Genomic DNA, 57,297 nt, shown 5'->3' on the forward strand with positions numbered 1-57,297 from the left:
GTGTCACTTTCGCTTTGGCAGCAGTGTCTTGCCCGACTGCAGGATGAGTTACCAGCCACAGAATTCAGTATGTGGATACGCCCTTTGCAGGCGGAACTGAGCGATAACACGTTGGCTTTGTATGCGCCAAACCGTTTTGTCCTCGATTGGGTTAGAGATAAATATCTCAACAATATCAATGGACTGCTGAATGACTTCTGCGGTGCGGACGCCCCACAACTGCATTTTGAAGTCGGTTCCCGCCCGGTTAACCAGACTCTGAGAGAGCCCGCCAGTGTTGCCGCGCCCGCTCAGGCTGCTCAGGTGATCGTGCAACGCGCTGCGCCTGCCGCGCGCCCAGGCTGGGACAATGTTCCTGCGCCGGCGGAACCCACCTACCGCTCTAACGTTAATGTGAAACATACCTTTGATAACTTCGTTGAAGGTAAATCTAACCAGCTGGCGCGCGCGGCAGCCCGTCAGGTGGCCGACAACCCAGGCGGCGCTTATAATCCGCTGTTTTTATATGGCGGCACCGGTCTTGGTAAAACCCACCTGCTGCATGCGGTGGGCAACGGTATTGTGGCGCGCAAGCCCAATGCCAAAGTGGTGTATATGCACTCCGAGCGTTTTGTCCAGGACATGGTAAAAGCCCTGCAAAACAATGCGATCGAAGAGTTTAAACGCTACTACCGTTCCGTTGATGCGCTGCTGATTGACGATATTCAATTCTTTGCCAATAAAGAACGATCCCAGGAAGAGTTTTTCCACACCTTTAACGCCCTGCTGGAAGGCAATCAGCAGATCATTCTTACCTCGGATCGTTATCCGAAAGAGATCAACGGCGTTGAGGATCGTCTGAAATCCCGTTTTGGCTGGGGCTTAACCGTTGCGATCGAACCTCCGGAGCTGGAAACCCGTGTGGCGATCCTGATGAAAAAAGCCGATGAAAACGATATTCGCCTGCCGGGTGAAGTCGCTTTCTTTATTGCAAAACGTCTGCGCTCCAACGTCCGCGAGCTGGAAGGGGCGCTGAACCGTGTTATCGCCAACGCCAACTTTACCGGCCGGGCAATTACCATTGATTTTGTGCGTGAGGCGCTGCGCGATCTGCTGGCGTTGCAGGAAAAACTCGTCACTATCGACAATATTCAAAAGACGGTGGCGGAGTATTACAAGATCAAGGTGGCGGATCTGTTGTCCAAGCGTCGCTCCCGTTCGGTTGCTCGCCCACGTCAGATGGCGATGGCGCTGGCAAAGGAGTTGACCAACCATAGTCTGCCGGAAATCGGCGATGCATTTGGCGGTCGCGACCATACTACCGTTCTGCATGCCTGCCGCAAGATTGAGCAGTTGCGTGAAGAAAGCCATGATATCAAAGAAGATTTTTCCAATTTAATCCGAACTTTATCTTCGTGACGCTATGAAATTTACCGTAGAACGTGAACATTTATTAAAGCCGCTGCAACAGGTTAGCGGCCCGCTGGGCGGACGCCCTACGTTGCCGATCCTCGGAAACCTGCTGCTTCAGGTGACCGAAGGTGCGTTGTCGCTGACCGGTACCGACCTCGAAATGGAGATGGTTGCCCGGCTTGCGCTGATGCAACCGCACGAGCAAGGCGCGACGACAGTTCCCGCGCGTAAGTTTTTTGACATCTGTCGTGGTCTGCCGGAAGGCGCAGAGATCGCGGTGCAGCTTGAAGGCGAGCGAATGCTGATCCGTTCCGGGCGCAGCCGTTTCTCGCTTTCTACCCTGCCGGCCGTCGACTTTCCGAATCTTGACGACTGGCAAAGCGAAGTGGAGTTCACGCTGCCGCAGGCGACCATGAAACGCCTGATCGAAGCGACGCAGTTTTCGATGGCTCACCAGGATGTGCGTTACTACTTAAACGGCATGCTGTTCGAAACCGAAGGTGAAGAGCTGCGCACCGTCGCTACTGATGGCCACCGTCTGGCTGTCTGCTCTATGCCGATTGGCGAATCGCTGCCAAACCATTCGGTGATCGTACCGCGTAAAGGTGTGATTGAGCTGATGCGTATGCTTGACGGCGGCGATACGCCGCTGCGTATACAGATCGGCAGCAACAATATTCGCGCGCATGTCGGCGATTTTATCTTTACTTCGAAGCTGGTTGATGGCCGTTTCCCGGATTATCGCCGCGTATTGCCGAAAAACCCGGATAAAACGCTGGAAGCGGGCTGCGACCTGTTGAAACAGGCGTTTGCGCGTGCGGCGATCCTCTCAAACGAGAAATTCCGCGGTGTGCGTCTGTACGTCAGCGAGAATCAGATCAAAATCACGGCTAACAACCCGGAGCAGGAAGAAGCGGAAGAGTTTCTCGACGTGACCTATGCCGGCAGCGAAATGGAGATCGGCTTCAACGTTAGCTATGTGTTAGATGTCCTGAATGCGCTGAAGTGCGAAAATGTGCGCATTCTGCTGACCGATTCGGTGTCGAGTGTGCAGATTGAAGACGCGGCGAGTCAAAGCGCAGCCTATGTCGTTATGCCAATGCGGCTGTAGAATCTGAAAAGGGGCTGGTTTACTTGCTATTTCGTCTTCCGGCAGTGCTCGAAATGCTCACGTACTTCGTGTACGCTCCGCTTTCTGCGCGCTGGCGGTAGATGAACTGGCTGCGACACTCACGCCCCTGGACTGATGCTCTGAACTATGTCATTGACCCGCCTTCTCATTAAAGACTTCCGTAATATCGAGAACGCAGATCTCGCGTTATCTCCCGGCTTTAATTTCCTGGTTGGCGCTAACGGCAGCGGCAAAACCAGTGTTCTGGAAGCTATCTATACGCTGGGTCATGGCCGGGCGTTTCGCAGTTTACAAATCGGCCGTGTGATCCGCCATGAGCAGGAGGCGTTTGTTCTGCATGGCCGTTTACAGGGCCAGGAGCGTGAAACCGCTATCGGGCTGACGAAAGATAAGCTTGGCGACAGCAAAGTACGCATTGACGGCACAGACGGCCATAAAGTGGCGGAACTGGCGTTGCTTATGCCTATGCAATTGATCACGCCCGAGGGATTTACATTACTCAACGGCGGCCCCAAATACCGAAGAGCCTTCCTCGATTGGGGATGCTTTCACAACGAAGCCGGTTTTTTTACCGCCTGGAGCAATCTCAAACGGCTGCTGAAACAGCGTAACGCCGCGTTGCGCCAGGTGAGTCATTACGCGCAGCTACGTCCGTGGGATAAAGAACTGATCCCGCTGGCAGAACAGATCAGCCGCTGGCGCGCCGAGTACAGCGCAGCCATTGCTGAAGACATGGCGGATACCTGCCAACAGTTTTTGCCCGAGTTTTCCCTGACGTTCGGCTTTCAGCGTGGATGGGAAAAGGAGACGGATTACGGTGAAGTGCTGGAGCGCAATTTTGAGCGTGACCGCATGCTGACTTATACCGCGCATGGCCCGCATAAGGCGGATTTCCGCATACGGGCAGATGGCGCCCCGGTTGAAGATACGCTGTCTCGCGGGCAGCTAAAACTCCTGATGTGCGCGCTGCGCCTGGCGCAGGGGGAATTTTTAACCCGAGAAAGCGGGCGCCGCTGTTTATACCTGATAGATGATTTTGCCTCGGAACTTGATGATGCGAAGCGCGGGCTGTTAGCAAGCCGCCTGAAAGCCACGCAGTCTCAGGTTTTTGTCAGCGCGATCAGCGCCGAACACGTGATGGACATGTCGGACAAAAATTCGAAGATGTTCACCGTGGAAAAGGGTAAAATAACGGATTAACCCAAGACTAAATGAGCGAGAAACGTTGATGTCGAATTCTTATGACTCCTCCAGTATCAAAGTCCTGAAAGGGCTGGATGCGGTGCGTAAGCGCCCGGGTATGTATATCGGCGATACGGATGACGGCACCGGTCTGCACCATATGGTATTCGAGGTGGTAGATAACGCTATCGACGAAGCGCTCGCAGGGTACTGCAAAGATATTATCGTCACCATTCACAGCGATAACTCGGTATCTGTTCAGGATGACGGCCGTGGGATCCCGACCGGTATTCACCCGGAGGAAGGGGTATCTGCTGCTGAAGTGATCATGACCGTACTGCACGCCGGCGGTAAGTTTGACGATAACTCCTATAAAGTCTCCGGTGGTCTGCACGGTGTTGGCGTTTCTGTGGTTAACGCCCTGTCGCAGAAGCTGGAACTGGTTATCCAGCGTGATAATAAAGTGCACCGTCAGATTTATGAGCACGGTGTTCCGCAGGCGCCACTTGCCGTAACTGGCGATACCGAAAAAACCGGTACCATGGTGCGTTTCTGGCCGAGCTACGAAACTTTTACCAATGTGACCGAGTTCGAATACGAAATTCTGGCGAAGCGTCTGCGCGAGCTGTCATTCCTGAACTCTGGCGTTTCTATTCGTCTGCGCGATAAGCGCGACGGCAAAGAAGATCATTTCCATTACGAAGGCGGTATCAAAGCCTTTGTTGAGTACCTCAATAAAAACAAAACGCCGATCCACCCGAACATCTTCTATTTCTCTACTGAAAAAGACGGTATTGGTGTTGAAGTGGCGCTGCAGTGGAACGACGGTTTCCAGGAAAATATTTACTGCTTTACCAACAACATTCCGCAGCGTGACGGGGGGACTCACCTCGCCGGTTTCCGTGCGGCAATGACCCGTACGTTGAACGCGTACATGGATAAAGAAGGGTACAGCAAGAAAGCCAAAGTCAGCGCCACCGGTGATGATGCCCGTGAAGGTCTGATTGCCGTTGTTTCTGTCAAAGTGCCGGATCCGAAGTTCTCCTCCCAGACCAAAGACAAGCTGGTCTCCTCTGAGGTGAAATCGGCGGTAGAGCAGCAGATGAACGAACTGCTGAGCGAATACCTGCTGGAAAATCCGTCGGACGCTAAAATCGTTGTCGGTAAAATTATTGATGCGGCGCGTGCCCGTGAAGCAGCGCGTAAAGCCCGTGAAATGACCCGCCGTAAAGGCGCGCTGGACCTGGCTGGTCTGCCGGGTAAACTGGCGGATTGCCAGGAGCGTGACCCGGCTCTGTCCGAACTCTACCTGGTGGAAGGGGACTCGGCGGGCGGTTCTGCGAAGCAGGGCCGTAACCGTAAGAACCAGGCTATTCTGCCGCTGAAAGGGAAAATCCTTAACGTTGAGAAAGCGCGCTTCGACAAGATGCTCTCTTCTCAGGAAGTGGCGACGCTGATCACCGCCCTGGGCTGCGGTATTGGCCGCGATGAGTACAACCCGGACAAACTGCGTTATCACAGCATCATCATCATGACCGATGCGGACGTGGATGGATCGCACATCCGTACCCTGCTGCTGACTTTCTTCTACCGTCAGATGCCTGAAATCGTTGAACGCGGTCACGTCTACATTGCGCAGCCGCCGCTGTACAAAGTGAAGAAAGGCAAGCAGGAACAGTATATTAAAGATGATGAGGCTATGGACCAGTACCAGATCGCTATCGCGCTGGATGGTGCAACGCTGCATACCAACGCCAGTGCGCCAGCTTTAGCGGGCGAGCCACTGGAAAAACTGGTTGCCGAGTACAACGCCGCGCAGAAGATGATTGGGCGTATGGAGCGTCGCTTCCCGCGTACGCTGCTGAAAGCGCTGGTTTATCAGCCGACACTGACCGAAGCCGATCTGGCCGATGAGCAAAAAGTTACCCGTTGGGTGAACACGCTGGTCAGCGAACTGAACGAGAACGAACAGCACGGGAGCCAGTGGAAGTTCGATGTTCACGTTAACAGCGAGCTGAACCATTTCGAGCCGATCATTCGCGTGCGTACCCACGGTGTGGATACCGACTATCCGCTGGATAACGAGTTTATTGCTGGCGGTGAGTACCGTCGTCTTTGCACCCTTGGCGAAAAACTGCGTGGTCTGATTGAAGAAGACGCCTTTATCGAACGTGGTGAGCGTCGTCAGCCGGTTGCCAGCTTCGAGCAGGCGCTTGACTGGTTGGTCAAAGAGTCCCGCCGTGGTCTGGCTATTCAGCGTTATAAAGGTCTGGGCGAAATGAACCCGGATCAGCTGTGGGAAACCACTATGGACCCGGACAGCCGTCGTATGCTGCGCGTGACCGTGAAAGATGCGATTGCTGCCGATCAGTTGTTCACCACCCTGATGGGCGATGCCGTAGAACCGCGTCGCGCCTTTATCGAAGAAAACGCCCTGAAAGCGGCGAACATCGATATCTGATTATCCTTCAGCCGGATCGGGCGTAAACCCTGACCGGCTTCAAAAAGGGGAATTCCGGTTCCCCTTTCTGGCCCCTTTTTCCACCCGCCGCGCTGCTGTTTTTTGAGCGGAATCGCGTTAGCATGAGGCTGGAAAAATCTCACCTGGGGATCTCATGGCTATTAAACTGATTGCAATCGATATGGACGGCACACTGTTGCTGCCGGATCACACCATTTCTCCCGCCGTTAAAAACGCTATTGCCGCCGCTCGCGAACGGGGTATTAACGTTGTGCTGACCACCGGTCGCCCCTATGCCGGTGTTCACAGCTATATGAAAGAGCTGCATATGGAGCGGGAGGGCGATTACTGCATTACCTATAATGGCGCGCTGGTACAAAACGCCAGCGACGGCAGCACGGTGGCGCAAACCACGCTGAGCTATGACGATTACCGCTATCTGGAAAAATTGTCGCGAGAGGTGGGTTCACACTTTCACGCGCTGGATCGCAACACGCTCTATACCGCCAACCGCGATATCAGCTACTACACAGTGCATGAGTCCTACGTTGCTACCATCCCTCTGGTGTTCTGTGAAGCAGAGAAAATGGACCCGGCAACCCAGTTCCTCAAGGTGATGATGATTGATGAGCCGACCATACTGGATCAGGCGATCACCCGCATTCCGCAGGAAGTGAAAGAGAAGTATACCGTGCTGAAAAGTGCGCCGTACTTCCTCGAAATACTGGATAAACGCGTCAATAAGGGCACAGGCGTAAAATCTCTTGCCGATGTGCTGAATATCAAACCGGAAGAGATCATGGCAATTGGCGATCAGGAAAATGATATCGCAATGATTGACTATGCCGGCGTTGGTGTGGCGATGGATAACGCAATTCCTTCCGTAAAAGAGGTTGCTGATTTTGTTACGAAATCCAACCTTGAAGATGGTGTTGCCTGGGCCATTGAGAAGTTCGCACTGAACTGATGCGTGATACTGGCAAGGGCATTACGCCCTTGCCTCCGAAGTCGGTTTTTCTTGAGACTGAGGAATATGCGCAACACCGCTTTGCATGATCAGTTTACGCAGCCATGGTGTCGTCAGGCATTTGTTTTTGATGATTTTCCCCCACAGTTTTACCCGCAAACCCAGGGTTTTGCGATGGTAGACGGCGTTCGCGTTTTTAGGGGCTGAACGCAGAATTTCGCTAAGAATTTCAGCGCTGTCCAGCGCATAGCTAATGCCCTCCAGCGAACTGGCGCTAATAAAACCGGCCGCTTCGCCAACCAGAAATGCATCCTCTTTTCCACACACAAAATCGCCCCAGCGAGACGGGCACAACACCGTACATTTCTCGCTTTTCACCACGTCGCCAAAACGGAAATCCATCTTTTCCAGCCGTGTCTTCAGCGCGGCAAAACACTCGCGGCTGTTCTTCAGCGCAAACGCGCCGCCAAAAATAAAGTAGCCATCTTTGCTGATGCTCCACGCGTAACAGTCGGTGGTCGCATTATCAAAAACACAGGCGTAAAAAGGCCGGTCATGCTTTTCTTTAAACCACTGCTGCAACGCAACATACTTGCGGATCTCGTGCTCAGGGTAGAGTACCCGCCGTACCATGGAGTTCGCACCGTCTGCACCGATTAAATAACGACAGGTGACGGTTGTTTCTTCCCCTTCAACACAAAAAACAAGATACCAGAGCCCGTTTTCACGCCAGATTTTGCGACACAGCGCATCGTGGTGCACCGTCACAGAGGCCGGGATCAGCGACTTCATCCACAAGTCGAAGGCGTGGCGATCGATATTCAAGTAACTGCGCTGGTAGTTACGCGTGATGTTACTTTGCACATCAACCGTGCGGACGCTGAAAATTTGCGGATCGGCCATCACCTGGACCGGCAGCGTAATGCCGGCACGAATAAACGAGCGTTGAGCGTCCGGTGCCAGCAAACCACCACACGGTTTTTTAAATCCCTTATCCCCGCTGCGCTGCTTTTTATCGAGCGCGATCACACTGAGATGTCCTGCCAGTTGCCGCGCCAGCGCCGCCCCTGCCGGGCCAAGACCAATAATTGCTACATCAAAATGTTGCATCTCTTCCTCCTGTGTCAGCGAAGCGATGCTAAAACGGGTGTGTGAAGTGACCATGAAGTGAGGTGTAGGCTAACGTCTCGCATTGCTATACCCTGAAACGCCATTATCGCTTCAGGGTACTTCCATGAAACAGATCACGTTTGCCCCGCGCAATCATCAACTGACCAATATCAACTGCTGGACGGCGGACAGCCAGTGGCTGGTGTTTGACGTCCGGCCTTCTGGCGCGTCCTTTACCGGTAAAACTATCGAGCGGGTTAATGTGCAAAACGGTGTGGTGGAGGTGCTCTATACCGCGTTGCAGGGGGCGCATGTTGGCGTTGTGACGGTGCACCCGCAGGCGGAAAAATATGTATTTATTCATGGGCCAGAAAACCCGGACGCCAGCTGGCAGTATGATTTTCACCACCGTCGTGGGGTTGTCACAGAAGCGGGGCAAACACACAACCTGGATGCCATGGATATCACCGCACCTTATACAGCGGGGGCGTTGCGTGGCGGTACGCATGTGCATGTCTACAGCCCGAATGGCCAGTTTGTTAGCTTTACTTATAACGACCATGTGATGCATGAATTATCCCCGACGCGGGATCTGCGTAATGTAGGCGTAGCTACACCTTTTGGCCCGGTCACGCCGCCCGGTTCGCATGCCCGTGAATATGGTGGGAGCCACTGGAGTGTGCTGGTCAGTTGCACCACGCCCACCCCTGTGCCGGGGAGCGATGAGATTAATCGTGCTTACGAAGAGGGCTGGGTGGGCAATCAGCGCCTGGCTTTTATTGGCGACACGCTGTCGCTTCGCGGCGAAAAAGTCCCTGAATTGTTTATTGTTGCGCTACCGGCAGACGAGCAAGGCTGGAAAACCGCTGGCGCAGCGCCGCTGCAAGGCTCGCCTGACACGCTGCCTGCCCCACCTCTGGGTGTGGCGCAACAACGCCTGACGTTTACCCACTCCCGGCGCTATCCGGGGCTGGTCAATACGCCGCGTCACTGGGTTCGCGGTAATCCGCAGGGTACGGAGATTGCTTTCCTGATGCGCGATGACCACGGCATTGTCCAACTGTGGCTTATCAGCCCGGACGGCGGCGAGCCGCGCCAGTTAACGCAAACAGCTGGCGGCATCCAGTCAGCGTTTAACTGGCACCCTTCAGGCAATGCATTAGGGTTTGTGCTGGAAAATCGTATTGCCCTTTGCGACGCGCAGCGGGGGGACATCACCTTTTTGACTGCCGATCATGAAAATCCGCCTTCGGCGGATGCCGTGGTCTTTTCGCCGGACGGGAAACACCTTGCCTGGATGGAGGAGGTTGAAGGTTTCCGCCAGTTATGGGTGACGGAAACCGGGTTCTAAGTTACTGCACGGGCATCGGTGCGGGCGGGATAACAGCGTTAGTCGCAAAATTAGCCTGCTCGCTCTTTTCCACGCGTGACTTGATGGAGTTGTCGCGGCGGAACAGATCCCACGGCAGCAGCAAGGTGTCTACAACGGCGGTGAAAGGCATATCCAGTACCACCAGCGACTTCATGCCGATGCCGGTATCATCGTCGGACAGCATGGTCGAGCTTGCGCGCGTACCCGGGTAAACCCCCTCTTTGCCGCCGGTATGAGACATCACGCTTGAGCACCCCGACAACATCATTCCGCTTAAAATCGCAAAAACTACCAGAGTATTTTTCATCATTGACTGATCATCGTTATATGCAGTGTGAACACTGTTTCCGGGTTTATAGCTTTCCTTACAGGAAAGGGACAGCGTTCTGGCTCCGCTCTGTGGCGGCATTCGCACTTTAACCATTTGTGCTGTGATCCCAGTCTATGCCTTGCTGCAGAAAGTGCAAAAAAAACTCTGGCCGATACCCTTGAAAAGAGACTTGCCAGCCACATTTTAAGAATACAGCCGGATAACACGCCGTAAGGGTGTTGGCTAACGTGTTCGACCCGGCCTGTCCATTATGGAAGGTTATTAACAATCTCGCTGATTTCAGGAGCTTTATGTATGCGTAACTTCGATCTTTCTCCGCTTTATCGTTCTGCTATTGGTTTTGACCGCCTCTTTAACCTGCTGGAAAATAATCAAAGCCAGAGTAATGGCGGCTACCCTCCGTACAACGTTGAGTTAGTGGATGAAAACCACTACCGCATCGCGATTGCTGTGGCTGGTTTCGCCGAAAGCGAACTGGAGATCACCGCACAGGATAACCTGCTGGTGGTGAAAGGCTCCCACGCTACCGAGCAAAAAGAACGCACCTATCTCTACCAGGGCATCGCGGAACGTAACTTCGAGCGTAAATTCCAGCTGGCGGAAAACATTCATGTCCAGGGCGCTAACCTGGTCGATGGCCTGCTGTATGTCGAACTGGAACGCGTGATCCCGGAAGAGAAAAAACCGCGTCGTATCGAAATCAACTAATTATCCCGGGTCGCTGCTGGCGGCCCATCCCGAACATGCTCGCCGTCAGGGAGCATATGTGAGCCGTGAGCTCGCAGGTATTCACTCGCTTCTTTGAAGGAGAAACACAATGCGTAATTATGATTTATCCCCCCTGCTGCGTCAGTGGATCGGTTTTGACAAATTGGCCAATGCCCTGCAAAGCACCACTGAACAACAGACATTCCCGCCTTATAACATTGAAAAGGGCGATGAAAATCATTACCGCATTACTCTTGCGCTGGCGGGGTTCCGTCAGCAAGAGCTGGATATCCAGCTGGAGAATGGTCGTCTGACCATTAAAGGCAACCCGGAGAAACCCGCCAATGAACCGAAGTGGCTTCATCAGGGGTTAGTGATCCAGCCGTTTAGCCTGAGCTTTACGTTGGCGGACTTTATGGAAGTGTCCGGCGCGACCTTCAGCAATGGTCTGCTGCACATTGATTTACTGCGCAATGTACCGGAAAGCGCCGAACCGCAGCGTATAGCGATCAGCAATCGCCCGGCGCTAAACAGCTAAAGGGTAATAAGAAAAAGCGCCGCATGTCGGCGCTTTTTTTATGCTCGTACCGTTTGTAAAAAACGGTGGCGCCAGGGTTTGAGCACAAACAACGCCAGCAGCGCGCAAACAATATCCAGCGTAATGGCGCAGCCAAATACCAGGCTCCAGCTTCCGCTATGTTGATACATCAGCGCAGCGAGCGGGCCGCCAAAAATAGAACCAATCCCTTGCGAAATATAGAGCCAGCCATAATTTGCCGTTGCGTGCCCGGTGCCGAAGGTATCAGTCAGCGTCGCGGGGAACAGTGAAAAAATCTCCCCCCAGCCGAAAAAGACCACCCCGGAAAGCAGCACAAACAGCAGCGGATCGTCTTTGCACATCAGCCATAGCGCCATGGCACAGCCTTCAAGACCAAACGCGATAAACATCATGTTCTCGCGACCAATACGGTCAGAGATAAAACCGCAAACCGGGCGCGTCAGGCCATTCATAAAACGGTCAATGGTCATCGCCAGCGGCAGTGCTGCCATGCCCAGCACCGTGACCGAGGTGATGCCAAAATCTCCGGCAAAAATCGCCATTTGCGATGTGACCATCAGGCCAGATGTGGACATCATAGTCATCATTACAAACATCAGCCAGAAAAGGGGCTTGCGCAGCATTTGCCGTGGGCTGAAACTTTTATTACTCATCGCTAAAGGGCTGTTCATTTCCGGGAAGCTGACTGTTAGCGGTGCGCGCAACCCCTGGCTGGCGATAAAGCCGATGACCGCCATGATTAACCCGAATTGCCACAGCGTATTTTCCAGCCCTTGAGTCGCCAGCGCCTGTGTAACCGGGAAGGTGGTCAGGATCGCACCCATCCCGTAGCCCGCCGCCACCATCCCTGTGGCAAACCCGCGTTTTTCGGGGAACCAGCGTACCATCAGGCCCACCACGCCAACATAGACAATCCCGGTGCCAAGGCCGCCCAGCACGCCGTAATAGAGATAAAGTTGGGTCAGGCTGCTCATTGTGGCCGTTAGCATCCAGCTTGCACCGCTCAGCACGGTGCCGATCGCTATCAACCGGCGCGGGCCAAATTTATCAATCAGCCGCCCCTGGAAGGGCGAGAAGAAGGTCTGCAAAATGATCAGCAGTGAAAAGGTCAGTTGTATCTCCGCCAGCGGGACGTTTAGCTTCTCCATAAAGGGACGCGTAAACAGCGCCCAGACATACTGTGGGCTGGAGATGGATACCATACACAGCAAGCCCAGTGCTAACTGGGTCCACTTTTTCTGGCTGGCCACCACTACGTTGGTCAATGTTGTGTTCGTCATGCCATCACCCCGTTTTTTAACAAAACTGAGCTTTTGCATTAACTATGCCATAACCCTTTGTTGCGGTTGCCATAATGGCAATGCTTAGCCTGCGTAGGGTTTTCGGGACCCTCAAACCGTATATTGGGTGCTTTAATTCGGTTCAGACCCCCTGAAATGGTGCAGTGTTCGCCACATGTCGAGGCAGAGAAAGCCACGCACTTTGTGCGCCATCACCCATACAACCCAGCCACGCTCTGCCAGAATCGTCATAGTCATCATGTGAGGGAAACGTTCATGAGTGATATTGCCTTAACGGTAAGCGTGCTGGCGCTGGTAGCGGTTGTCGGGTTATGGATTGGCAATGTGAAAATACGCGGTGTCGGGTTCGGCATTGGCGGGGTGCTGTTCGGCGGGATTATCGTCGGCCATTTCGTCGACCAGGCCGGCATTTCATTAAGCAGTCCCATGCTGCATTTCGTCCAGGAGTTTGGCCTGATCCTCTTCGTCTATACCATTGGGATCCAGGTTGGCCCCGGTTTCTTTGCTTCCCTTCGCGTGTCGGGGCTTCGGCTCAATCTGTTCGCGATTCTGATTGTTCTCCTTGGCGGTCTGGTCACCGCGATTCTGCATAAACTGTTTGCTATTCCGCTACCGGTGATCCTGGGGATTTTCTCCGGTGCGGTGACCAATACTCCGGCATTAGGGGCCGGGCAGCAGATCCTGCGTGATTTGGGCATCTCAGGCGGGGTGGTTGATCAAATGGGGATGAGCTATGCGATGGCCTACCCGTTTGGCATTTGCGGTATTTTGCTGACGATGTGGTTGTTACGCGTGCTGTTTCGCGTCAACGTCGATGAGGAAGCGCGTCGGCAGGATTCCACCTTAAGTAGCGGCATATCGCTTATCCGCACCATTAATATTCGCGTTGAAAACCCGAACCTTAACAATATGGCGATCCAGGATGTGCCGATCCTTAACAGCGATAAAATCATCTGCTCGCGGCTTAAACGCGGCGATTTGCTGATGGTACCGTCCCCTGGCACGCTTATCCAGGCGGGGGATTTATTGCATCTGGTTGGGTTGCCGGCGGATCTGCATAGTGCCCAGCTTGTGATCGGTCAGGAGGTCGATACCTCGCTGTCGACACGCGGCACGGATTTGCGCGTAGAACGTGTGGTGGTGACGAACGAGAAGGTATTAGGCAAGAAAATCCGCGACTTACACTTTAAAGAGCGTTATGACGTGGTGATCTCCAGGCTCAACCGAGCCGGGGTGGAACTGGTGGCGAGCAGCGATGCGAGCCTGCAATTCGGCGACATTCTCAATCTGGTTGGTCGGCCAGTGGCGATAGAAGCGGTCGCCAATGAAGTCGGCAACGCCCAGCACAAGCTACAACAGGTGCAGATGCTGCCCGTGTTTATCGGCATTGGCCTCGGGGTGTTGCTCGGTTCGATACCACTTTTTGTGCCGGGGTTTCCGGTTGCGCTGAAGCTGGGGCTGGCCGGAGGGCCGCTGATCACGGCACTGATCCTCGGGCGAATCGGCAGTATCGGCAAGCTGTACTGGTTTATGCCGCCGAGCGCTAACCTGGCGCTGCGCGAACTGGGTATTGTGCTGTTTTTGGCGGTGGTGGGGCTGAAATCCGGCGGTGACTTTATCGCCACCCTGACGCACGGTGACGGGGTTAACTGGATGTGTTACGGCATCTTTATTACTGCGGTGCCACTGATAACGGTCGGTATCGTGGCGCGAATGGTAGCGAAAATGAACTACCTGACGCTATGCGGCATGCTGGCGGGGTCAATGACCGATCCCCCGGCACTGGCGTTCGCTAACGGTCTGCACGCCACCAGCGGCGCAGCCGCACTTTCCTATGCGACCGTTTACCCGCTGGTGATGTTCCTGCGCATTATCACGCCACAACTACTGGCGGTGATCTTCTGGGGAATGGGGTAACGGTACTTGTTGATGGATGCGCCGCAGGTGGTAATCCACCTGGTAATCGCGGGTGTTGCGATACATCACTGAATAATTCAGAAATTCACCGCTGTCGCTGTAGGAGAGTGAGGTAATACGCAGCAGCGGTGTCTGTTCTTCAAGGTTTAACACGCCCGCCAGTTGCTTATCCGCCAGTACGGGAGTCAGGCTTTCATAGTTGCCGCTGATCGTTATGCCGCACTCTTTCTCGATGTAATCGAATTTCGACCCTTCCAGGTGTGCCAGAGAAAGGTTACGAAACAACTTCAAGGGCATATAACTGTCTTCCAGCATTAGCGGTTTTCCCTCTACATAACGTACCCGTCGCGAAAAGTAGATCCGCTCATTCACCTGGATGCGTAACTGGCTGGCAATCGCCGGGGGCGCGGGCATCACTTCGAACTGCAGCACCTGGCTGTACACCTCTTTGCCCTGCTGACGCAGCACTTCTACCAGCCCGGTGAGGTTAGTGGTTTCATGGTGAACATCTTTGCGCGCCACAAATGTTCCGCTGCCGTGTCGGCGTATCACCAGCCCCCACTCGACCAACAGATCAATGGCTTTACGGACGGTCATCCGCGCGACGCCAAACTCCTGCGCCAGCGTTTTCTCACCGGGCAGCGGACTACCTACGTTGTAATCGGATGAATTGAGCCGCAGACGTAACCGTTCAGCAATGGATTTGTAGATCACTGCTAGACCTCTTTATCCCCGTTAAGCCGCAGGAGCCGTTTTGAGATGTCTATGTTTTGTGATGAAAGTAGACATCAGCAGGGAAAATAAAACCATGAAGGCTATCACGGATCGCAGCGGCGCATCCTGCCCGTAGGGAAGCAAATTCTTATCCTCAATTCAGGCCAACAAAACATAACAAGGCCTTTACCCCCTACAGGTTGTTACATGAGGATTTCAAAATGCTCAGTCAAATACAACGTTTTGGCGGCGCCATGTTTACCCCGGTGCTGCTGTTCCCTTTTGCCGGTATGGTGGTTGGAATCGCCATTATGCTGCACAACCCGCTGTTCGTCGGCGAAGCGCTAACGGCACCCGACAGCCTTTTCGCCCAGATCGTCCATATCATTGAAGAGGGCGGCTGGGCGGTGTTCCGCAATATGCCGCTGATTTTCGCTGTCGGTTTGCCTATTGGTCTGGCTAAACAGGCTCAAGGACGCGCCTGTCTGGCCGTGCTGATTAGCTTTCTGACCTGGAACTATTTTATTAATGCCATGGGCATGACCTGGGGGCATTTTTTTGGTGTCGACTTTGCCGCCGATCCCGTGGCCGGTAGCGGGTTAACGCTGATTGCCGGGATTAAAACGCTCGATACCAGTATTATCGGCGCGATAGCCATTTCCGGTATCGTGACGGCAATCCATAACCGCTACTTTGATAAACCGTTACCGGTCTTTCTTGGCATTTTTCAGGGCACCTCGTTTGTGGTGATTATCGCCTTTCTGGTGATGATCCCTTGCGCATGGCTAACGCTGCTTGGCTGGCCAAAAGTGCAGTTGGGGATTGAATCCCTGCAAGCCTTTTTGCGCTCAGCAGGTGCGCTGGGTGTCTGGGTGTATACCTTCCTTGAACGCATTCTGATCCCCACCGGGTTGCACCATTTCGTCTACGGGCCGTTTATCTTTGGTCCGGCGGCAGTGGAAGGCGGTATTCAGGTGTACTGGGCGCAGCATCTACACGAATTCAGCCAGAGTACCGAGGCGCTGAAAACCCTGTTCCCGGAGGGCGGTTTTGCCCTGCACGGTAATTCTAAAGTGTTCGGTTCCGTCGGTATTGCGCTGGCATTGTGGTACACCGCCGCGCCGGAAAATCGCGTCAAAGTCGCCGGGTTACTGATCCCCGCTACCCTCACGGCTGTGTTGGTGGGCATTACTGAGCCGCTGGAGTTTACCTTCCTGTTTATCTCTCCGCTGCTGTTTGCGGTACACGCAGTGCTGGCCGCCAGCATGGCGACGGTGATGTACAGCTTTGGCGTGGTGGGCAATATGGGCGGCGGTCTGCTCGACCAGTTCCTGCCACAGAACTGGATCCCTATGTTCCACAACCATGCGGCGATGGTCTTCACACAGATTGGTATTGGGCTTTGTTTTACCGCGCTCTATTTCGTGGTGTTCCGCACCCTGATCGTGCACTTCAAGCTGAAAACGCCTGGTCGGGAAGAGAGTGAAGTGAAGCTCTACAGCAAAGCCGATTACAAAGCTGCCCGCGGGCAAAACCCGGCAACGGCTGGTGCGCCACTGAGTCAGGCGCTGGGCTTCCTGCAGGCGCTTGGTGGCGCGACGAATATCGCCAGAATTAATAACTGCGCAACCCGCTTACGCATCACGCTGGTCGAGATGGCGAAAACCGAAAGTGATGATGTTTTCAAAACGCTGGGCGCCCACGGCGTGGTGCGGCGCGGCAATGCTATCCAGGTCATTGTTGGCCTGCACGTACCGCAAGTGCGCGAGCAGCTTGAAGTCTTGATGAAAACCCCTTTAACCAACGAACCATCCCCTATGTCGGAGGCAGTCTCATGAAAAAATTCTCTGTGGTTATTGCAGGCGGCGGCAGCACCTTTACGCCCGGAATTGTGCTGATGCTACTGGCCAACCGCGATCGCTTCCCGCTGCGTGCGCTCAAGTTTTATGACAACGATGGCGCCCGCCAGGAAACTATTGCTGAAGCCTGTAAAATCATTCTGCAGGAGCAGGCTCCGGACATCGATTTTAGTTACACCACTGACCCCAAAGCCGCTTTTAGTGATGTGGATTTTGTGATGGCGCATATCCGCGTGGGCAAATACCCGATGCGCGAACAGGATGAAAAAATCCCGTTACGTCACGGCGTCGTGGGGCAGGAAACATGCGGCCCTGGCGGCATTGCTTACGGTATGCGCTCCATTGGCGGCGTGCTGGAACTGGTCGATTATATGCAGCAGTATTCGCCGAACGCATGGATGCTCAACTACTCCAACCCGGCTGCCATCGTGGCAGAAGCGACACGCCGTTTGCGTCCGCAGGCCAAAATTCTCAACATTTGTGATATGCCGATTGGGATTGAAGGGCGTATGGCACAGATTGTCGGCCTGAAAAACCGCAAACAGATGCGTGTGCGTTATTACGGGCTGAACCACTTTGGCTGGTGGACCTCGATTGAAGATCTGGAGGGGAACGATCTGATGCCGAAGTTGCGCGAATATGTGGCGAAAAATGGCTATGTTCCACCTGCAAACGATGAGCATACGGAAGCCAGCTGGAATGATACCTTCGCCAAAGCCAAAGATGTTCAGGCGCTGGATCCGGACACCATGCCGAACACCTATCTGAAGTATTATTTTTTCCCGGACTATGTGGTAGCGCACTCGAACCCCGAGCGTACCCGGGCCAATGAGGTGATGGATCACCGTGAAAAACAGGTTTTTGGTGCCTGCCGAGCCATTATTTCTGCGGGGAAATCTTCTGCGGGCGATTTAGAAATCGACGAACATGCGTCGTATATTGTTGATCTGGCAACTGCTATCGCGTTTAACACCCAGGAGCGGATGTTGCTGATTGTGCCCAATAACGGCGCTATCCATAACTTCGATGCCGATGCGATGGTTGAAATCCCGTGTCTCGTCGGCAAAAACGGCCCGGAGCCGCTGACGGTGGGCGATATCCCGCATTTCCAGAAAGGGTTGATGAGCCAGCAGGTAGCGGTTGAAAAACTGGTGGTCGATGCCTGGGAACAGCGCTCTTATCAGAAGCTGTGGCAGGCCATCACGCTGTCGAAAACGGTGCCCAGCGCGTCGGTCGCTAAAGCCATTCTGGATGATTTGGTCGCAGCGAATAAAGCTTACTGGCCAGAACTGCAGTGATCCGCATAACCGGCATCGTCAGGTGTCGGTTCTTCGTGTAAACGGGTCGAAAAAAAACAGCGTATCCGCTACCTTGTTGACCAGACCTCTAACAAGGAGCATCCATGAAACTTTCCCGCGTCGGTGAAGCCCCGGATTACCGTTTCTCGCTGGCGAATGAGCGCACCTTTCTGGCATGGATCCGTACAGCTCTGGGGTTTCTGGCGGCAGGCGTCGGGCTGGATCAGCTTGCACCACAATTTGCCACGCCGCTGATCCGCGAAGTGCTGGCGTTATTACTGTGCCTCTTTTCCGGGGCGCTGGCGTTATATGGTTATATGCGCTGGCTGCGTAATGAAAAAGCCATGCGCCTGAAACAAGATCTTCCCTATACCCGTGCGTTGCTGGTTATCAGCGTCGCGTTACTGACCGTGGCGTTGGTGGTAATGGTGCTGGTGTTTTATGCCGGATAACCGCAAAACGCGCCGTGAAACCGATCCCGGTTTACAGCCTGAGCGTACTTCGCTGGCCTGGTTACGCACGCTCTTTGGCTACGGTGCGCTGATGGCGCTGGCGGTGAAGCACAACTGGCAGCAGTCGGGCATGCCGTTCTGGATTTCGATTGCTGTGCTGGCGCTGGTTGCGGCGATGCTCTGGCGTTACACACACAAACGCATCTTAATGGATGTGAATAACAGTGATTTCGTCTTACCTGGTGCCATTCGTGACAAATTATTGATCTCTCTCGCGGTGCTTTTACTCGCCTTGCTGTTTGCTGTAACGCATATACGTCAGTTACTTTTATTTCTCTGAGGAATAAGTCATGCAAGGCTGCCACGTTATGGTCAGGCCTGTCAGCACGCGCTGCCATCTTCACTGCTGTGACGGTATCACCCAACATATTACGGATGGCGCTACGCTGGAGGCGTTTATCCGCCAGCAGTTTGCGGCGCAACCTACGGGTGCTGTGATGTCATTCGTCTGGCAGGGTGAAGAGCCAACCCTCTGCGGGCTGGACTTTTTCCACCGAGTTGCAGCTTTGCAAGCACTGTATGCCAATGGCAGATGCATAGAAAATGTCTTTCAAACCAGCGGCATTCACCTGAATGACGCCTGGTGCAGATTATTCCATGAACAGGACTGGCAGGTAGAGATCACGGCTAACGCGTGGGGTGATGCTGACTGCTACGGTAAATCCGCGCATACAGAGGTAATAAATGCGATTGAAACGCTGAGAAAACATCGGGTTGTGTTCAGTTTGCAATGCGTGGTGAATAACCTTAATAGCCAGCAGCCGCTGTATCTTTATCGCTATTTGCGCGCGCTCGGTACGCCGTTTTTGCAGTTCATTCCCTGTGTTGAACAGGATGCAGACGGAAACCTGACTCCAGCGTCCGTAAGCGCGGAAGCATGGGGGCATTTCCTCACTACGGTGTTTGATTGCTGGGCGCGGGAAGATATTGGCCGGGTGAACATTCAGCTGTTTGACTCAACGCTCAGCGTATGGCGCGGCGCGGCTTCGCCGCTATGCAGTTTCGGCGAAACCTGTGAGCATATTTTGACGGTGGATGCTGACGGCGATGTGTACCCGTGCGATCGCGATCCCGGTACCGACTACCGCCCTGGTCATCTCTACCAAAGCCCGATTCACTCGCTAAACACAGACGACAACGCTTTCGCTTTCAGGCAGCGAAAAAAAAACACACTAAGCGATGAATGCCGCCATTGTGATGTGCTGCGGTTATGTGGTGGTGATTGCCCGCAACACCGTTTCATGCAGCATAAAAGCGCCCTGTGTGCGGGGTATTATCGCTTTTTCAGCCACTCCGCGCCTTATATGCGCGTAATGCGCGATTTGCTAAACCAGCGGCGCTCGCCAATGGAACTGATGGCGATTTTGCGCGAGCGCGGCTGAATTATTGCGCTTTGGCCAGATACTGCGCCATCTCGTTAGCGGGCACCATCCCGCCGCCGGTGGCCCACACCAGATGGGTTGCCTGGGCCAGTTGCGTCGTCGTGAATCCCTGTAACCGATGATAATGGTGATCCGCACAAATGCGCTGTGGCCCTGCCATACCTGCCAGCGCCGACGGCTCCAGCAGAATGTTCTCTTCCTGCGCCAGCCAGCCTAACAGAGTGTAGAGCGTGCAGTCGTCAACGGTGTAGAACCCGTCGAGCAGGCGCTCCATCGCCCGGCCAACAAAACCGGACGCGCGACCAACAGCCAGCCCATCTGCCGCGGTCTGGTTATCTATCCCCACATCCTGAACGGCAATCCTGTCATGTAAACCGGTATGCACTCCCAGCAGCATGCAAGGCGAGTGGGTGGGTTCCGCGAAAATACAGTGAACATGATCGCCAAAGGCCAGTTTCAGGCCAAATGCCACGCCTCCCGGCCCGCCACCAACGCCGCAGGGCAGATAGACAAATAGCGGATGTGCGTTATCAACGACCTTACCCAGCCGGGTAAACTGATCTTTTAGTCGTTGCCCGGCAACGGCATAGCCTAAAAAGAGCGTGCGCGAGTTTTCGTCGTCGATAAAAAAACATCTGGCATCGTTTTCAGCAGCGCGACGACCTTGTTCGACGGCGACGCCGTAATCGTCGGCATACTCCACCACTTTCACGCCATGGCTACGGAGTTTCGCCTTCTTCCAGGCCCTGGCGTCGGCAGACATGTGCACCGTGACGTTAAAGCCGAGACGTGCGCCGATAATACCAATCGATAAACCGAGATTGCCGGTAGAGCCGACGGCAATACTGTACTGGCTGAAGAAGTGGGTAAATTCGGCGGATAACAATTTACTGTAATCGTCGTGCGGGCTGAGCAAGTTGGCGGAAAAAGCCAGCTTCTCCGCATGGGTCAGCACTTCATAGATGCCGCCGCGCGCCTTAATGGAGCCAGAAACAGGCAGATGGCTGTCTTTTTTTAACCACAACTCGCCGCCATGTTGAAGCCCCAGGCGACGCTGCATCGCCGGAATTGGTACCACATCTGATTCTATAATGCCGTTGCGAGCGGCTGTTTCCGGGAAGGCCTGCGCCAGAAACGGCGCAAAACGGGCAAGGCGGGCATGGGCGTCGCTCACATCCTCTTTTGTCAGGCCAACATGCGGCAATGCATGTGCAAGCGAGGTAGTATTAGGGTTAAACCACTGCGTTTCCTGCAGGTCGATGAGTTGCTGAACCAGCGGAAATTGCTGGACGAGTTTTTGGATATCGGCGTTATTCATCTTTGGCTTATCGTCAGGAAAGGATGAGTAAAGAAAACAGGAATACGCCGTCTGTGCAAGTGTGGAGAAGGATTGAGAATTTATTACGCTTTGGCGCTACACCTGGTACGTCAAAGCATGATAAATACATGTATTCGCCCCTGATTTTCGCAAGGTCAACTGTGTTAAAGCCACTGATTGCTGTTGTTATGTTGCTGGCGGCAACCCCTGCGTTTGCTGCTGAAACCCCGCTCACGGCGGCGCGTTACGCGCAGCAGTTGGGGGTGGGGATGGATGTTGACTGGGCGCGTACCGAGCGGGGGATCCGTGAATTCGATCCGCTGATTGTGCGTGACTTTTATAATGCCGGTATCCGCCATGTGCGCATCCGTGTTGCCGACCCGATGACCGAAGCGCGGTTGATCCATCTGCGTAAGCTGGTGGAAGCCTGCGAAGAGTACGGCGTGATCCCGGTGATAGCCTACCAGGCCGACAGTTTTAAAGCCGATCCGGACGCAAAAAATGAAGCGCAACTGGTGGCCTGGTGGAATACAGTCGCCACCTTTTTTGGTACTGAACACCCCATGCTGGGCTTTGATGTGATTTATGAGCCTGCCGATAAGCTCAATCATGATTTGCCTGCGCTGAACCGGGTATATGAAAAAATCGTTAAAAACCTGCACGATATCGATCCGCAACGCATGATTTTTATCGCGCCGCGCATGCGTGCGGCACCGGAAGATCTCCCCTCCCTGAAGTTGCCAGCACATAGCCAGAATTACCTGCTGGCGGAGTGGCATATTTTCCCGTGGGGGCCGCTGAAAAATAACGGCAAATATCCCTGGACCTCCGGTACAGCGGCTGAGAAAGCCGCGATCCGCGGGCGCATTAACCAGGCGCTGCACTGGCAGCAGAAAACGGGGCATACCAGCTGGGTAGGCGGCTGGGCGGTGGGCGAGTCAATGAAAAGTATGCCGACCGAGTCGCAAATGGCGTTCGCCAGTTTTATGGCGTGTGAGCTTAATAAAGCGAAAATCCCTTATGCCATTAATGCCGACACGCAATTTTATGATGGTGAAGAGGGGGCCTGGCGACCTGCGCCGGAGCCATTACTGAAGGTGATGATCGCCCCGGAATGTGAAAAGCCCGACGCGAAGTCGGGCCATCATGAGGTTAAATCGCCTGTTCGTGGTGGGCAGAGCGCGACGCCAGCGGCAACCAGCACAGCAGAATCAAAAGCCCCGCCAGCGTCATCAGCATCCCAAGGCTAAACTGGCCATTTTGCGGCAGTTGCGCCGACAGCCAGGCCAGACCGCCGGAACCGATATTTTGTAAACCGCCGACCAGCGCGCCAGCCGTCCCGGCCAGGAACGGGAAAGGTTCCATCGCGCCGCTGGTGGCCAGGGGGAACAACATACCGGCACCGAAGAAGAACAGTGCGGCGGGCACCAGTAGCGTCCAGATTGTCATCACCCCGAACCAGCCTGGCACCCACATCATCACCCCGGCCGCCAGGCAACTGAGCACCGACTGCCACATCAGTATTGAAAAACGCTTGTTCTGCCGGCCGGCAAACCATGCGCCGAAGAACGCCGCCGGGATTGGCAAAATAAACAGAATGCTCACCGTTATGCTGTTAAGACCGAGCACCCCACCCATCAGCACGCCGGAGCTGGCTTCAAACACTGCAATCCCAGCCAGGCCGCCGATCAACATCAGCAAATAGCAGGTAAATGCGCCATGACTAAACAGGGTTTTATAGCTCTCTGACAGTCGCATTCGGGTGGCTGTCACCGGTCGGGTTTCTGGCATCCAGCGGGCCATACTCCAGGTCACCAGCATGCACAGCGCCAGCAAAAAGATAAAACAGGCGCGCCAGTTCACCAGCGTATTCAATACACCGCCAATCAAGGGCGCCAGCAACGGGCTGACCAGGATGCCCATATTCAGCAGACTGTTAGCATGCCGCAATTCCGTACCGGCGTAGAGATCACGCGGGAGTGTTCTTGCCATCACGCCGCCAACCCCGGTACCCACGCCCTGTAGCGCGCTGGCAAGGATCAGAATGGTCAGGCTATGCGTGGTGATGGCAATAAGTGTCGCCAGCATAAAAATGCTCATCCCGACGAGGATCACCGGGCGCCGGCCAACCCTGTCCGCCAGTGGGCCGTAAAACAGCTGCGACACGCCATAGGTCAACAGGTACGCCGCCATCACGCTTTGCACCGCGCCTTCACGCACATTCAAATCGCGCGCCATATCGGCGATTGCCGGAATATAAATGGTTTGTGCCATCTGCCCGACGGCGACCAGGAGCACCAGCATCAATAACAAATTGACGTTTCTCTGCCTTTTCATTTCGCTGATTACTTTTAGAAAATGGGAAATTAAAGAATATGTTGCTGTGATACAGCCTTAATGCGAGAGGAATCTACCACAGGAAGATGACAGAACCACTATGCGGGGCAGCGATGAAGGGGCGACGCCAGGCAGGATTTGTAAACGATTTTCGGCAACTTTTGTTGCCAGTTTGCATCAGGACAGGCGCAACAAAATGGCGCCTGCGGCAATGCCAAACGCCGCGGCAATCCGCAGGCCAGAAATTTTTTCTTTGAGTAAGATAAAAGCGATAAAGGCGCCGAACAGGATGGAGGTTTCTCGCAGTGCTGCAACCACCGCCAGGGGAGCCTGGGTCATTGCCCACAGTGCCAGACCATAAGAACCCATGGTACCAATGCCGCCTGGCAGGCCCCTTTTCCAGTTAGCGACCAGATAACGTGAGACTTCCTGCCGACGTGCCAGCATTGCCCAGGCCAGCAGGCAAAAACCGTTAAGAAAAAAGGTCCACAGCGAGTAGCCCAGTGCACTTCCCGCCAGACGCACGCCAGTGCCATCCACCAGTGTGTACCCGGCAATGAAACAGGAATTAAGCAGCGCCAGCCAGATGCCTTTTCCTGGCTGGCTACGGCCATTAAACGCCATACCGAGTATCGACAGGCACACTACGGCAATACCAACCCAGGCGGTGACGGAGAGCGAATCGCCCAGTATCAGCACGCTTATCAGCGCCACGAGTAAGGGGGCGGTACCGCGCATCAGCGGGTAGGTCTGGCTCATGTCTGATACCTGGTAAGTTTTCGCCACCAGTACGGTGTAAACCACCTGCAATACGCAACTTGCGGCGAGATAAGGCGCACTGGCAAGGTCTGGTTGTGGAGAAAAAGGCAGTAAAACCAGCGCAATGAAAGACGCCGAGCCACTTACGGCGATGGCGGAATAGAGCTTGTCGCTGCCTGCTTTGACAATGGCATTCCAGCTGGCGTGCAGCAGGGCGGCGAACAACAAAATACAGAAAACAGAAAGGGTCATAGCAGCCAGCGTGGATGAATTGTCACCAAAATGTAACACGCAGGCGATTAATGATGCCAGAAGGAGAGTGTTAAAGAGGGGCGGTTTCCCGCCCCTCTTTGGTGCGGCTTGAACCTGAATTACCGCAGGTATTTCAGGACTGCATCAAGCAGTTGCAGCAAAGCAACAATGAGTTTCAGGATGAGAATAACCATATCCATTCCGCCCATACGCGTCTCCTCTGGTTTAAGGAGCACCGACTGATGTACCTTTCCGCTGCCTGTTATCAGTCTGTTGTTGACGTAACGCAGTGTGCTCTTCAGGGGTTAAGGCGCTGACGGCACCACCCGTTTCAGCCAGGACTATGTTTGCGCCGTTGAACAAAGCGGCCCCTGCACCTTCGTTAACAGAGTTATTATATATAAATACTGTTTATGCATACAGTATTTTTTGGACAAATTTTAGCAAGTGGTCCATAGTTAATGCGGGACAAACTGTGCTGAAATTGCGCCGCGTGTAGATTTGGCGTATAGTTTTGCCGTTGACCTAACGCAGTGTGCTTTGCGGCAACCAACCGCAAAAAGCTGTTAAAAACCTCGCTCCGGCGGGGTTTTTTGTTTTCAGAGCTTGTGCAAATTAACGTGATCCTTCCCCCATTTTTCTGCCGGTGCGTAAAAAGCAGTTGTCGGCGGCAAAAACCTGTGTTTGTATAAATCTCGTTAACCTTTTACAAACAGGTCCCTAATGAACGCTTCCACGATGTCGATGAACCTACTAAAAACCGCGCATAACGCCGCGGTGGTCGTCGTGCGTGTGGTGGTGGTCGTCGGCAATGCGCCGTAGGGTCCGGAACAACACACGATTCCAAAACCCCGCCGGCGCAAACCGGGCGGGGTTTTTCGTTTTAGCCTCCCTGGAAAGTCGGCCCAGAAGAAGGACTGGAGCATGGCAAGTTCGGGCACAACATCACAACCTACGCGCTACACCGGCGCGCAACTGATTGTTCATTTACTGGAACGTCAGGGGATCACCACCGTTACCGGGATCCCCGGCGGTACGGTGCTCCCGTTATACGACGCATTAAGCCAGAGTAAGCAAATCCGTCATATCCTTGCTCGCCACGAACAGGGTGCCGGGTTTATCGCCCAGGGGATGGCGCGTACGCAGGGCAAACCCGCGGTCTGTATGGCCTGCAGCGGACCGGGTGCGACAAATCTGGTGACGGCTATTGCCGATGCACGGCTCGATTCCATTCCGCTGATCTGCATTACCGGCCAGGTGCCGGCTTCAATGATCGGCACCGATGCATTCCAGGAAGTCGACACTTACGGCATCTCTATCCCCATCACTAAGCACAACTACCTGGTCCGTGACATTGCCGAATTGCCGCAGGTGATCAGCGATGCGTTCCGTATTGCGCAATCCGGTCGCCCTGGCCCGGTGTGGATAGATATTCCTAAAGATGTGCAGACCGCGGAAATCACCCTCAGCGAGCTGCCGGAACCCGGAGGCAAAGCGCCTGCACCTGCATATAACGCGCAAAACGTGCGCGATGCTGCCGCCATGATCAATGCAGCGCAACGCCCGGTGCTCTACCTGGGCGGCGGGGTGATCAATGCGCCGAAGCAGGTACGTCTGCTGGCGGAAAAAGCCAATCTGCCCACCACCATGACGCTGATGGCACTCGGCATGTTGCCAAAACATCACCCGTTATCGCTGGGGATGCTGGGCATGCATGGCGCACGTAGCACTAACCATATCTTGCATGAGGCAGACTTACTGGTCGTATTGGGGGCTCGTTTTGATGACCGGGCGATTGGCAAAACCGAGCAATTCTGCCCGAACGCCAAAATCATTCATGTCGATATAGATCGCGCCGAGCTGGGCAAAATTAAGCAGGCGCATGTGGCGATCCAGGGCGATGTGGCGGAAGTGCTCGATGCGCTGATCCCGCACGTTGAAGCGCATTCGCGTCATAGCTGGCGTAACCTGGTCACACAGTTACAGCAGGAATTTCCGGGGGCGATCCCGCAGGCGGGCGATCCACTGACGCACTACGGTCTGATCAATGCGGTTGCCGCCTGCGTTGATGACGAGGCGATTATTACTACCGATGTGGGTCAGCATCAGATGTGGACGGCGCAGGCTTATCCGCTGAACCGTCCGCGCCAGTGGCTGACTTCGGGCGGTCTGGGAACCATGGGCTTTGGTTTGCCAACAGCAATTGGCGCGGCGCTGGCGAACCCGGCGCGTAAGGTGATTTGTTTCTCTGGCGACGGCAGCCTGATGATGAACATTCAGGAGATGGCCACCGCCGCGGAAAACAATCTGGATGTCAAAATCATTCTGATGAATAACGAAGCGCTGGGCCTGGTGCATCAGCAACAAAGCCTGTTCTATAAACAAGGGGTATTTGCGGCTACCTACCCGGGAATGATTAATTTCACCCAGATTGCTGCCGGGTTTGGCCTGCACACTTGTGATTTGAACGAGGTTGCCGACCCGCAAGCCGCCTTGCAGGAGATCATTAACCGTCCGGGGCCGGCGCTGATCCATGTGCGTATCGACCCGCAGGAAAAAGTCTACCCGATGGTGCCGCCAGGCGCGGCAAACACAGAAATGGTGGGGGAATAAACCATGCAAGCAACTGATAACGTCATTCTCGAACTCACCGTGCGTAACCACCCGGGTGTGATGACACACGTATGTGGGTTGTTTGCCCGCCGGGCATTCAACGTTGAAGGGATCCTCTGTTTACCGCTCCAAAACGGCGAGCAGAGCCGCATCTGGCTTCAGGTCGCCAACGATCAGCGTCTGGAACAGATGATCAGTCAAATAGATAAGCTGGAAGATGTGGTGCAAATTATCCGCCACCAGACCGATCCCGGCGTGTTTAATAAGCTTGGATTGTTCTTCGAATAAACCCGCCACGGCGCGCCGCTTAAGAGGTAAGCGGCGCGCTGAGGATCACTTTTTGCGCGGCAGCGGCGCGTGAAGATAGTGTTTCATCTCTTTATCCGTGCGAAAGGCACAAATTAAAGCAAAAATGACGACACCCCATAAGGTCACAGACATTGATTAGTCCTCCTTCATTCCCAGACTTTCTAACAGGTTAAGTTGCCAGGCCGGCGCTTTTTTCTTCGCCATTTTGGCAAACAGCCACAACACCAAGAATCCACGGTATTTTCTGCTATGGCAGATGGCCATTTTTTGGTAATGCATCTCCCCTGGTGCAAGCTGCGTCGCATAACTTAACCAGTAAACCATCAGATAACAGTTTCTGCGCAAGCCGCCTCGCCGGTTATACAAACCAAACGCGTACAGATAGGCGATATAGGCCAGTTTCTCGCTATCAACCCTTGCGCCCAGTAAGACCTGTGGGCAGATCTCTTCTACCGCCAGCTTCTGGTGCGCAAGTTCCAGCGACCAGAAGAGCGCACAGGCATAATCATACTGCGCCAGCGCGTGGCCTTTTGCGGTGGCTTCTGCCAGTAACGTCAGCCGTTCTTCCAGAGCCTCCCGGCCGGACTGCATCTCCAGAATGCGGCTTTTACGAAACAGGGCTTCTGGCGAATGCGTACGACAGGCTCGTTCAAGCGCCACAGCGGATTTCTCTTGCGAAGGCGTGAGCTGTAAATTCTCTGCCGCGACCGGATCCATTCCGGCGTAGATCTCGCTCAATAAAAGCAGTGCTGGTGCAAAGTCACGCTCGCCTAACTGCGTTAAAAAAGCCTGTGCCTGCGCTTTCTGTTGAAAGAAGCATAGCCTGTTTAACGTGGTATTCAGCAGTTCAATCGGCAGCCTGTCCTCCGTTTGCAACAGTCGTGCGATCCAAGGTTCAACCGGGCCAGGTAACTGAATATCCTGCAGCGGAAAGAGACGCAAATAGACACTGAACAGCATTTCCATGGCGCTTTCACAGCGCGCGCCAGTGAGGTCAAAGTAGCGTTTGAGCAACGCCTTATCATCACTGAGTTGGTATTCTTTGTGGCACAGCACCGTTAACAACCAGAACAGCAAAGCCCCTTCCTGCTCGACAAGTAAACGCCATGCGTTACTGTGCAAAATAAAATGAATGCTGTCGTAAATGTGTCGGGCGAAACGTGGGCTTTCCGCATAAAAATTATTATCGTCGTCGAGCAGGAAATGGGTACAGATATTCAAATACGTGTAATGCAGCGAGGCTTTATCCTCTTCCGACACGTCCAGCGTTAATAATTGCTGGCAGAGCTCATCGAATTTTCGCACTTTGCCGATCTTACTTTTCTCCGGCCAGTGTTGAGGGTTCGCCAGTTTATCCAGCAGTTTCACGCTATAAAGCTTATTACGCCGGGTTTCCGGTAAGGGAGCGCAGTAATCACTGGCGAGGAAGGCGTCCAGCGAGGCGTGTTCCTCATCTCCGTACCAGCGCGGGTAAAGGTAATGAATGAACTGTTCGCGTATCGGCATATTATCCGCGTCGCATTCCAGTGCCCGGTTCAGCCAATAGATAAGGGGATTACGTGTTTCCACCTCGTTGGCGACAGGAAGGCCGGTAAACACCGGGGCTTCGGACAGGGGTAATCCACCGAGCGAGCGGGCAAATGTGATGGCTTCCGGCGTATAGGCGGCAAGATCAAAATGGACAGGCTCGTGTGCCTGGTGGAACCACTCAGGCTCCTGAAAATGCCCGGTTGCGACCAGTAAATGGTAATACATGGTCGGCGTCGTACTGTTCAGCGACAGGGCTTTGGCCGCCCAGTAAAACATCAGATCGCTACTGATTTTGGCCCGGATCCACTGGTTAGCGGTGACATGATCTGCAGCGTGCGTTCCACGCGCTTTCGCCGCTATCTCCAGCCAGCGTTGCGCGAGCATTTCGCAAGGGTAGCTGGACTGCGGCTGGCTTTGATGCCAGGCCGTTAACGACAGGGCTATTGTCTCGTCGCTGAATAATAAAGGCGTGAACAGAAAGGTGTACTGGCTTATCAGCGGATAGAGGGGATCATCCTTGTTGGATTGCCAGTTTTTTTCTGCGACGCTAAAAAATTGCGTCAGTTTCTCGTACTCCCCGGCTTGCAACCAGTCACGTAGCTGCTGTCGGGCAGTCCATATTTCATCCAGTGAAATCATGTCGCCTCAGGAAAATTATTTCAGGTTTGTAGCGCAAAATTTTCCCGCAACTCTTCGATTCGGGCAAACCCTACTATTAAGTGATTTACCGCTACTCCTCATCTTTTAAGAATTTTCTTAAGCAAGCTCACTCATGCTGCTTTCCAGCAGTAAATTTCGTAGCCACAGGTGGGCTGGGTCGCGGTGGGTACGTGCATGCCAGGTCATGGTTTTGGTAAATCCCGGCACGGGCAGCGGCGTGTCCAGTGTACACATGCCGGGTGCCAGCCTGGCGAGGCGCTGCGGTACTACGGCAATCATATCGCTCACCGCCAGCAGCTCCGGCAGGATCAGGAAATTGCTCACCGACACGCCCACACGCCGCGTTCTGCTCTGTGCTGCCAGCGCGCCATCTACAACGCCGCGAAAGCGGTCGCCATCCCACGAAACCAGCGCATGCTCCAGTGCACAGAAGCGATCCAGCGATAACTGCCCTGGCGCGGCGTCGGGATGATTGGCGCGCATCATGCAGACAAAATGTTCATCAAACAGCACCCGGCTGTGCAGCTCCGGCGGTGTGCTGTAAGGCGTCATCAACGCGGTATCCACTTCGCCACGTTCAAGCTGACTTACCAACCGTTGAGGCTCTACCGTTTCCACTCGCACGCGAATACCTGGCGCAAGCTGTTTCAGGCGGGCAATAAACGGCACGATCACCACTTTGAGCGCGTAATCCGTGGCGGCCAGCGTCCAGGTGAGCGTGGCGGTTTGTGGCACAAAGGCGGCAGGTTGAAGTAACACCTCGATATCCGCAAGGATGCGTTTCACCGGTTCCGCCAGCCCCTGTGCACGTACGGTTGGCACCATACCGTGCGGCGCACGAATAAACAGCGGGTCGGCAAAGTAATCACGCAGGCGCGTCAGCATGCCGCTCACCGCCGGTTGGGTTAACGAAAGACGCGCTGCGGCACGCGTCACATTACGCTCATCCAGCAGCGCATCGAGGGCTTTTAACAGGTTGAGATCGAGGTTTCTGATATCGTGATTCATGATAATGACCCGGGCTGGTGATAATAAAGATTATCGCATTTACGGCTGTCCGTGGTGCGTGTTTTACCCGTATGATGAGCCTCTTTTCTGCCCCTGGAGCGGTTATGATTTGGTTGATGTTGGCAACGCTGGTAGTTGTTTTTGTAATTGGTTTCAGGGTATTAACCTCCGACTCCCGCCGTGCAATACGCCGTCTCACCGACAGACTCACGCTCCAGCCCGTGCCGGTTGAATCAATGATCGACCAGATGGGTAAAACCGCTAGTGCGGAATATCTGGCTTACCTGGCGCGCCCGGACGAGGCGCATTTGCAAAATGCGGCGCAAGTGCTGCTGATTTGGCAGGTGTGCATTGTCGACGGTAGTGAGCAAAACCTGCAGTACTGGCACCGGCTGATGCAAAAAGCGCGGCTTGCTGCGCCCGTCACGGATGCGCAGGTACGCCTGGCACTCGGTTTTTTACGCGAGCTGGAGCCGGACAACGCCGAATTGAACAATTTTCAGATGCGCTATAACGCGTTGTTTATGCCTGAAGAAGGAGTGCACTGGCTGCACTGATATCACGCCCCGTAATAGCCCTTATAAACTATCGCGATTAGATTTATAACACGGTGCTACGCATAGTGACCCTCGTTAATCACTGACGAGGTACACCATGGATCAATCCCTGACCCAAAGCGCCATTGTCTGGCCGCAAGACTACCTGCCCGGCACAACGGATAACTTTGCCTCCAACGAAATGATTGTCCCGGGGCTTACTGCGCAGGAGATCTGGGCGCAACTGAACGACACCACACTGTGGCCGACTTATTACAGTAACGCGCAGGATATTCGTTTCCATGACGGCAGCGGCCCGCTGTTAAGCGCCAATGCCCGGTTCCGCTTTACCACGTTCGGTTTTCAGGTCGAGGCGCAGGTGAGTGAATACGTACCGCCCATGGAAGGCCAGGCCGCGCGAATAGCGTGGTACGGTTGGGTTGAAGGCGACGTCAGCTTGCGACTGGATGTGATCCATGCGTGGTTGTTCGAAGACTTGCCCGGCGGTCGCGTGCGTATTCTGACGCAGGAGTCGCAAACTGGCGTCCCGGCTCAACAACTGGCCAGTACAATACCGAACCCGATGATTAACGCCCATCAGGCGTGGATCACTGGCCTGGTAACAGCGGCACATAAAGCCCGCAACACGTAACGTCCCGCCGCCGGAAGAGTTGCCAAATTGTTAATTGCGTCACAGATTTTGAATGTTACACTGCGCGACTTTCACGAATAAAAACGACGCGGGTGATTAATGATTGAGCAATCTGTGACGCCATCTTCAACGGATGCGGTAACCCGCCCCAACTGGTCCGCCGTTTTTGCCGTGGCATTCTGCGTGGCGTGCCTGATTACGGTCGAGTTTCTGCCGGTCAGTCTGCTAACGCCAATGGCGCTCGACCTGGGTGTGTCTGAAGGCGTTGCCGGGCAAACGGTTACCGTTACGGCCTTTGTCGCGATGTTCGCCAGCCTGTTTATCACGAATATAATTCGTGCGACGGACCGGCGTTATGTGGTAATTGCATTTGCCGTGCTGTTGACCCTCTCCTGTCTGCTGGTTTCTTTCGCCAGTAGCTTCACTTTGCTGTTGCTCGGACGCGCATGCCTGGGGCTGGCCTTGGGTGGTTTCTGGGCAATGTCGGCCTCGCTAACCATGCGCCTGGTGCCGACGCGCACCATTCCCAAAGCGCTGTCGGTGATTTTTGGCGCGGTGTCTGTCGCCCTGGTGATCGCCGCGCCTTTAGGCAGTTTTCTTGGCGGGATCATTGGCTGGCGTAATGTGTTTAACGCCGCAGCGGTGATGGGCTTCGCCTGTATCGCCTGGGTTTGGGTGGCGCTGCCCACGCTACCGGGGAAAACCGAGCACCATCAGAACATGTTTGGCTTGCTGAAACGCCCTGGAGTGATAGCCGGGATGCTGGCTATTTTTATGGTCTTCGCCGGGCAGTTCTCGTTTTTTACCTATATTCGCCCGGTGTATATGACGCTGGCCGGGTTTGATGTTGACGGCTTAACGCTGGTGTTGCTGAGCTTTGGTATTGCCAGCTTTGTGGGAACATCGTTCTCGTCTGTGGTCATGAAACGCTCGGTGAAAATGGCGCTGGCGCTGGCGCCGCTGACGTTAGCGGTCAGCGCGGTGGTATTAATTTTCTGGGGTTCAGACAAAGTGGTCGCCGCCGGGATTGCGATTGTCTGGGGGCTGGGCTTTGCGCTGGTGCCGGTGGGGTGGTCGACCTGGATCACCCGCTCGCTAGCCGATCAGGCGGAAAAGGCCGGTTCTATTCAGGTCGCGGTGATCCAGCTGGCGAACACCTGTGGTGCAGCCATTGGCGGTTTCGCGCTGGATCACTACGGTTTATTGTCGCCGCTGGTGCTTTCCGGCAGCCTGATGTTGCTGACGGCGCTGCTGGTAGCGGCAAAAGTGAAAGTCAAAGCATAGCCCGCCTGACAAACCGTCATCCGTGCCGCGTTCAGGCGGCGCGAATTTTACGGCGCGAGTCGAGAGAGATCAGCACCACTGACGACACAATCAGCAGGGTTCCCATCCAGTCCGGCAGTGAAAAGGCCACACCCAGAAGCGCAACGGAAAGCAGGGCGCTGCTTAACGGTTCGGCGCAACTGAGAATACTCGCCTTCGAGCCGCCAATCAGTTGAGCGCCTTTCAAATATAGGCTGAAGGTGAGCGCCGTACCGATGACAATCAGGTAGAAAAAGGCCATTAACAGGCTGCCATCAACGACAAAGTCTGTCCCTTTCCCGGCGAAGAACGGCGTCAGCATCAGTCCCGCCAGCAACATGCTCCAGCCAACGATCGGCAGTGTGCCATAGCGGGCAATCAACGCTGACGGGTAAGTGGTATAAAACGCGGCGGAAAATGCCGATACAATCCCCCACAGCAGCGCTTCGGGCGAAATGGATAACGACGTCAGATTGCCATGCGTGACCAGCAGAAATGTGCCCACCAGCGACGTAAGGATGGCCGCGCCCACCGGCAATGTTGGCCGGGCTTTACGCACCAGCGCAAACCACGCCACGATAATGGTTGGCGATAAAAATTGCAGTACCGTCGCGGTGGCGGCGTTGGATTTCTCAATCGTCAGTAAAAAAGTGAGCTGCACAATCAGTGCGCCAAATAGCGAAAAAAACAGCAAACTGAAGGTGTCTTTACGGCTTTTAAGGATGGCGAAAATCTTGTCGCCATTCACAAAGGAGAGCGTCAATAAAATCACGCCGGTGAACAACAGTCGCGTCATGGTTAACCACGGCGAGGAGATATGGCTCTTCTCCATAATGTACTGCGCGCAAACCCCGGAACTCCCCCATAAAACGGCCGCGGCCAGTACGCAAAGCATCCCTTTTTTCGTGGAACCCATTTTCTAATCCAACTCTGTCATGCTGATAACGTATGAATAGGCCGAGCATAACACATGTGCAGAGTTTGACCGGAGGCGGTTGAGGGTGACCGCCCCCGGTTTTTACATCAGAACCAGGCTTCCCACATCGCACCGACGTTAAAGGAGTCGAGCGTGGTGTCATTGGTACCGTTGACACGGGCGGTACGTTTGTTATCCACTTCGCCGCCCGTGACGTAGAAGCGCAGCATCGGGCGGAACTCTGGCCCCATCGCAATGGAGATGTTTTGCGAGAGGGTCACTTTCCAGCCGTGGTTGTCGCCGCCATCGTCATAATCTACGCGCTGATAGCCCGCTTCCAGCCAGGTGGAATGCACATCGTTCCACCAGTGCATTGGGCGAACAATCACACCATAGTTGCGGCGGTTGTCCGACTTAATGTTGCTGTTGTCGTAATCATGGAATGCCAGCAAGTAATCCACCTGCGTTTGCTGCGAGAATTTGTAGCTCCCTTCGAAGCTGGCATAAATCGCAGTGAGATCGTCGGTTTTGTTAAAGACGCTGTTATCTGAATTATCGGAGTAACGGGCGATCACTTTGTTAACGCCGTGGTCATTGGTATGGCTCAGCACCACGCCGCCCTGCCAGGCTTTCAGGCGATCTTCACTCTCAATCGCTTTCGAATCAAAGCCGTAGTTGGCGTAAATCTCCAGATCGAGCGGCCCGACTTTCATACCGTGCACTTTCGAGGTAATGGCGTAATTGCCTTTATCACCCACGTTAGAGCTGCCGGTACAGGTAATGCGCGACGGGTTGGCTTCATCCTCCAGCACTTCAGGGCTACAGGACTCAATCGCGCCCACGGCGGCGACGTCAAACTGCACGCCGCTAATGTCGAAGTTTTTCACTCCGGCGCCCTGGCCATCGTGGTTCATCCAGAAGTAGTCGTTGATCCCCTGTTGTGGACGCTGGTGGAAATCGCGCCCGGCCCAGAAGTACGCATTCGGATTCGAGGCCAGCAGATTGGTGACGCCGGCATACGCTTTTTTCAGGTTAACTTCATCGCCCCAGTGGTCGAACATGACGTTAACGTCCCAAATGGCGCCGTTGTCGCCTTTAAACGCTTTTGAAAGCTGGAATTCACCGCCATTGCCTTCGTTACCGAGACGGCCAATAGCCGACGCACCATTATAGGAGCCGTCAACGCCGACATATTTTTGATCGCCGCTCTGGAAGTGCGCGCCGTAACGGGCGTAGCCGCTGAATTTCACACCGTAGGGTATTGCCATGTCTGGCGTTTGTGCCGTGCTTTGCGGTTCGACAACGACATCCGCTTTCTTATTGATGGCGGCATCCATTTTCGCCTGACGTTCCGCCAGTGCTTTATCCACCGCTTTGGCGACGATGGCGTCGATTTGCTCTTGAGTAAATTCTTGTGCGAAGACGGATCCAGAGCAAAGAGAGGCCGCAACCGCCAGCGCCACTGGAAGTTTTTGATTTATTCTCATGGTTATCTCAATTTAGTAAGTTGTTCTCAGACAATAACCTTCCCTTCCCGAACGAGCAGGGAATATTGCCATCATCAAAACCAGACTCTTTATTTTATAAACATGGGTACAGAGTTATTAAGATTTACCGTAATCAATTCTCCATTTATTAACGTTGATACAGCTGGATAATTTCCTCCGATAATTCACGCGCCAGCAACGAGGTCATTAAATGATCCTGGGCATGCACCATAATTAATGTCATCGGCTGGCGGGCTTCACCGGCATCCTGTTCAATTAATTTGGTTTGCATCTGATGCGCCTGACGTGAGTAACCATCGGCTTCTCGCAACAGACTGCGGGCCTCTTCCATGTTCCCTTCCCTTGCCGCGCGCAGTGCTTCAAAACATAAGCTGCGTGACTGCCCGGCATTGACGATAATTTCCATTACCGCTTCTTCAAGTGCGACCATAAAATTTATTCCTGATTAAAACCATTTTGAGCGGCGGTAGCTGCGAACCACTCTCCGCTTTTCTTAATGGTACGTTGCTGGGTTTCCAAATCTAATTGCACAAAGCCGTAACGATTTTTATAAGCGTTACACCATGACCAGTTATCAATAAATGTCCACATGTGGTAACCGAGACAATGACAACCTTCGCTTATACCTTTATGCAACCATTGGAGATGTTCACGAACAAAGTTAATACGATAACTATCGTTAATTTGCCCGTTTTCCATAAAGCGTTGTTCATTCTCGACCCCCATGCCGTTTTCAGAAATAAAACAGCGTGGGTTACCGTAATTGTCGCGCAGGTTGATAAGAATATCGTAAATGCCGGGCTCATAAATTTCCCAACCGCGATAAGGATTCATTTTGCGGCCTGGCATATCGTAATAATCAAACAACCACTCTGGCATAAACGGCGCTGCGGGATTAACCGCACTGTCCCGGCACTTTACCCGCCGTGGCTGGTAATAGTTAATGCCGAGCAGATCGATTTTCCCTTCTGCAATCAGCGCAATATCATCCGGCTGGCAGGCGGGCAGCTGATCGTACTCTTTCAGCAACGCCACCAGGTCAGCGGGATACTCGCCACGCAGTACCGGGTCGAGAAAACTGCGGTTAAACAGCAAATCTGCATAATGCGCCGCCTGCCGATCCGCCGGATGCTGCGAACGCGGATAGGACGGCGTCAGGTTCAGGACAATGCCAATCTCTCCGGAATAGTGCCCGGCGCGAAACGCCCGCACCGCGCTGGCATGCGCCAGAACCGTGTGGTATGCCACCGTCGCCGCCCGTTTGAAATCCACCACATTCGGGTAGTGAAAATCGTATAAATAACCGCCTTCAACAGGCACGATAGGTTCGTTAAAAGTAAACCAGTGCTGAACACGGTCGCCGAACAGCTCAAAACAGATCTGCGCGAAGCGGCTAAAGGCCTGCACTACTTCCCGGCTTTCCCACCCGCCTTTCTCCTGCATCACCATCGGCATATCGAAGTGAAACAGCGTAATGAATGGCGTAATACCCTGCGCCAGCAGTTCATCAATCACGTCGTTATAAAACGCCACTGCCTGCGGGTTCACCTCGCCGGTTCCGTCCGGGATCAGCCGCGCCCAGCTCAACGAGGTGCGAAAACTGTTGTGATTAAGCTGCTTCAACAGGGCGATGTCCTGCCGCCAGTGGCGGTAAAACATTGATGTTTCCTGCGGCCCAATCTGCTGGTGAAAGCGCCAGGGTTCACGGGCATGCCAGGCATCCCATGTGGTGGCGCTTTTACCGCCCTGCTGGCTTTCCCCTTCGGTTTGCAGCGCCGAACAGGCGCTACCCCACCAGAAGTTTTCGGGAAAAACGTATTTCATTACCTACTCCTTTTAATTACTGCGGACGGTTTCCGTCATCGGCGCGTTGTTCTGCGCTTTTTGCTCTTCCGTTTTCATCAGCGAGCGCTCATAGGCGCGCAGGAACGGCAGATACATCAGGGCGGACATCACCATACAAACCAGACACATCACCACCGGACTTAACGCCCAGTTTGCCGCCCAGGATGCACCAATCGGCGCGGGCGTTGTCCACGGCGTCAGCGACACGACTTGCGCCAGCAGGCCCATTTTGGTTGCGGTATAGGCCAGTACGGCGTTAACCAGCGGCACGCAAACAAAGGGAACAAACAGCATGGGGTTCATGATGATCGGCGCACCGAACAGGATCGGTTCGTTGATGTTGAAAAAGCTGGGCACCACGCCCATTTTGCCAATGGTCCGCAGATGGGTAACGCGGCTACGCAGCAGCAGGAAAGCCAGTGGCAACGTCGAACCCACACCGCCGATCAGCAGGTAGTGATCCCAGAACCCTTGCAGATAAACATGCGGCAACGCTGCGCCAGCTGCCAGTGCTGCCTGGTTGGCGGAGAGGTTCGCCATCCAGAACGGGTTCATAATGCCAGTAACAATCAGCGAGCCATGAATACCGGCAAACCAGAAGATTTGGCACAGCAGCACCGAGAGCAGAATAGCGGGCAATGAATCCGAAGCCGAAACCAGCGGCTCCAGCAGGTGCATAATCGCCTGCGGCAGGATCATCCCGGTTTGCGCTTCAATGAACAGGTTCAGCGGGTGAAGCGTGCCAATGATCACCAGCACCGGGATCAGGATTTCAAATGAACGAGCAACACCCGTCGGCACCTCTTTCGGCAAGCGGATGGTAATGTTGTGTTGTTTGAGCCACGCATAGACGCGTGCGGAATAGATGGCAGTCAGCAGCGCGGTAAATATGCCCTGGCCGGAAAGGTACTGCGTAGAAATTTTGCCGTCGGCATACGGGGCGGCAACCAGTAAAAAGGCCATAAACGCCAGCAGGCCGGTCATTACCGGGTCGAGATTAAATTGACGACCCAGGCTGGCGCCAATGCCCACCGAAATAAAGAACGTCATAACCCCCATACTGAGGTTAAACGGCAACATCAGCTGCTCGCGGTATTCAGTCGAAAAATCGAGCCAGGCGCGGGCAAAACCCACGGTGGTGTCAGCGGAGAACGGCGGGAAGATAAACACCAGCATAAACGAGCCGATGATCATAAATGGCAGAGCGGCGGTAAACCCGTCGCGGATGGCGATGACATACTTTTGCTGCCCAAGACGACCGGCCAGCGGCGTAATGGTTTGCTCAATAACCGTAATCATTGATTGATATAAGGAACTCATAAGAACACCTTGTTAATGTGCCGCTGCAATCAGCGACAGAGCATAGTCCAGCACCTTTTCGCCACGTTGCATGCCGTAATCCATCGGGTCGATGGGTTGTACCGGAATGCCCTGAGCGGCGGCCTTTTCTGACAGCGTTTTTAACATGTATTTTACTTGTGGTCCGAGAAGTACGACCTGATAACGCGGAAACTGCGTGTCAAACTCCGCTACGCCATACGCATTAATCTCTACCGATAAATCGCGTTCCTTCGCGGCTTCTAGCATCTTGCTGACCAGTAAACTGGTGGACATCCCGGCTGAGCAACACAACATAATCCTGTACATCGTTAATCATCCTCGAAATGTAAATAGTTATTGCGGGGATGATTGGACATCATACGGAAACCGGTTTCCATTTGTTCGGTATAGAAGTGTGATTGCTGTCAATATCTGATCACTAAGAGGTCTGTTTATTGGATTTGCATCACGGATTTTGGCGGTTAAATGAGAGCAAAAAGGTAAAAATGGAAAATCGGTTTCCATAAAAAAGCGAAACCGTTATACTGCCGACGGTTATAGATTAACCGTTGCTGTAATGGGAATATGCAGATGCGAAGGGCGTCTGTTTGGGGAGAAAGATGTCTACAATCAACGATGTATCACGTTTAGCTGGGGTGTCCAAAGCCACAGTCTCACGGGTGTTGAGTGGTTCGCGCGGCGTTAAGGAAGCCAGTCGCCTCGCGGTACTGAAAGCGGTTGAAGAGCTGAATTACCGGCCCAACGTTATCGCGCAGTCATTGCTCAGCCAGTCGACAGGCTGCATCGGTGTTATTTGCGCCCAGGACAATATCAACCAGACCACCGGCTACCTTTATGCGTTGGAAAAGCATTTAAGCCAGAATCAGAAACACCTGCTGTTGCGTTTCGCCAATACCAAACCCGAGGTAATGAGCGCGCTGGAGGAACTGACGTGTGGCCTGTGTGATGATGTGCTGATTATCGGCGCGCGTTTTCCGCTCAATATTGAAGATGAGAATGTCATTCTGGTGGACTGCGTCGAATCCAGCGGAACCTCGCCAAACAGCATTCAGTTAGATCACGCTTTCGCAGCCGAAACAGCCTGTAATTATCTGATCAGCCAGAGCCGCCGGCAAATTGCTGTTATTCATCCCAACAGTGCCGCTGCCGACCAGGTTTTGCTGGGGTATAAGCTAGCGCTGGAAAACAATTTTCTGCCGTTTAACCGCAACCTGGTGTTTATGGATGGTACCACTTCCTCGGTAGCGCTTCAGGTTTTGCTTAATAACGCGACTACGCTTAATTTCAATGCGTTACTGGTAGCCGACGAACAGGAAGCGCAGCGGGTTATCCCACAGTTGCAGGCGTTTAATAAATCGGTACCTGGCGACATTATGGTCTTCAGTCTTGCCGGTTCGCTGCATTTGCCGGGCATACCCACTATTCCGGCCATTGAATATTCCATGGATGCAATGGCAGCGAAGATCGTGGCCTGGCTGAATGAAAAAACCCAAAACGTACTGGGGGCGTATCGCGTTCGCGGCGATTTAATTATTCCTGACATCCGTAAACGCTAAACGTCTGTAATCGTATCGTTAAAGCCTCCTTCCGGAGGCTTTTTTATTGCTGCATTAACTCTATTTCGCCGATATCAATGATTACTGCCTGAATATATCTTTATCTAATCCTAAATTTTTGTCTGGATATCATATTTACGTCGAAGAATATTGCTTTGTAATTTATTCCATAGGATTATACTCAAAACTAATAATTAAATGATACTTAACCGAAATTTGCATTTCCTGGTTAAGCATTTTTCTCATGGATGGTTATCGTGCGTTATCTGGCCTTATTGTTATTATTTGTAGCGACAGCGCATGCTGCGCCTTTATCTCCTGCCGACAGAGATGCCGTGCTTCAACAACAGGAGCAGTTGCTGCGCCAGAACCAGTTGCAGCGTGAGGAGTTGGATCGCAGCACACCGTTGCCGCGCGCCAGCCAGAGCGCGCCCGACACCCCCGCGCAAGGCCCCTGCTTTACCATCCGGACTATTACCCTTTCTGGCGTAACCCTTATTAGCGCGAAGGCGCAGCAGAAACTTATCGGCCCCTGGCAGAACCGCTGCCTGGACATGGCGAAAATAACCGAACTGACCACCGCCATTTCCGACTGGTATATCAGCCGGGGTTATATTACCAGCCGCGCTTTTCTCACCGAGCAGGATCTGTCGCAAGGGGAACTGCGCATTGTGGTGCTGGAAGGGAAATTAAGCCAGATTCGCCTGGAAGGTGACTCGCCGCGCATGCTGAAAATGGTTTTTCCGGGTCTGGAAGGGAAAGTATTAAACCTGCGGGATATTGAGCAGGGCATGGAGCAAATTAACCGTTTGCGCGCCAACCCGGTACAAATTGAAATAGTACCTGCGGAACAGGCGGGTTATTCCATTGTAAATTTAACAGCTACGCCGGAATTTCCGTTAAGTGCTACGATTTCGCTGGATAATAGCGGGCAGAAAAGTACCGGGGAAAACCAGTTAAATGGTGTGCTCAGCGCCAATAATCCGCTGGGCCTTGCCGATAAATGGTTTGTTAGCGGCGGGCGCAGCAGTGATTTTGCCACGGGTTATGATGCGCAGAGTTTCCAGGCAGGCGCCAGCATTCCCTGGGGTTACAGCCTGCTGGATTACAGCTATGCCTGGAGCAATTACCGCACCACCATTATCAATATGGGGTTCCCGTGGATCTCAACCGGGGACACCAAAACCCATCGCCTGAATTTTTCCCACGTGGTGTTTCGCAACGGCGACGTGAAAACCGCGCTGATGGCGGGCATGACGCAGCGCTCAAGCCGCAACTGGCTTAACGATGCGCCGCTGGTCAGCAGCACGCGTAACCTTTCCAGTCTGCAGCTTGGCATCAGCCATACGCAGAAAATGTTCGGCGGCGTAGCGACCTTCAACCCGACTTACAGCCACGGCACGCCCTGGTTCAATGCTGAAACGGACGAAGACAAAATCGGCGATGTGCCACGCGCAGAATTCCGTAAATGGAGCCTGAGCGCCAGTTTCCAGCGCCCGGTCAGCAACAATATGATGTGGCTGACCAGCCTGTATGGGCAGTGGTCGCCAGATCGTCTCTATGGTAGCGAACGTCTGACCATCGGCGGAGAAAGCTCTGTACGCGGTTTCAAAGAGCAATATCTCTCTGGCGACAACGGCGGCTACTGGCGTAACGAACTCAACTACAACCTGTTCACCCTGCCTGTTTTCGGGCAAATCAGCGCCACGGCGGCGCTGGATGGCGGCTGGCTGGAAAAAGACCGCCTCGATCATTACGCCTCCGGCACGTTATGGGGCGCTGCGGCAGGGCTTAACAGCGCCGGACGCTGGTTTGCTACCCAGCTTTCTGTGGGAACGCCGCTCGACTATCCCGACTGGCTGGGGCCGGATCATCTTAGTCTTAACTGGCGCGTGGCTGTCTCTTTTTAAAGGAATAAGAAGATGAATACTGATAAACCGGTTCGTTTCTCTCAACGTGCGCTCAGCTGGTTTATCATCGGCCTGCTGGTCTGGCAGCCGGTGGCCCCGGCCTTTGCCGCCGCCATCACCCCGAACGGGCAGACCACCCTGGACCAGGCCGCCAACGGCGTGCCGGTGGTCAATATCGCCACCCCCAACGGCGCGGGGATTTCCCATAATCAGTTCAATGAGTACAACGTCGGCAAAGAGGGGCTGATGCTCAACAACGCCACCCATATTTGAGCTTACAGAAATATTTCGCTTGAAGTGGAAAATTATTATCTAACCAGCTATGACAGAATTCTCTTCTAAGAAATTACTGCGCTTGCCAATAAGCAGGAAAGCCGGAACTATATAAAACAGGGATACCAATACAACTCACCAGTTCGAAAATTTGCAATATTCCACACCATATTAATGCTAAACCCAAATCGAAACTGATTAGTTATAAATTAATTGGCAATGATGTTAAAACTCAGATTGGCAAGATATACCGTTATATTCTTCAGGCTGTTGATATTGTAAGCACCAGTTTTAGCAATAATATCAGTAATGCTAATACCACCGCGGAGGCGTAACTGGAACAGTACTCTGAGCAATCAAAGTATTGGCGGTAGCGTGGCAAAACAGGCTTTGGCAGAGAGTCCGGCGGTGGAGGACTCCCGGTGGTGGCAGCATCCGCTGGAAAACAACTTCGACAGGCAGGGCATCAAAAACAAGCTGGAGATTCAGCCGCAGGCAAAAACGAAACGGCACGTATTGCGCTGCATACGGTGATTCCCGCTGCGCTTGCCAAAGCTCAGGGCAGTAACGCTACTGCAGGTGCTCTCGGCGGGTTTATCGCCTCAGCCGGGGCGGAACAATTTGCCCAGGCGCTATATAGCAAAGATGCCGATCAGTTAAACCCGGATGAGAAGATGGTGATCCTCAATCTGGTGTCGGCAGTGGGGGCAGTCGGCGGCGGTGTGGCAACCGGCAACACCAACGGTATGGTCAGCGCAGGGAATGCGGCGCGGGTTGAGGTGGAGAATAACTCACTGGTCTGGTTGTTCAGGGGGCAAAACTGGCATTCCAAGGATGCCTGAAAATATCAGCATGCCGAGACAGGCTCATTTACACTGGGAAATTACCTGATGGGCAGCAGCAGATAATTGATCATTTAAATGAAGCCGATATTGTTCCTGTTGATTTCAGTGTGTTGAATTCAGTGAATCAAAAAGTATTTACTGATTTCGTCAAAGCATTACCTAAATCACAACAAGCTAAAATAGTTATAATGAGGTAAGGTATGGGTGCTACTTTTTTTATAGGCTATCCCCAAGATAAGAATTTACATACAACCTTAAACAGGACTGAATCTGATGCTTTAGAAACATTACTTGATGAAGCATTAGTAGGGAAATATAGCCACATACATGATATTGTAATGGAAATGCTAGTTTTAGATCAGATTAGCTTTACGGAATTAAGTAGCTCTGATTTTAATACCGCCATTCATGCTGTTCGTAATCTTCTGAATAGTCGGAATGATCCTAATGAATGGCAGTTATATCAAAAATGCATATGGGAAAAAGAACTGGAACCCTTAATTCAGCAAGATGATCGTTATTGTGGATAACGGTACGATGAAAGTACCCGCAGTGATTAACTATATGGAATGCAACGCAGATAACTATAAAGCCGATCTGCTGTCATTCCAGCCGGATGATACTGCAAAAAACGCGGACGATATGATGACTCAGGATTTTGGCGGCTGTGGATCAGGTACGCCTTATCTTGTGTTATATCAGCTGAAAGAGGGGGAAAAGACATTATTCCTGAAAAGCGATGCCAGTGAAACAGCGTCTGATGTTGCGTCGGTTAGCAGTAATGAAACGCTGGCTGAAATCAGAACCGTTGATGATTTGACTTCAACATCATCTAAAAGTCAGGAAACCGCTGGGCATTCCAGAATTTTTGAACGTACCGGAGGCAGCAGTTCAGCTTACAAGGAGTTTGATGCTTTATCACCAAGTGATATCAAAGAAATTCCGGGCGGAAGGGTTGATAAATTATCTGATGGAAGAACTGTTATCGTGCGAGATCGTAGCACGGATGGAAGGCCGAACCTTGAAATTCAATTAGGAAAAAATCAAATTTAGATATGGAGAGTAACAGTAAATGAGTGAAAGATTGATAAGTTTCCCTTTATATGATTTTAATTTCCAGACTAGTTCATTAAATGACTTCCGATATTATTCCGGTTCTCTTGAGTTAACCTTGAGTAACGATGATGGGAACATGAAATTAAAACTATCTTTCGATTGGGTCCATTCTTTTCGATTAACAGATGAAGGAGACTTACTAAAAATGCAAGATGAGCAGCAGGGTAACATGCTTAAAGGTATTTATCTTGTTGAAAATTCATCATATTTAAAATGGTTTAATGAGCAGAGTGCCGATGTGCATATCAATGAAGGTATTACTCATTATTTGATCGTAACTACTAATGATGTTGTTGACGCACTTTCTTCAGAGAAACCATCGAGTTCATTGATCTAAAAACTAAAAAAACGGTCACTGTAAATTGGCTGGATTCAAATTATTAGCTGTCATGATTATCCAGAGTGCATGTCCTCAAACTAAATTACTGACAGATCACCGGTGTCGTTAAACGCATAGGTAGCTTGAGCCGTCTTGGTAACTGTCTTGACAACGTGGAAGGGAAAGGTTTTTCCAGTTACTGAATCGTGAACGGGTCAAGAAAAAATTCTGCGGAATGGGGGAAGGATCTTTGGTAGATATTTTAGATTACATCGTAATGTTTATAACAGTAAGCGTCGGCATGTCTCCAATGCTCGGATGTCAGCGGCGGTATATGAACATCAATATTATCAATGGCTCGGAAGTATCTAGATTATCCGTGGTGATTCAAAGTAGAAATCAAGATTTATGATATTTATTTCGACAAAAAATGAGCAGTTATGGATTTTTAGAAATGGCGAGAAAGGAGAAGATATTCCAATCGGAGAGTAAATAAAAAAATAGGTTTAATTATGTTAAAACAACGGTGAAAGTTGGCTTTACTATATGCAGGGATTGTTCCGAACCTCATTGTATAGCACTAGTATTAAATATTGAGCCAATATATATGTTTTAAAAGGTTTATTAGAGGAAAAAGGAAAATGGTAAGAACATAGTTTTCTGGTCAATATATACAGAGAAAGAAGAATCCTATGATGTTGGTGAGCAAACAGATAGTTTATAATCCTTATTAAAAGGTAAGATTTTTATATTAAAAATATCAAATCTAAATATGGTTTTTTCTATTCTTATAAAAGATGATGATGGTGAGAAGTATAACAATATACTGGTCGATGGATACGAAGCGTTTTTTTGGTGAAATGGACACTTAACACTCAATTGAAATATATATCTACAATTAAAATTCAATCGTAGGTTAATAATGTTATGATTATCGTGTGGTTAGTCGTCACGACTTACCAAATTGCTTGTTTATGTACTTAATCACCTCATGCTATGTGGATTGCAAAAAATGAAAAAATACGCCAGCTTGATGTTCTTTCTTTTTCTCGCTGTGTTCTCTCTTCGCGCGATGGCGACGGAGGAAATAAAAAACGGTGTACTCCAGGCTTACTGGCAACCGAACTGGAATGCTGATGCAACGGTCAATACGCCAGAGTTAGCGTTTCGCTATTTTGCCCTGGGTAATAAAAAGAAAGATAACAAAATAATTGATATTACGGTTAAGGGCAGTGAAGCGCAGAAGATCGCATTTATCAAAAAGAACTTTAAGAATATCCCGGATAATTTCTTTACGTTTAAAGAGTGGTACGTTAACCAACCCGGTACGATGAAAGTACCTGCGGTGATTAACTATATGGAGTGCAACGCAGATAACTATAAAGCCGATCTGCTGTCATTCCAGCCGGATGATACTGCAAAAAACGCAGACGATATGATCGCTCAGGATTTTGGCGGCTGTGGATCAGGTACGCCTTATCTTGTGTTATATCAGCTGAAAGAGGGGGAAAAGATGTTCTCCCTGAAAAGCGATGCCAGTGAAACAGCGTCTGATGTTGCGTCGGTTAGCAGTAATGAAACGCTGGCTAAAATCAGAACCGTTGATAAGACGTGGATCTATGTTGCAGTTTACGACGAAGCTGAAAAAGGGCATCTGAGCCACAAACGTGGGTTTGTTAAACTGAGTGCTCTGACTCCGCTAAACTGATAACACACTACACAGCGAGTGATCATTCATTGCCACTGCTCATGGCATTAACGCTATGAGCAGTAAATTATTGGGCACGGAGGCTTATTTCTCACGGTTAAGTCTTACCTCAAACTCCTGGCATATAATCCCGCTCTAAATGCAACGCCAGCGACAACTTTGTCTTTTCCCTGTCCGTATTGAGTTTGTTCTTATCCCATCACATCATTTTGTTTTTAAAAGGAGTTTTAAAAATGAAAGCAATGGTGGCATTAGCGGGCGCGCTGTTACTCAGCGGATGCTCAACTTACAATATGTTTAAAGAATATAACCAGAGTATCAAAGATTATACCGGTCAGAATCGCGTGGGCGTGGCATTTGACCTTGCGAATACCCAGGCGCGTATTTACCCGGAAACAGACCGCTGCATTAACCTCTACTCTAATAAAAACGGGCTTATTGGTTCCGGCTCAATGACAGGCGACCACAAAAGAATTGGTGTTCCTTACGTCGCCGGCATGTCACAAAACCGTGATGAATACTGGGTCAGCGCGGAAAAATTTATCAGCGTGCGCATTCTGTATGCCGGCCGGGATGGCAGCGGTGGGATCCTGACGAACCAGGCGCGAGTGAATGAACGCTATGTCACCTTTCAACCGGAGCCGGGCGCCTATTATTACGTTAAGGTAGAACGCCCAGACACTTCTCACCTGGCGGAACGGTATTTAAAAGTCTACAAAATCGTTGTGCATGAGTCCGGCCGCAAAGAACTGGAACCGGTTCGGGAGTGGAGCATCCATAACTGCCCGGGCCAAAAACCGTGGTATAGGGTTAACGGCGCAACAATATAATTACTGCCACTCCAAAACGGTTATCTCCGGCGATAACCGTTCCTTCCTGATATTCCTTACATAGCGATATTCTTATTAGTCTCATCCTTCCCCGGCAGCATCCGCTTACGCAGGTCGGCTTGTAAGCCACAAAAAATGCCGCTTAGACGATATATGGCATTGTATTGTCATAAGTTTGCTAAGGACGTATTGCTATAAGCCATACTTTTTCGTTGTTAGACAGGGTATGGCGCGGCTCTTATCTTTCGTCATGATTTGTAAATTCATCTCATCGTTGATAAGGGAGCAATTTTGGCCAGGTTACTGAATAGCTTAAAAACAAAACCCACGCGCTTCACTCTTGCTCTGCAAATCGCGCTGCTTAGCGGTGTAATGACATTCTCTTCCGTAAGCACTGCCGCAGAACCCCTGAAAGAGGGGATCACCCCGGCCACTGACGCAAGCCAGGTGCCTGCAACGGCAAAACTGCGTAAAGACACGGTTGTCGCGGGTATCTCTGAACCCCAGGGGATTTTTAACCCTTATTTCTTCGTTAACGGCTGGGACGAGAACGTCACCAACGTTATTTTCTCGCGCCTTATTGACTGGGACAGCGAGGGCAAGCTGGTGCCGGGCCTGGCGGAAAGCTGGACTGTCAGCCCGGACAGTAAGGTCTATACCATTAAGCTGCGCCCGAACCTGACCTTCAGCGATGGTTCGCCGCTAACGGCAGAAGACGTCGCATTTACCCTGACCGTGTTATATGACCCGAAATATGACGGCGACACCGATATCACGCTCGCTAATATTGCCGGTGGTGCCGAGTACAAAGCCGGAAAAGCAGACAGCGTCAGCGGCCTGAAAGTGATCGACCCATTAACCCTGCAAGTCACCACCACTCAGCCAGGTGCCACCACGCTGGCAAAAATCGGCGGGCCGGTGCTGTCGAAAGCGTATTACGGCAAAGAGTACCAGCGTGGCAACCTTGATTACCTGCGTACACTGCACGGCAAACCGCTGGGCAACGGCCCATACGTCTACGAGAAATACATTCCTGGCCAGGAGATCCGCTTCCACGCCAATACGCATTTTTACCGTGGCACACCGCCCACGCCGCGCTTTATCTACCGTGTGACCAATCCGTCGACTAACTTCCAGCTGTTCCAGACGGGTGAGACGGATTACGACTCCTTTACTTCCCGCCCGGACGATATTGAACAGCTGCAACTGCTCGGTTTCGCCAATATCAACCTGTTTGGTTCCAGCGATTACAGCCAGGTGGAGTTTAATGTTCGTCGCCCGGCCTTGCAGGATGTGAAAGTGCGTCAGGCGCTGATTTACGGCCTCGACCGCCAGAAGCTGATCGACGTGGTGTACCAGGGGTATGGCAAAGTCGCTATTGAGCCGATTGCACCTATCTCCTGGGCCTATAACGCCGAAGGCGTAAACCCCTATAAATTCGATCCGGCACAGGCGAAGAAACTGCTCGATGAAGCAGGCTGGAAACCGGGGCCAGATGGCATCCGCGTGAAAGAGGGCAAACGGCTGGAGCTGACGCTGCTGGCGAGCAAAAAAGTGCTGAACGATGCGCTGATCCCCATCGCCAAAGAGAACTGGAAACAGATTGGCGTGCTGCTGAAACCACAGGTCGTGGACTTCAATGCGCTGATGGCGCAGCGCAAAGCGGGTAATTATGACCTGGCGACGTTCAGTACCAGTACGCTGAACGATCCACATGATGGCGTGTGGGATTTCTACAGTACCGAAGCCAAAGAGTCGGGTTATAACAACCCGCAGGTAGACAAGCTTATCAACGAAGGCAATGCGGTGCTGGATGTGGAAAAACGCAAGCCGATCTACCACCAGCTTTACAAAGTGCTGGCAGACGATCCGCCGGTGATTTTCCTCGGTTATCGCCAGATCCTCTCGGCAAGCAGCGCCCGCGTCACCGGCTTTAAACCGGATATTTATAACGGTCTGACCGGCAGCCTGCCGGACGTCAAAATCGTTAAGTAACGTCATCGACACCCAGCCGCTGGCATGATTCGGCGGCTGGTATGAGAACGCCATGAGAAATTTTATCCTGAGGCGACTGCTGCAAACCCTGCCGATGCTGCTGTTTGCCTCGTTGATCATCTTTATGTTATTCGCCAAAACCCCCGGCGATTTTATTGATGGCAATATCACCCTTACCGCGGCCCGTGCGGCAGAACTGAAAGCCATTTACGGCCTCGATCAGCCGTTGCTGACCCGTTATCTGCACTGGCTTGGCCAGTTGTTGCGCGGCGATTTAGGCTTCTCGTTGCAATACCAAATCCCCGTTAGCCATCTGCTTCATCAGTACATCTGGAACTCATTCCTGCTGGCGAGCGTGGCGCTGGTGTTTTACTGGGGCATTGGCCTGGCGGTAGGGATTGCATCGGCCATGCGGCCAAATTCCCTGTTTGACCATATGGTGAGCGTGATGGTGTTTGCCGCCATGTCGTTTCCGACCTTTTTCCTTTGCCTGCTGCTGATCAAGTGGTTTGCTGTTGACCTTCACTGGCTACCGGTGGGTGGCATGACCAATACCGGCAGTGACGATAGCGGTTGGGCGTGGGTGGTGCAGGTGGCGGCGCATCTGGTGCTGCCGGTACTGGCGCTGGTGATGTTGCAGGCGGGAAGCCTGACGCGCTACTTCCGGGCCAGCATGCTGGATGTGGTGAAGATGGATTTTATCCGCACGGCGCGTGCCAAAGGCTTGCGGGAGCGTACGGTGATCCTGAAACACGCGTTGCGCAATGCGCTATTGCCGATTATCACCCTGCTGGGTTTTGAGCTGCCGGGGCTGTTTTCTGGCGCGATCATCACCGAAAAAGTGTTTAACTGGCCGGGCGCGGGGCATATTCACATTGATTCGCTGGCGGCCCGCGATTACCCGGTATTAATGGGTTTTACCCTTTTTCTGGCCGTGTTAACCATTCTCGGCAACCTGATTGCTGATGTGCTCTACGCGTGGGCCGACCCGCGAATTCGGGTGAGGTCGTGATGCTCAGTTCTCTGTTTTCTACCAACCGTCGTTTGCGTCACGCCGGGATCCCTGCGCTGGCGCAGGTCACGCCATCGCCGTGGCGTCAGGCATGGAAAGCCTTGCGGGCCAACCGGCTGGCGATGCTGTGTCTGATCGTGTTGATTGTCATGGCGGTATGGTGTGTGCTGGGGCCTGTGTGGTCGCCGTGGAAAGACGATGCCACCGACGCGCTGATGATCAATAAACCTCCGGGTGCGGAGCACTGGCTGGGCACCGATTTTCTCGGGCGGGATGTGTATACGCGTCTGCTGCTGGCCGGGCGTATTTCGCTGATTATTGGCCTGCTGACAATGTTGTTATCCGTCGCCCTTGGCTACCTGCTGGGGGCGGTGTCCGGTTATGCGGGGGGCTGGACCGATAAACTGATTATGCGGCTCGCGGATTTGGTGATGACTATCCCCAGTTTGCCATTGTTGATTGTGGCGGGTGCGATGTTGTCGGAGCTGGATTTCTCGCCGGACTCACGTATTTACATGGTGGTTATCATGCTCAGTCTGCTGGAGTGGCCGAAACTGGCGCGGCTGGTTCGCGGGCAAATCCTGTCACTGCGCGAGCGTGATTTTATGCTGGCCACCCAGGTGTTGGGCCTCTCCTCTCGCCGCCGCCTGTTTGGTCACCTGTTGCCGAATACCGTGCCGATCCTGGTGGTGATGGCCACGATGGCGGTTGCTAATGCCATTCTGAGCGAGTCCGCGCTTAGCTATCTCGGACTTGGCGTGGTGCCGCCAACACCCTCGTGGGGCAATATGATGGATGCCGCCAACAGCCTCATCGACTTCCAGCGCCGCCCGTGGTTGTGGATGCCGCCTGGCATCGCCATTTTCATCACCGTCGTTGCCATTAACGTACTGGGCGATGGCCTGCGCGATGCGCTGGATCCAAAGATGACACGGAGCCGTAAATGAGCGAACCGTTAATCTCTTTTAACCAACTCTCCCTCTCTTTTGCTGGCGAGCACGGGCGCGTACGGGCGGTGCAGGATGTTTCTTTCGCTATTCATGCCGGGCAGACCATTGGGGTCGTTGGGGAGTCGGGCTGTGGCAAAAGCGTGACTGCCATGGCGCTGATGGGGCTGCTGCCCGCGCAAGCGGCACGCATCGACGGTGGGCAAATCCTTTATCAGGGCGTCGATCTGCTGCGTTTAAAACCCTCGCAGATGGCGGATCTGCGCGGCAACCAGCTGGCGATGATTTTTCAGGAGCCAATGAGCGCACTCAACCCGGTGCTGACCATTGGCGAACAACTTTGCGAGCCGCTGATTCGCCACCGGGGCGAGTCGCCCAAAGCTGCCTGGGCGCACGCGACTCAACTGATCAGCAATGTTGGGCTGGCGCGCGCCGACAGCCTGATGAGCAGCTACCCGCACCAGCTGTCTGGCGGTATGTTGCAGCGCATCATGATCGCCATGGCGCTCAGTTGCCAGCCGAAACTGTTAATTGCCGATGAGCCAACCACGGCACTGGACGTGACCGTACAGGCGCAAATCTTACGCTTGCTGCGCGACCAGGCGCGGGCGCAGAAGATGGCGTTAATGCTGATCACTCACGACCTGGGGGTGATAGCCCAGATGACCGGGCATGTGGTGGTGATGTATGCCGGGCGCATTGTGGAACAGGGGCCAACTGCCGATGTGCTGCGTCATCCTCTGCATCCCTACACCAGAGGGTTGATTGCCTCACGACCGGTACCGGGTGAACGGCGACGCCGGCTTTACTCGATTCCAGGCCAGGTGCCGGACCTGGCGGAACTGCCGCCCTATTGTGCATTCTATGACCGCTGTGAACGGGCGACTGCGCAGTGCCGTGCCGGCATCCCGCCGCTTATCGGCCAGGCGCGTCAGGCTGCCTGCATTTACAGTGAATTAGCGGAGAAGGCCACATGAGCCACGAGTATGTGATTGAAGTCGAAGGGCTGAAGAAGCACTTCCCGCTGCGTGACGGGGTGTTCGGTCAGCAAACCGGGCAACTCCGGGCCGTTGATGGCGTGAGTTTTAAGATCCGCCAGGGAACGATTTTTGGACTGGTGGGCGAGTCCGGCAGCGGTAAAACCACCGTCGGTCGCACTTTGCTTGGGCTCTATGACAAAACGGCAGGCAGTGTGAAGTATCGCGGGCAGGCGTTACACGATTTAACCGCAAAGCAGTTGCGCGCGCTGCGACCGAAAATCCAGCTGGTGTTTCAGGATCCGTACAGTTCCCTGAACCCGCGCATCCGCGTGGGGGATGCGATTGGGGAGGCGATGCTGGAGCATAAGCTGTGCACTCGGGCAGAGCTGTACGATAAAGTGCTGGAGGTCATGCGCATTTGCGGCCTGTCGCCACAGCATTATCATCGTTTTCCGCATGAGTTTTCAGGCGGCCAGCGTCAGCGTATTGGCATTGCCCGTGCGCTGATCCTGAACCCCGACTTTATTATTGCCGACGAGCCGATTTCAGCGCTGGATGTCTCCATTCAGGCACAGATCATCAACCTGTTTGCCGACCTGCGTGATGACCATGGCGTAACGTTTTTGTTTATCTCGCACGATCTTGGCGTGGTGGAGCACCTGTGTGATGACGTGGCGGTGATGTATCTCGGGCAACTGGTCGAAACCGCCAGTCGCGATGCCTTGTTCAGCCAGCCGCTGCACCCTTACACACAAGCGTTACTGGCGGCGGTACCGACGCTTGATCCGGAAAGTGAACCTGTCGCTGTCGTGCAGGGGGAGATCCCCGATCCCTCACATCCTCCGTCCGGTTGCCGTTTTTCATCCCGCTGCCCGCGGGCGACCGCGCAGTGCTGCGTTGCCATCCCTGCGCTTCGTGAAGTCGCTCCTGGTCATCATGTGGCGTGTCATTTGGTGTAAATAACGCATCGGGCGCTGAGAATATTCATCTTGCAGACATTCAGGAATGCAGCAGCAAGAATATCCGCTGTGAAAAATATATCGCCAAATAGTTTTACAACAGCAGCGCTAATTAATCATGACATCTCTGAATAAGCGGTACGGTAATTTACCCGTACCACCGCTTCGCTCCGAATAAGAATTAATGCTTATTTTATTTCTCCTCTCTGGTCTGGCCTATGCTTATCAATTCTGTCTGAACGTTAAGAGGAACAGGATATATGAGAGCACTTACTTATCATGGCGCGCATAAAGTCAGCGTTGATAACCGCCCCGATCCGGTTATTGAATCTTCAGACGATATTATTCTCCGGGTAACCGCAACGGCAATTTGCGGTTCCGATCTGCATCTTTATCACGGGAAAATACCTGGCACCCACCATGGCGATATTTTTGGCCATGAGTTTATGGGGGAAGTGGTGGAAACCGGGCCGGGTGTGCATGCGGTCAGTAAAGGCGACCGGGTGGTGATCCCTTTTGTGATTGCCTGCGGTGAGTGTTTCTTTTGTAAACTTCACCAATATTCTGCCTGCGAGCAAACCAATACCGGCAAAGGCGCGGCGTTAAACCGCAAAGGCATTACCCCGCCTGCTGCACTGTTTGGCTACAGCGATCTGTACGGCGGTATTCCCGGCGGTCAGGCGGAATATGTACGGGTGCCGAAAGCCAACACCGGGCCGTTTAAAGTCCCGGATACGCTGGCAGACGAGAAGGTGCTGTTTCTCTCCGATATTCTGCCGACTGCGTGGCAGGCGGTTAAAAACGCCGAGGTTAAACCCGGCTCCAGCGTGGCGATTTATGGCGCGGGTCCGGTTGGCTTGCTGACTGCGGCCTGTGCGCGGCTGGAAGGGGCGGAGCAAATTTTTATGATTGATGACAGCGATTACCGGCTGGCATTTGCCCGCGATCGCTATGGTGTGACACCGATTAACTTTGATAAAAATGACGACCCAGCCGCATGGATAATCGAAAACACAGCGGGTCATCGTGGCGTGGATGCCGTGATTGATGCCGTGGGGTTTGAAGCCAAAGGCAGCACCACCGAAACGGTGCTCAGTACACTGAAAATCGAAGGGAGCAGCGGGAAAGTGCTCCGTCAGGCGATTGCGGCAACACGCCGGGGCGGGATTGTCAGCGTGCCTGGCGTTTACGCAGGGTTTATACATGCTTTCATGTTTGGCGATGCGTTTGATAAGGGGCTGACCTTCAAAATGGGCCAGACGCATGTACATGCCTATCTGCCAGACTTGTTACCGCTGATCGAGTCCGGCCATTTGAAACCTGAGGAGATCGTCACGCACCATCTGCCGCTGGAAGAGGCCGCTCGCGGGTACGACATTTTTGATAAACATACTGAAGAGTGCCGCAAAGTGATCCTCGTTCCGGGCATGCATGCGGAAAAAGCGACGATTTAACACGCAGCCCGGCGAACCGGGCTGGCAGGTTTTAGATAAAGGTAAAGATCTCGTCACGCGGCAGGCGGGACTTGGGCAGCGCAGCGTTGAAATCATTCTCGCTGCGCACGCCGAGCGACACCAGAACGACACTGGTCAGCCCTTTTTCACGCAGACCCAGCGCATGATCCAGCACACGCGCATCAAAACCTTCCATCGGCGTCGCGTCAATATTCAGCATTGCCGCGCCCAGCAGCAGGCCGCCTAATGCCAGGTAAACCTGTTTCTCCATCCACTGGGGGATGTCGCGCAGTTCAAAGCGGTGCATATCCACGTAGGAACGACGGCCCTTATCCTGGCCCGCTTTTGCGCCTTCCGCCACAAAGCGGCCATCTTTTTGCTCCTGCTCAAGTACCTTTTGCAGATGTGCATCGTCAAGATCGCTGCGCATACACAGGGCTATAACGTGGGACGCATTCAGGACTTTAGGTTCGTTATAGACAAACGCGCCGCCTGTCGCTTTTGCCATGGCTTCACGCCCTTCCGGGGTGGAGGCCACCACAAAGTGCCACGGCTGGGAGTTCACCGAAGAGGGGCTATTGCGCAGCACGTTAAGCAGGGTGTCGATTTTCTCCTGCGGCAGCGTCTGGCCAGCTTCGAAAGCTTTTACCGTATGGCGGGTTAGCACAGCATCATCAAGGGTCATCGTGTTTCTCCTGGCATAAATAACAATCAGATAACGGGGATTGTTGGAGAATAAACGCAAAAGATAACGAGATAAATCGCTGAAAAGCGTCAGCACTTTCACTCGACGAGTGAAAATGAAGTTTGCCAGCGCGCTTTTTTCTGGCACAACAGAGACGTTACGCATCTGTATATCATCGTGGAGAGAGCATGATCCGGCTGGAAGATGTCACGCTGTTTGTCCGCTCGGCGGCACTGGGAAGTTTTTCGAATGCGGCGCGGGAAGCCGGGTTGCTGCCAGGACAGGTGAGCGCTGCTGTACAGCGACTGGAACGGGATCTGGATAAACGCCTGTTCGTCCGTTCCACGCGCAGTCTGCGGCTCACGGCGGAAGGTGAAAAATACCTGCCCTACGCTCAGGAGATGCTGGAAGTGGTGCATGCCGGTGCCGAAAGCCTGCACAGCGGCGATAACGAGATCAAAGGTGAACTGCGTGTCGCCATGCCGTCGGACCTTGGCCGCAATGTGCTGTTGCCGCTGATCACCCGCTTTTGCCAGCAACACCCGCTCGTCTCGTTACGGCTGTCGCTTTCCGATCAAATCAGCGATGTTTTTCGTGATCCGGTTGATATTGCCATTCGTTACGGCGTGCTGGACAACAGCAGCTATGTGGCGCTGCCGTTGGCGGAGGATAACCGGCGTGTTCTGGCGGCATCGCCAGAGTACCTGGCGCGTAACGGCCGCCCCAAAACGCTGGATGAAGTGGTTAACCACCCTTGTTTGTTATTCACCATGAACAGTCAGGTGTACGACAAATGGAGCTTTCCGGAAAACGGTATGCGCCACCAACTGATGGTTAAAAGCCGCTTGTTGTGTGATGACGCGGATGTGGCCCGACGCTGGGCGATAGACGGGATGGGGATCGTCTATAAGTCATGGATTGATATCAGCGAGGATGTGCTGGCTGGCAGGCTGGAAGTACTGTTACCGCAACATCCTGGCGAAGCGGCACCGTTAAACCTGATATGCCCGCATCGCAAACAGTTCTCGCCAGCGATTCGCCACCTGCACAGTGCATTACGCGAGCATGTAAAGCCGATCACTGCGCTTTTGCATAGCCACCTGGCTTTTGGTGGTGCTGAGAAGAAGGACGTCAGCCAACCCTGACACGCTGCTGTTGCCATGGCAGTGGCGGTGTTTCCAGATTGCTCTCGGGCGGGTTGTCTTAAATTGGGACTCGCCTGTCGTTTTCTCTTCTGTAGTGTATATTGAGTATTTGCTGAAGTTTATTCTTAATAATTTTATTCTTCCTGTCGTTTCTTATTCCCCCCCGTTTTTATTCTTTTCTTATTACTCAGTGAAACAAAGGGATAGGTTGTTTTCTGTATGTCAGTATGTTCAAGCATAATAGTGTTTAAGGATTTGCGTATAATGGATTAATAATTAAGAAAAAATATTGTGTGATAACGATCTCAGTCAGCGCGAAGGCCAAATACTATATCTGTTAATTAACTGCTTTTGTTATTAATCGTTTATAGATAACGGGTGCTATATATGAAGGCCATTGCACTAACTGAAAAGTATGCTTTAGAAATGATTGATTACCATCCGATGGATGAATTTCCCGACGATGGCGTAGAAATAGAT

Annotated in this window: 56 protein-coding genes and 2 pseudogenes (1 of these 58 only partly in view); 40 read left to right on the top strand and 18 right to left on the bottom strand. The window is 53.0% G+C overall.

Features of this window, described 5'->3' with window-relative positions; translation table 11 throughout:
- From dnaA to yidA, 5 genes are all read left to right on the top strand, one after another.
- Window positions 1-1,398, top strand: coding sequence for a chromosomal replication initiator protein DnaA (dnaA, locus tag ACUY4S_RS00005; protein WP_312691770.1), 1,398 nt, complete (start codon window positions 1-3; stop codon window positions 1,396-1,398).
- A 4-nt stretch (window positions 1,399-1,402) separates the two neighbouring features.
- Window positions 1,403-2,503 carry a DNA polymerase III subunit beta gene (gene dnaN / locus ACUY4S_RS00010; RefSeq protein ID WP_312691769.1) on the top strand — a complete coding sequence of 367 codons (1,101 nt, stop codon included), beginning with the start codon at window positions 1,403-1,405 and terminating at the stop codon, window positions 2,501-2,503.
- Window positions 2,504-2,650: 147 nt separating this feature from the next.
- A complete protein-coding gene (recF, locus tag ACUY4S_RS00015) occupies window positions 2,651-3,724 on the top strand; it encodes a DNA replication/repair protein RecF (RefSeq protein ID WP_312691768.1) in 1,074 nt (357 codons plus the stop codon).
- A 28-nt stretch (window positions 3,725-3,752) separates the two neighbouring features.
- Window positions 3,753-6,167 (top strand): DNA topoisomerase (ATP-hydrolyzing) subunit B, encoded by a 2,415-nt coding sequence (gene gyrB, locus ACUY4S_RS00020; protein ID WP_458023058.1) that lies wholly within the window; start codon window positions 3,753-3,755, stop codon window positions 6,165-6,167.
- A gap of 154 nt (window positions 6,168-6,321) precedes the next feature.
- The gene (yidA, locus tag ACUY4S_RS00025) at window positions 6,322-7,134 is read left to right on the top strand and encodes a sugar-phosphatase (RefSeq protein WP_312691766.1); all 813 of its coding nucleotides are present in this window, start codon (window positions 6,322-6,324) and stop codon (window positions 7,132-7,134) included.
- 21 nt (window positions 7,135-7,155) lie between these two features.
- On the opposite strand, the gene ACUY4S_RS00030 is transcribed toward yidA, so the two are convergent.
- Entirely contained in the window at window positions 7,156-8,244 is a 1,089-nt protein-coding gene (locus ACUY4S_RS00030) for an FAD-binding protein (RefSeq protein WP_458023059.1), read from the bottom strand.
- A 124-nt stretch (window positions 8,245-8,368) separates the two neighbouring features.
- Here ACUY4S_RS00030 and ACUY4S_RS00035 point away from each other — a divergent pair, with 124 nt between their 5' ends.
- Window positions 8,369-9,595 (top strand): YidR family protein, encoded by a 1,227-nt coding sequence (locus ACUY4S_RS00035; protein WP_458023060.1) that lies wholly within the window; start codon window positions 8,369-8,371, stop codon window positions 9,593-9,595.
- Window position 9,596: 1 nt separating this feature from the next.
- Here ACUY4S_RS00035 and ACUY4S_RS00040 read toward each other — a convergent pair whose 3' ends face one another.
- Window positions 9,597-9,926 (bottom strand): YceK/YidQ family lipoprotein, encoded by a 330-nt coding sequence (locus ACUY4S_RS00040; protein ID WP_312691763.1) that lies wholly within the window; start codon window positions 9,924-9,926, stop codon window positions 9,597-9,599.
- A gap of 315 nt (window positions 9,927-10,241) precedes the next feature.
- On the opposite strand from ACUY4S_RS00040, the gene ibpA reads away from it, so the two are divergent.
- A complete protein-coding gene (gene ibpA, locus ACUY4S_RS00045) occupies window positions 10,242-10,655 on the top strand; it encodes a small heat shock chaperone IbpA (protein WP_312691762.1) in 414 nt (137 codons plus the stop codon).
- 109 nt (window positions 10,656-10,764) lie between these two features.
- Window positions 10,765-11,193 carry a small heat shock chaperone IbpB gene (gene ibpB / locus ACUY4S_RS00050; RefSeq protein WP_312691761.1) on the top strand — a complete coding sequence of 143 codons (429 nt, stop codon included), beginning with the start codon at window positions 10,765-10,767 and terminating at the stop codon, window positions 11,191-11,193.
- 38 nt (window positions 11,194-11,231) lie between these two features.
- On the opposite strand, the gene oxlT is transcribed toward ibpB, so the two are convergent.
- Together oxlT and ACUY4S_RS00060 are read right to left on the bottom strand one after the other, a co-directional pair.
- Entirely contained in the window at window positions 11,232-12,494 is a 1,263-nt protein-coding gene (gene oxlT, locus ACUY4S_RS00055) for an oxalate/formate MFS antiporter (protein WP_312691760.1), read from the bottom strand.
- Between the two features lie 132 nt (window positions 12,495-12,626).
- Window positions 12,627-12,755 carry a hypothetical protein gene (locus ACUY4S_RS00060; protein WP_312691759.1) on the bottom strand — a complete coding sequence of 43 codons (129 nt, stop codon included), beginning with the start codon at window positions 12,753-12,755 and terminating at the stop codon, window positions 12,627-12,629.
- A gap of 15 nt (window positions 12,756-12,770) precedes the next feature.
- Here ACUY4S_RS00060 and ACUY4S_RS00065 point away from each other — a divergent pair, with 15 nt between their 5' ends.
- Entirely contained in the window at window positions 12,771-14,432 is a 1,662-nt protein-coding gene (locus ACUY4S_RS00065; RefSeq protein WP_312691758.1) for a putative transporter, read from the top strand.
- Here the strand turns inward: ACUY4S_RS00065 and ACUY4S_RS00070 are convergent.
- Window positions 14,400-15,146 carry a GntR family transcriptional regulator gene (locus tag ACUY4S_RS00070; protein ID WP_312691757.1) on the bottom strand — a complete coding sequence of 249 codons (747 nt, stop codon included), beginning with the start codon at window positions 15,144-15,146 and terminating at the stop codon, window positions 14,400-14,402. The genes ACUY4S_RS00065 and ACUY4S_RS00070 overlap by 33 nt on opposite strands.
- A gap of 221 nt (window positions 15,147-15,367) precedes the next feature.
- Between ACUY4S_RS00070 and ACUY4S_RS00075 the strand changes: the two genes are divergently transcribed.
- The 5 genes from ACUY4S_RS00075 to ACUY4S_RS00095 all read left to right on the top strand — a co-directional run bounded on the left by ACUY4S_RS00075 (window position 15,368) and on the right by ACUY4S_RS00095 (window position 20,197).
- The gene (locus ACUY4S_RS00075) at window positions 15,368-16,984 is read left to right on the top strand and encodes an alpha-glucoside-specific PTS transporter subunit IIBC (protein ID WP_458023061.1); all 1,617 of its coding nucleotides are present in this window, start codon (window positions 15,368-15,370) and stop codon (window positions 16,982-16,984) included.
- The gene (locus tag ACUY4S_RS00080) at window positions 16,981-18,303 is read left to right on the top strand and encodes a 6-phospho-alpha-glucosidase (protein ID WP_312691755.1); all 1,323 of its coding nucleotides are present in this window, start codon (window positions 16,981-16,983) and stop codon (window positions 18,301-18,303) included. The genes ACUY4S_RS00075 and ACUY4S_RS00080 overlap by 4 nt, the downstream gene beginning before the upstream one ends.
- A gap of 104 nt (window positions 18,304-18,407) precedes the next feature.
- Window positions 18,408-18,755 carry a YidH family protein gene (locus tag ACUY4S_RS00085; RefSeq protein ID WP_312691754.1) on the top strand — a complete coding sequence of 116 codons (348 nt, stop codon included), beginning with the start codon at window positions 18,408-18,410 and terminating at the stop codon, window positions 18,753-18,755.
- Window positions 18,745-19,095, top strand: a complete 351-nt coding sequence (locus ACUY4S_RS00090) for a DUF202 domain-containing protein (protein ID WP_312691753.1) — start codon at window positions 18,745-18,747, stop codon at window positions 19,093-19,095. Before ACUY4S_RS00085 ends, ACUY4S_RS00090 begins: the two co-directional genes overlap by 11 nt.
- Window positions 19,096-19,105: 10 nt before the next feature.
- Entirely contained in the window at window positions 19,106-20,197 is a 1,092-nt protein-coding gene (locus tag ACUY4S_RS00095; RefSeq protein WP_458023062.1) for an SPASM domain-containing protein, read from the top strand.
- Between the two features lies 1 nt (window position 20,198).
- Here the strand turns inward: ACUY4S_RS00095 and dsdA are convergent, their stop codons facing one another.
- A complete protein-coding gene (gene dsdA / locus ACUY4S_RS00100; protein ID WP_458023063.1) occupies window positions 20,199-21,515 on the bottom strand; it encodes a D-serine ammonia-lyase in 1,317 nt (438 codons plus the stop codon).
- A 161-nt stretch (window positions 21,516-21,676) separates the two neighbouring features.
- On the opposite strand from dsdA, the gene ACUY4S_RS00105 reads away from it, so the two are divergent.
- Entirely contained in the window at window positions 21,677-22,765 is a 1,089-nt protein-coding gene (locus tag ACUY4S_RS00105; protein WP_312691750.1) for a cellulase family glycosylhydrolase, read from the top strand.
- On the opposite strand, the gene emrD is transcribed toward ACUY4S_RS00105, so the two are convergent.
- From emrD to tisB, 3 genes are all read right to left on the bottom strand, one after another.
- Window positions 22,668-23,852: a multidrug efflux MFS transporter EmrD gene (gene emrD / locus ACUY4S_RS00110; RefSeq protein ID WP_312691749.1), complete on the bottom strand. Its 1,185-nt coding sequence runs from the start codon at window positions 23,850-23,852 to the stop codon at window positions 22,668-22,670. The genes ACUY4S_RS00105 and emrD overlap by 98 nt on opposite strands.
- A gap of 177 nt (window positions 23,853-24,029) precedes the next feature.
- Window positions 24,030-24,863: an EamA family transporter gene (locus ACUY4S_RS00115; RefSeq protein ID WP_312691748.1), complete on the bottom strand. Its 834-nt coding sequence runs from the start codon at window positions 24,861-24,863 to the stop codon at window positions 24,030-24,032.
- 119 nt (window positions 24,864-24,982) lie between these two features.
- Entirely contained in the window at window positions 24,983-25,072 is a 90-nt protein-coding gene (gene tisB / locus ACUY4S_RS00120; RefSeq protein WP_312691747.1) for a type I toxin-antitoxin system toxin TisB, read from the bottom strand.
- Between the two features lie 514 nt (window positions 25,073-25,586).
- Here tisB and ivbL point away from each other — a divergent pair.
- From ivbL to ilvN, 3 genes are all read left to right on the top strand, one after another.
- Window positions 25,587-25,685, top strand: a complete 99-nt coding sequence (gene ivbL, locus ACUY4S_RS00125; protein ID WP_139227959.1) for an ilvB operon leader peptide IvbL — start codon at window positions 25,587-25,589, stop codon at window positions 25,683-25,685.
- Between the two features lie 102 nt (window positions 25,686-25,787).
- Window positions 25,788-27,476, top strand: a complete 1,689-nt coding sequence (gene ilvB, locus ACUY4S_RS00130) for an acetolactate synthase large subunit (RefSeq protein ID WP_312691746.1) — start codon at window positions 25,788-25,790, stop codon at window positions 27,474-27,476.
- 3 nt (window positions 27,477-27,479) lie between these two features.
- Window positions 27,480-27,764: an acetolactate synthase small subunit gene (ilvN, locus tag ACUY4S_RS00135; RefSeq protein WP_312691745.1), complete on the top strand. Its 285-nt coding sequence runs from the start codon at window positions 27,480-27,482 to the stop codon at window positions 27,762-27,764.
- 156 nt (window positions 27,765-27,920) lie between these two features.
- Here ilvN and ACUY4S_RS00140 read toward each other — a convergent pair whose 3' ends face one another.
- The gene (locus ACUY4S_RS00140) at window positions 27,921-29,954 is read right to left on the bottom strand and encodes a DUF4034 domain-containing protein (RefSeq protein WP_458023064.1); all 2,034 of its coding nucleotides are present in this window, start codon (window positions 29,952-29,954) and stop codon (window positions 27,921-27,923) included.
- A 117-nt stretch (window positions 29,955-30,071) separates the two neighbouring features.
- Complete coding sequence (locus ACUY4S_RS00145; RefSeq protein WP_458023065.1) at window positions 30,072-30,983, bottom strand: LysR family transcriptional regulator; 912 nt, start codon at window positions 30,981-30,983, stop codon at window positions 30,072-30,074.
- A 104-nt stretch (window positions 30,984-31,087) separates the two neighbouring features.
- Between ACUY4S_RS00145 and ACUY4S_RS00150 the strand changes: the two genes are divergently transcribed.
- The 3 genes from ACUY4S_RS00150 to nepI all read left to right on the top strand — a co-directional run bounded on the left by ACUY4S_RS00150 (window position 31,088) and on the right by nepI (window position 33,455).
- The gene (locus ACUY4S_RS00150; RefSeq protein WP_458023066.1) at window positions 31,088-31,540 is read left to right on the top strand and encodes a DUF1198 domain-containing protein; all 453 of its coding nucleotides are present in this window, start codon (window positions 31,088-31,090) and stop codon (window positions 31,538-31,540) included.
- A gap of 97 nt (window positions 31,541-31,637) precedes the next feature.
- On the top strand, window positions 31,638-32,171 hold the full coding sequence (locus tag ACUY4S_RS00155; protein ID WP_458023067.1) for an SRPBCC family protein: 534 nt from the start codon (window positions 31,638-31,640) through the stop codon (window positions 32,169-32,171).
- A gap of 99 nt (window positions 32,172-32,270) precedes the next feature.
- A complete protein-coding gene (nepI, locus tag ACUY4S_RS00160; RefSeq protein ID WP_312691740.1) occupies window positions 32,271-33,455 on the top strand; it encodes a purine ribonucleoside efflux pump NepI in 1,185 nt (394 codons plus the stop codon).
- A gap of 31 nt (window positions 33,456-33,486) precedes the next feature.
- Here nepI and ACUY4S_RS00165 read toward each other — a convergent pair whose 3' ends face one another.
- The 6 genes from ACUY4S_RS00165 to ACUY4S_RS00190 form a co-directional block, all read right to left on the bottom strand.
- Window positions 33,487-34,389, bottom strand: coding sequence for an EamA family transporter (locus ACUY4S_RS00165; RefSeq protein ID WP_312691739.1), 903 nt, complete (start codon window positions 34,387-34,389; stop codon window positions 33,487-33,489).
- A gap of 107 nt (window positions 34,390-34,496) precedes the next feature.
- Entirely contained in the window at window positions 34,497-35,876 is a 1,380-nt protein-coding gene (locus ACUY4S_RS00170) for a carbohydrate porin (protein ID WP_458023068.1), read from the bottom strand.
- A gap of 148 nt (window positions 35,877-36,024) precedes the next feature.
- Window positions 36,025-36,327, bottom strand: a complete 303-nt coding sequence (locus ACUY4S_RS00175; RefSeq protein WP_312691737.1) for a PTS lactose/cellobiose transporter subunit IIA — start codon at window positions 36,325-36,327, stop codon at window positions 36,025-36,027.
- Window positions 36,328-36,332: 5 nt separating this feature from the next.
- Window positions 36,333-37,721, bottom strand: coding sequence for a 6-phospho-beta-glucosidase GmuD (gene gmuD, locus ACUY4S_RS00180; RefSeq protein WP_458023069.1), 1,389 nt, complete (start codon window positions 37,719-37,721; stop codon window positions 36,333-36,335).
- Window positions 37,722-37,733: 12 nt separating this feature from the next.
- On the bottom strand, window positions 37,734-39,062 hold the full coding sequence (locus ACUY4S_RS00185; RefSeq protein ID WP_312691735.1) for a PTS sugar transporter subunit IIC: 1,329 nt from the start codon (window positions 39,060-39,062) through the stop codon (window positions 37,734-37,736).
- Window positions 39,063-39,074: 12 nt separating this feature from the next.
- Complete coding sequence (locus ACUY4S_RS00190) at window positions 39,075-39,389, bottom strand: PTS sugar transporter subunit IIB (protein WP_312691734.1); 315 nt, start codon at window positions 39,387-39,389, stop codon at window positions 39,075-39,077.
- Window positions 39,390-39,682: 293 nt separating this feature from the next.
- On the opposite strand from ACUY4S_RS00190, the gene ACUY4S_RS00195 reads away from it, so the two are divergent.
- The 17 genes and pseudogenes from ACUY4S_RS00195 (at window position 39,683) to ACUY4S_RS00275 (ending at window position 54,987) form a co-directional block, all read left to right on the top strand.
- Entirely contained in the window at window positions 39,683-40,639 is a 957-nt protein-coding gene (locus ACUY4S_RS00195; protein WP_312691733.1) for a LacI family DNA-binding transcriptional regulator, read from the top strand.
- Between the two features lie 248 nt (window positions 40,640-40,887).
- Window positions 40,888-42,549 carry a ShlB/FhaC/HecB family hemolysin secretion/activation protein gene (locus tag ACUY4S_RS00200; protein ID WP_312691732.1) on the top strand — a complete coding sequence of 554 codons (1,662 nt, stop codon included), beginning with the start codon at window positions 40,888-40,890 and terminating at the stop codon, window positions 42,547-42,549.
- Between the two features lie 12 nt (window positions 42,550-42,561).
- Window positions 42,562-42,813: pseudogene (locus ACUY4S_RS00205) on the top strand (two-partner secretion domain-containing protein); the annotation flags it as partial.
- A 434-nt stretch (window positions 42,814-43,247) separates the two neighbouring features.
- On the top strand, window positions 43,248-43,664 hold the full coding sequence (locus tag ACUY4S_RS00210) for a VENN motif pre-toxin domain-containing protein (protein ID WP_458023070.1): 417 nt from the start codon (window positions 43,248-43,250) through the stop codon (window positions 43,662-43,664).
- Window positions 43,665-43,753: 89 nt separating this feature from the next.
- Window positions 43,754-43,864: a hypothetical protein gene (locus tag ACUY4S_RS00215; protein ID WP_458024276.1), complete on the top strand. Its 111-nt coding sequence runs from the start codon at window positions 43,754-43,756 to the stop codon at window positions 43,862-43,864.
- 3 nt (window positions 43,865-43,867) lie between these two features.
- Window positions 43,868-44,197: a hypothetical protein gene (locus ACUY4S_RS00220; RefSeq protein ID WP_458023071.1), complete on the top strand. Its 330-nt coding sequence runs from the start codon at window positions 43,868-43,870 to the stop codon at window positions 44,195-44,197.
- A gap of 7 nt (window positions 44,198-44,204) precedes the next feature.
- Window positions 44,205-44,720 (top strand): hypothetical protein, encoded by a 516-nt coding sequence (locus tag ACUY4S_RS00225; protein ID WP_458023072.1) that lies wholly within the window; start codon window positions 44,205-44,207, stop codon window positions 44,718-44,720.
- Window positions 44,721-44,739: 19 nt separating this feature from the next.
- Window positions 44,740-45,120, top strand: coding sequence for a hypothetical protein (locus ACUY4S_RS00230; RefSeq protein ID WP_458023073.1), 381 nt, complete (start codon window positions 44,740-44,742; stop codon window positions 45,118-45,120).
- 119 nt (window positions 45,121-45,239) lie between these two features.
- Window positions 45,240-45,474: pseudogene (locus ACUY4S_RS00235) on the top strand (IS3 family transposase); the annotation flags it as partial.
- A gap of 640 nt (window positions 45,475-46,114) precedes the next feature.
- Window positions 46,115-46,810, top strand: coding sequence for a hypothetical protein (locus ACUY4S_RS00240; protein ID WP_458023507.1), 696 nt, complete (start codon window positions 46,115-46,117; stop codon window positions 46,808-46,810).
- Window positions 46,811-47,043: 233 nt separating this feature from the next.
- Window positions 47,044-47,640 carry a hypothetical protein gene (locus ACUY4S_RS00245; RefSeq protein WP_458023506.1) on the top strand — a complete coding sequence of 199 codons (597 nt, stop codon included), beginning with the start codon at window positions 47,044-47,046 and terminating at the stop codon, window positions 47,638-47,640.
- A gap of 291 nt (window positions 47,641-47,931) precedes the next feature.
- A complete protein-coding gene (locus ACUY4S_RS00250; RefSeq protein WP_458023505.1) occupies window positions 47,932-49,635 on the top strand; it encodes an ABC transporter substrate-binding protein in 1,704 nt (567 codons plus the stop codon).
- A 52-nt stretch (window positions 49,636-49,687) separates the two neighbouring features.
- Window positions 49,688-50,647 carry an ABC transporter permease gene (locus ACUY4S_RS00255; RefSeq protein ID WP_458023504.1) on the top strand — a complete coding sequence of 320 codons (960 nt, stop codon included), beginning with the start codon at window positions 49,688-49,690 and terminating at the stop codon, window positions 50,645-50,647.
- Window positions 50,647-51,594, top strand: a complete 948-nt coding sequence (opp4C, locus tag ACUY4S_RS00260; protein ID WP_458023509.1) for an oligopeptide ABC transporter permease — start codon at window positions 50,647-50,649, stop codon at window positions 51,592-51,594. The genes ACUY4S_RS00255 and opp4C overlap by 1 nt, the downstream gene beginning before the upstream one ends.
- On the top strand, window positions 51,591-52,571 hold the full coding sequence (locus ACUY4S_RS00265) for an ABC transporter ATP-binding protein (RefSeq protein ID WP_458023503.1): 981 nt from the start codon (window positions 51,591-51,593) through the stop codon (window positions 52,569-52,571). The genes opp4C and ACUY4S_RS00265 overlap by 4 nt, the downstream gene beginning before the upstream one ends.
- Window positions 52,568-53,533, top strand: coding sequence for an ABC transporter ATP-binding protein (locus ACUY4S_RS00270; protein ID WP_458023502.1), 966 nt, complete (start codon window positions 52,568-52,570; stop codon window positions 53,531-53,533). The genes ACUY4S_RS00265 and ACUY4S_RS00270 overlap by 4 nt, the downstream gene beginning before the upstream one ends.
- Window positions 53,534-53,793: 260 nt before the next feature.
- Complete coding sequence (locus tag ACUY4S_RS00275; RefSeq protein WP_312692759.1) at window positions 53,794-54,987, top strand: zinc-dependent alcohol dehydrogenase; 1,194 nt, start codon at window positions 53,794-53,796, stop codon at window positions 54,985-54,987.
- Between the two features lie 31 nt (window positions 54,988-55,018).
- Here ACUY4S_RS00275 and nfsB read toward each other — a convergent pair whose 3' ends face one another.
- Window positions 55,019-55,672, bottom strand: coding sequence for an oxygen-insensitive NAD(P)H nitroreductase (gene nfsB / locus ACUY4S_RS00280; RefSeq protein ID WP_458023508.1), 654 nt, complete (start codon window positions 55,670-55,672; stop codon window positions 55,019-55,021).
- Between the two features lie 188 nt (window positions 55,673-55,860).
- Here nfsB and ACUY4S_RS00285 point away from each other — a divergent pair, with 188 nt between their 5' ends.
- The gene (locus ACUY4S_RS00285) at window positions 55,861-56,817 is read left to right on the top strand and encodes a LysR family transcriptional regulator (protein ID WP_312692761.1); all 957 of its coding nucleotides are present in this window, start codon (window positions 55,861-55,863) and stop codon (window positions 56,815-56,817) included.
- A gap of 387 nt (window positions 56,818-57,204) precedes the next feature.
- On the top strand, window positions 57,205-57,297 hold the start of the coding sequence (locus tag ACUY4S_RS00290) for a zinc-dependent alcohol dehydrogenase (RefSeq protein ID WP_312692764.1). The gene runs 930 nt beyond the window's last position; the window shows 93 of its 1,023 coding nt (coding positions 1-93); the start codon lies at window positions 57,205-57,207; its stop codon lies off the right edge, out of view.

The organism is Kosakonia beeri (assembly GCF_054165705.1).

Coding starts and splice junctions, on each gene's coding strand:
- ACUY4S_RS00155 (WP_458023067.1), top strand. CDS start 31,638: ATGGATCAATCCCTGACCCAAAGCGCCATTGTCTGGCCGCAAGACTAC.
- ACUY4S_RS00185 (WP_312691735.1), bottom strand. CDS start 39,062: ATGAGTTCCTTATATCAATCAATGATTACGGTTATTGAGCAAACCATT.
- recF (WP_312691768.1), top strand. CDS start 2,651: ATGTCATTGACCCGCCTTCTCATTAAAGACTTCCGTAATATCGAGAAC.
- ACUY4S_RS00075 (WP_458023061.1), top strand. CDS start 15,368: ATGCTCAGTCAAATACAACGTTTTGGCGGCGCCATGTTTACCCCGGTG.
- ACUY4S_RS00200 (WP_312691732.1), top strand. CDS start 40,888: ATGGTTATCGTGCGTTATCTGGCCTTATTGTTATTATTTGTAGCGACA.
- nfsB (WP_458023508.1), bottom strand. CDS start 55,672: ATGACCCTTGATGATGCTGTGCTAACCCGCCATACGGTAAAAGCTTTC.
- ilvB (WP_312691746.1), top strand. CDS start 25,788: ATGGCAAGTTCGGGCACAACATCACAACCTACGCGCTACACCGGCGCG.
- ACUY4S_RS00240 (WP_458023507.1), top strand. CDS start 46,115: ATGAAAAAATACGCCAGCTTGATGTTCTTTCTTTTTCTCGCTGTGTTC.
- ACUY4S_RS00090 (WP_312691753.1), top strand. CDS start 18,745: ATGCCGGATAACCGCAAAACGCGCCGTGAAACCGATCCCGGTTTACAG.
- gyrB (WP_458023058.1), top strand. CDS start 3,753: ATGTCGAATTCTTATGACTCCTCCAGTATCAAAGTCCTGAAAGGGCTG.
- oxlT (WP_312691760.1), bottom strand. CDS start 12,494: ATGACGAACACAACATTGACCAACGTAGTGGTGGCCAGCCAGAAAAAG.
- ACUY4S_RS00150 (WP_458023066.1), top strand. CDS start 31,088: ATGATTTGGTTGATGTTGGCAACGCTGGTAGTTGTTTTTGTAATTGGT.
- emrD (WP_312691749.1), bottom strand. CDS start 23,852: ATGAAAAGGCAGAGAAACGTCAATTTGTTATTGATGCTGGTGCTCCTG.
- ACUY4S_RS00080 (WP_312691755.1), top strand. CDS start 16,981: ATGAAAAAATTCTCTGTGGTTATTGCAGGCGGCGGCAGCACCTTTACG.
- ACUY4S_RS00195 (WP_312691733.1), top strand. CDS start 39,683: ATGTCTACAATCAACGATGTATCACGTTTAGCTGGGGTGTCCAAAGCC.
- ACUY4S_RS00225 (WP_458023072.1), top strand. CDS start 44,205: ATGAAAGTACCCGCAGTGATTAACTATATGGAATGCAACGCAGATAAC.
- nepI (WP_312691740.1), top strand. CDS start 32,271: ATGATTGAGCAATCTGTGACGCCATCTTCAACGGATGCGGTAACCCGC.
- ACUY4S_RS00255 (WP_458023504.1), top strand. CDS start 49,688: ATGAGAAATTTTATCCTGAGGCGACTGCTGCAAACCCTGCCGATGCTG.
- ACUY4S_RS00275 (WP_312692759.1), top strand. CDS start 53,794: ATGAGAGCACTTACTTATCATGGCGCGCATAAAGTCAGCGTTGATAAC.
- ACUY4S_RS00175 (WP_312691737.1), bottom strand. CDS start 36,327: ATGGTCGCACTTGAAGAAGCGGTAATGGAAATTATCGTCAATGCCGGG.
- ACUY4S_RS00170 (WP_458023068.1), bottom strand. CDS start 35,876: ATGAGAATAAATCAAAAACTTCCAGTGGCGCTGGCGGTTGCGGCCTCT.
- yidA (WP_312691766.1), top strand. CDS start 6,322: ATGGCTATTAAACTGATTGCAATCGATATGGACGGCACACTGTTGCTG.
- ACUY4S_RS00245 (WP_458023506.1), top strand. CDS start 47,044: ATGAAAGCAATGGTGGCATTAGCGGGCGCGCTGTTACTCAGCGGATGC.
- ACUY4S_RS00285 (WP_312692761.1), top strand. CDS start 55,861: ATGATCCGGCTGGAAGATGTCACGCTGTTTGTCCGCTCGGCGGCACTG.
- dnaN (WP_312691769.1), top strand. CDS start 1,403: ATGAAATTTACCGTAGAACGTGAACATTTATTAAAGCCGCTGCAACAG.
- ACUY4S_RS00030 (WP_458023059.1), bottom strand. CDS start 8,244: ATGCAACATTTTGATGTAGCAATTATTGGTCTTGGCCCGGCAGGGGCG.
- tisB (WP_312691747.1), bottom strand. CDS start 25,072: ATGGGCGGAATGGATATGGTTATTCTCATCCTGAAACTCATTGTTGCT.
- ACUY4S_RS00230 (WP_458023073.1), top strand. CDS start 44,740: ATGAGTGAAAGATTGATAAGTTTCCCTTTATATGATTTTAATTTCCAG.
- ACUY4S_RS00140 (WP_458023064.1), bottom strand. CDS start 29,954: ATGATTTCACTGGATGAAATATGGACTGCCCGACAGCAGCTACGTGAC.
- ACUY4S_RS00115 (WP_312691748.1), bottom strand. CDS start 24,863: ATGACCCTTTCTGTTTTCTGTATTTTGTTGTTCGCCGCCCTGCTGCAC.
- dsdA (WP_458023063.1), bottom strand. CDS start 21,515: ATGAATAACGCCGATATCCAAAAACTCGTCCAGCAATTTCCGCTGGTT.
- ACUY4S_RS00040 (WP_312691763.1), bottom strand. CDS start 9,926: ATGATGAAAAATACTCTGGTAGTTTTTGCGATTTTAAGCGGAATGATG.
- ibpB (WP_312691761.1), top strand. CDS start 10,765: ATGCGTAATTATGATTTATCCCCCCTGCTGCGTCAGTGGATCGGTTTT.
- ACUY4S_RS00085 (WP_312691754.1), top strand. CDS start 18,408: ATGAAACTTTCCCGCGTCGGTGAAGCCCCGGATTACCGTTTCTCGCTG.
- ACUY4S_RS00035 (WP_458023060.1), top strand. CDS start 8,369: ATGAAACAGATCACGTTTGCCCCGCGCAATCATCAACTGACCAATATC.
- opp4C (WP_458023509.1), top strand. CDS start 50,647: ATGCTCAGTTCTCTGTTTTCTACCAACCGTCGTTTGCGTCACGCCGGG.
- ibpA (WP_312691762.1), top strand. CDS start 10,242: ATGCGTAACTTCGATCTTTCTCCGCTTTATCGTTCTGCTATTGGTTTT.
- ACUY4S_RS00220 (WP_458023071.1), top strand. CDS start 43,868: ATGGGTGCTACTTTTTTTATAGGCTATCCCCAAGATAAGAATTTACAT.
- ACUY4S_RS00060 (WP_312691759.1), bottom strand. CDS start 12,755: ATGATGACTATGACGATTCTGGCAGAGCGTGGCTGGGTTGTATGGGTG.
- ACUY4S_RS00095 (WP_458023062.1), top strand. CDS start 19,106: ATGCAAGGCTGCCACGTTATGGTCAGGCCTGTCAGCACGCGCTGCCAT.
- ACUY4S_RS00165 (WP_312691739.1), bottom strand. CDS start 34,389: ATGGGTTCCACGAAAAAAGGGATGCTTTGCGTACTGGCCGCGGCCGTT.
- ilvN (WP_312691745.1), top strand. CDS start 27,480: ATGCAAGCAACTGATAACGTCATTCTCGAACTCACCGTGCGTAACCAC.
- ACUY4S_RS00270 (WP_458023502.1), top strand. CDS start 52,568: ATGAGCCACGAGTATGTGATTGAAGTCGAAGGGCTGAAGAAGCACTTC.
- ACUY4S_RS00265 (WP_458023503.1), top strand. CDS start 51,591: ATGAGCGAACCGTTAATCTCTTTTAACCAACTCTCCCTCTCTTTTGCT.
- ACUY4S_RS00145 (WP_458023065.1), bottom strand. CDS start 30,983: ATGAATCACGATATCAGAAACCTCGATCTCAACCTGTTAAAAGCCCTC.
- ivbL (WP_139227959.1), top strand. CDS start 25,587: ATGAACGCTTCCACGATGTCGATGAACCTACTAAAAACCGCGCATAAC.
- gmuD (WP_458023069.1), bottom strand. CDS start 37,721: ATGAAATACGTTTTTCCCGAAAACTTCTGGTGGGGTAGCGCCTGTTCG.
- ACUY4S_RS00190 (WP_312691734.1), bottom strand. CDS start 39,389: ATGTACAGGATTATGTTGTGTTGCTCAGCCGGGATGTCCACCAGTTTA.
- ACUY4S_RS00065 (WP_312691758.1), top strand. CDS start 12,771: ATGAGTGATATTGCCTTAACGGTAAGCGTGCTGGCGCTGGTAGCGGTT.